Source organism: Clostridium sp., assembly GCF_047777555.1.
GTDB lineage: Bacteria > Bacillota > Clostridia > Clostridiales > Clostridiaceae > Clostridium_H.
Window position 1 is genome coordinate 519041 of sequence record NZ_JBKEEV010000001.1, and the last position, 57671, is coordinate 576711.

At 30.4% G+C, this 57671-nt stretch carries 55 protein-coding genes, 1 pseudogene and 1 other annotated feature (1 of these 57 cut by a window edge); of the genes and pseudogenes, 7 read left to right on the forward strand and 49 right to left on the reverse strand.

Annotated features, from left to right (window positions below):
• Positions 1-20: 20 nt before the first annotated feature.
• The 37 genes and pseudogenes from ltrA to ACFWTK_RS02780 form a co-directional block, all read right to left on the reverse strand.
• Positions 21-1361, reverse strand: a pseudogene (ltrA, locus tag ACFWTK_RS02600) (group II intron reverse transcriptase/maturase).
• 509 nt (positions 1362-1870) lie between these two features.
• On the reverse strand, positions 1871-2530 hold the full coding sequence (gene phoU / locus ACFWTK_RS02605; protein WP_273092721.1) for a phosphate signaling complex protein PhoU: 660 nt from the start codon (positions 2528-2530) through the stop codon (positions 1871-1873).
• Between the two features lie 30 nt (positions 2531-2560).
• On the reverse strand, positions 2561-3316 hold the full coding sequence (gene pstB / locus ACFWTK_RS02610; RefSeq protein WP_273092722.1) for a phosphate ABC transporter ATP-binding protein PstB: 756 nt from the start codon (positions 3314-3316) through the stop codon (positions 2561-2563).
• 12 nt (positions 3317-3328) lie between these two features.
• Positions 3329-4195, reverse strand: coding sequence for a phosphate ABC transporter permease PstA (gene pstA, locus ACFWTK_RS02615; protein ID WP_415874578.1), 867 nt, complete (start codon positions 4193-4195; stop codon positions 3329-3331).
• Complete coding sequence (gene pstC / locus ACFWTK_RS02620; protein WP_273092725.1) at positions 4195-5085, reverse strand: phosphate ABC transporter permease subunit PstC; 891 nt, start codon at positions 5083-5085, stop codon at positions 4195-4197. Before pstC ends, pstA begins: the two co-directional genes overlap by 1 nt.
• An 88-nt stretch (positions 5086-5173) precedes the next feature.
• Positions 5174-6088, reverse strand: coding sequence for a phosphate ABC transporter substrate-binding protein (locus ACFWTK_RS02625; protein WP_273092726.1), 915 nt, complete (start codon positions 6086-6088; stop codon positions 5174-5176).
• Positions 6089-6286: 198 nt separating this feature from the next.
• Complete coding sequence (pnpS, locus tag ACFWTK_RS02630) at positions 6287-7984, reverse strand: two-component system histidine kinase PnpS (RefSeq protein ID WP_273092771.1); 1698 nt, start codon at positions 7982-7984, stop codon at positions 6287-6289.
• A 7-nt stretch (positions 7985-7991) separates the two neighbouring features.
• Positions 7992-8690, reverse strand: a complete 699-nt coding sequence (locus tag ACFWTK_RS02635) for a response regulator (protein ID WP_273092728.1) — start codon at positions 8688-8690, stop codon at positions 7992-7994.
• Between the two features lie 17 nt (positions 8691-8707).
• Positions 8708-9418, reverse strand: a complete 711-nt coding sequence (gene pgeF / locus ACFWTK_RS02640; RefSeq protein WP_415874579.1) for a peptidoglycan editing factor PgeF — start codon at positions 9416-9418, stop codon at positions 8708-8710.
• A gap of 111 nt (positions 9419-9529) precedes the next feature.
• On the reverse strand, positions 9530-9994 hold the full coding sequence (gene nrdR / locus ACFWTK_RS02645) for a transcriptional regulator NrdR (protein WP_415874580.1): 465 nt from the start codon (positions 9992-9994) through the stop codon (positions 9530-9532).
• A 66-nt stretch (positions 9995-10060) separates the two neighbouring features.
• Positions 10061-10315 carry a YlmC/YmxH family sporulation protein gene (locus tag ACFWTK_RS02650; RefSeq protein ID WP_415874581.1) on the reverse strand — a complete coding sequence of 85 codons (255 nt, stop codon included), beginning with the start codon at positions 10313-10315 and terminating at the stop codon, positions 10061-10063.
• A gap of 104 nt (positions 10316-10419) precedes the next feature.
• The gene (gene sigG, locus ACFWTK_RS02655) at positions 10420-11193 is read right to left on the reverse strand and encodes an RNA polymerase sporulation sigma factor SigG (RefSeq protein ID WP_415874582.1); all 774 of its coding nucleotides are present in this window, start codon (positions 11191-11193) and stop codon (positions 10420-10422) included.
• Positions 11194-11264: 71 nt separating this feature from the next.
• Positions 11265-11972, reverse strand: coding sequence for an RNA polymerase sporulation sigma factor SigE (gene sigE, locus ACFWTK_RS02660; RefSeq protein ID WP_415874583.1), 708 nt, complete (start codon positions 11970-11972; stop codon positions 11265-11267).
• Between the two features lie 15 nt (positions 11973-11987).
• Positions 11988-12782 (reverse strand): sigma-E processing peptidase SpoIIGA, encoded by a 795-nt coding sequence (gene spoIIGA, locus ACFWTK_RS02665; RefSeq protein WP_415874584.1) that lies wholly within the window; start codon positions 12780-12782, stop codon positions 11988-11990.
• A gap of 147 nt (positions 12783-12929) precedes the next feature.
• Entirely contained in the window at positions 12930-14087 is a 1158-nt protein-coding gene (ftsZ, locus tag ACFWTK_RS02670) for a cell division protein FtsZ (protein ID WP_415874585.1), read from the reverse strand.
• Positions 14088-14103: 16 nt separating this feature from the next.
• On the reverse strand, positions 14104-15360 hold the full coding sequence (ftsA, locus tag ACFWTK_RS02675; RefSeq protein ID WP_415874586.1) for a cell division protein FtsA: 1257 nt from the start codon (positions 15358-15360) through the stop codon (positions 14104-14106).
• A gap of 210 nt (positions 15361-15570) precedes the next feature.
• Complete coding sequence (locus ACFWTK_RS02680) at positions 15571-16626, reverse strand: type IV pilus twitching motility protein PilT (protein WP_415874587.1); 1056 nt, start codon at positions 16624-16626, stop codon at positions 15571-15573.
• A 198-nt stretch (positions 16627-16824) separates the two neighbouring features.
• Positions 16825-17541 carry an RNA polymerase sporulation sigma factor SigK gene (gene sigK, locus ACFWTK_RS02685; protein WP_415874588.1) on the reverse strand — a complete coding sequence of 239 codons (717 nt, stop codon included), beginning with the start codon at positions 17539-17541 and terminating at the stop codon, positions 16825-16827.
• A gap of 66 nt (positions 17542-17607) precedes the next feature.
• Entirely contained in the window at positions 17608-19281 is a 1674-nt protein-coding gene (locus tag ACFWTK_RS02690; protein WP_415874589.1) for a penicillin-binding transpeptidase domain-containing protein, read from the reverse strand.
• A gap of 60 nt (positions 19282-19341) precedes the next feature.
• Entirely contained in the window at positions 19342-19968 is a 627-nt protein-coding gene (gene udk, locus ACFWTK_RS02695) for a uridine kinase (protein ID WP_415874590.1), read from the reverse strand.
• Between the two features lie 2 nt (positions 19969-19970).
• Positions 19971-21194 (reverse strand): peptidase U32 family protein, encoded by a 1224-nt coding sequence (locus ACFWTK_RS02700; RefSeq protein ID WP_415874591.1) that lies wholly within the window; start codon positions 21192-21194, stop codon positions 19971-19973.
• Positions 21187-21843, reverse strand: a complete 657-nt coding sequence (locus ACFWTK_RS02705) for an O-methyltransferase (protein ID WP_415874592.1) — start codon at positions 21841-21843, stop codon at positions 21187-21189. The genes ACFWTK_RS02700 and ACFWTK_RS02705 overlap by 8 nt, the downstream gene beginning before the upstream one ends.
• A gap of 38 nt (positions 21844-21881) precedes the next feature.
• On the reverse strand, positions 21882-22892 hold the full coding sequence (gene mltG, locus ACFWTK_RS02710; protein WP_415874593.1) for an endolytic transglycosylase MltG: 1011 nt from the start codon (positions 22890-22892) through the stop codon (positions 21882-21884).
• Between the two features lie 25 nt (positions 22893-22917).
• Entirely contained in the window at positions 22918-24738 is a 1821-nt protein-coding gene (gene typA, locus ACFWTK_RS02715) for a translational GTPase TypA (protein ID WP_415874594.1), read from the reverse strand.
• Between the two features lie 171 nt (positions 24739-24909).
• Positions 24910-26577 carry a ribonuclease J gene (locus tag ACFWTK_RS02720; protein ID WP_415874595.1) on the reverse strand — a complete coding sequence of 556 codons (1668 nt, stop codon included), beginning with the start codon at positions 26575-26577 and terminating at the stop codon, positions 24910-24912.
• Positions 26578-26628: 51 nt separating this feature from the next.
• Positions 26629-27084 (reverse strand): Fur family transcriptional regulator, encoded by a 456-nt coding sequence (locus tag ACFWTK_RS02725; protein ID WP_415874596.1) that lies wholly within the window; start codon positions 27082-27084, stop codon positions 26629-26631.
• A gap of 127 nt (positions 27085-27211) precedes the next feature.
• On the reverse strand, positions 27212-27478 hold the full coding sequence (locus ACFWTK_RS02730) for a DUF1292 domain-containing protein (RefSeq protein WP_415874597.1): 267 nt from the start codon (positions 27476-27478) through the stop codon (positions 27212-27214).
• Positions 27479-27528: 50 nt separating this feature from the next.
• Complete coding sequence (gene ruvX / locus ACFWTK_RS02735) at positions 27529-27936, reverse strand: Holliday junction resolvase RuvX (protein WP_415874598.1); 408 nt, start codon at positions 27934-27936, stop codon at positions 27529-27531.
• A 61-nt stretch (positions 27937-27997) separates the two neighbouring features.
• The gene (locus ACFWTK_RS02740; RefSeq protein WP_415874599.1) at positions 27998-28252 is read right to left on the reverse strand and encodes an IreB family regulatory phosphoprotein; all 255 of its coding nucleotides are present in this window, start codon (positions 28250-28252) and stop codon (positions 27998-28000) included.
• Positions 28253-28340: 88 nt separating this feature from the next.
• On the reverse strand, positions 28341-30980 hold the full coding sequence (gene alaS / locus ACFWTK_RS02745) for an alanine--tRNA ligase (RefSeq protein WP_415874600.1): 2640 nt from the start codon (positions 30978-30980) through the stop codon (positions 28341-28343).
• 68 nt (positions 30981-31048) lie between these two features.
• Positions 31049-31238: a binding site (T-box leader), on the reverse strand.
• An 85-nt stretch (positions 31239-31323) separates the two neighbouring features.
• Complete coding sequence (locus ACFWTK_RS02750) at positions 31324-32352, reverse strand: AI-2E family transporter (RefSeq protein WP_415874601.1); 1029 nt, start codon at positions 32350-32352, stop codon at positions 31324-31326.
• On the reverse strand, positions 32345-32842 hold the full coding sequence (locus ACFWTK_RS02755) for a PRC-barrel domain-containing protein (RefSeq protein WP_415874602.1): 498 nt from the start codon (positions 32840-32842) through the stop codon (positions 32345-32347). Before ACFWTK_RS02755 ends, ACFWTK_RS02750 begins: the two co-directional genes overlap by 8 nt.
• Positions 32843-32981: 139 nt before the next feature.
• Positions 32982-33410, reverse strand: a complete 429-nt coding sequence (gene nifU / locus ACFWTK_RS02760; RefSeq protein ID WP_415874603.1) for a Fe-S cluster assembly scaffold protein NifU — start codon at positions 33408-33410, stop codon at positions 32982-32984.
• Between the two features lies 1 nt (position 33411).
• Positions 33412-34602, reverse strand: coding sequence for a cysteine desulfurase NifS (nifS, locus tag ACFWTK_RS02765; RefSeq protein WP_415874604.1), 1191 nt, complete (start codon positions 34600-34602; stop codon positions 33412-33414).
• Positions 34595-35032 (reverse strand): RrF2 family transcriptional regulator, encoded by a 438-nt coding sequence (locus tag ACFWTK_RS02770; protein WP_415874605.1) that lies wholly within the window; start codon positions 35030-35032, stop codon positions 34595-34597. The genes nifS and ACFWTK_RS02770 overlap by 8 nt, the downstream gene beginning before the upstream one ends.
• A gap of 84 nt (positions 35033-35116) precedes the next feature.
• Complete coding sequence (locus ACFWTK_RS02775; RefSeq protein WP_415874606.1) at positions 35117-36379, reverse strand: replication-associated recombination protein A; 1263 nt, start codon at positions 36377-36379, stop codon at positions 35117-35119.
• Between the two features lie 117 nt (positions 36380-36496).
• Entirely contained in the window at positions 36497-37741 is a 1245-nt protein-coding gene (locus ACFWTK_RS02780; protein ID WP_415874607.1) for an EAL domain-containing protein, read from the reverse strand.
• A gap of 199 nt (positions 37742-37940) precedes the next feature.
• Between ACFWTK_RS02780 and ACFWTK_RS02785 the strand changes: the two genes are divergently transcribed.
• On the forward strand, positions 37941-39035 hold the full coding sequence (locus ACFWTK_RS02785) for an NAD(P)H-dependent flavin oxidoreductase (protein WP_415874608.1): 1095 nt from the start codon (positions 37941-37943) through the stop codon (positions 39033-39035).
• A 57-nt stretch (positions 39036-39092) separates the two neighbouring features.
• Here ACFWTK_RS02785 and ACFWTK_RS02790 read toward each other — a convergent pair whose 3' ends face one another.
• Positions 39093-41252 (reverse strand): type IA DNA topoisomerase, encoded by a 2160-nt coding sequence (locus ACFWTK_RS02790; protein ID WP_415874609.1) that lies wholly within the window; start codon positions 41250-41252, stop codon positions 39093-39095.
• A 188-nt stretch (positions 41253-41440) separates the two neighbouring features.
• Here ACFWTK_RS02790 and truA point away from each other — a divergent pair, with 188 nt between their 5' ends.
• Entirely contained in the window at positions 41441-42178 is a 738-nt protein-coding gene (truA, locus tag ACFWTK_RS02795; RefSeq protein WP_415874610.1) for a tRNA pseudouridine(38-40) synthase TruA, read from the forward strand.
• A gap of 56 nt (positions 42179-42234) precedes the next feature.
• Here the strand turns inward: truA and ACFWTK_RS02800 are convergent, their stop codons facing one another.
• Together ACFWTK_RS02800 and trhA are read right to left on the reverse strand one after the other, a co-directional pair.
• Positions 42235-42582 (reverse strand): thioredoxin family protein, encoded by a 348-nt coding sequence (locus tag ACFWTK_RS02800; RefSeq protein WP_415874611.1) that lies wholly within the window; start codon positions 42580-42582, stop codon positions 42235-42237.
• 87 nt (positions 42583-42669) lie between these two features.
• Entirely contained in the window at positions 42670-43320 is a 651-nt protein-coding gene (gene trhA / locus ACFWTK_RS02805) for a PAQR family membrane homeostasis protein TrhA (protein WP_415874612.1), read from the reverse strand.
• Positions 43321-43637: 317 nt separating this feature from the next.
• Here trhA and ACFWTK_RS02810 point away from each other — a divergent pair, with 317 nt between their 5' ends.
• A complete protein-coding gene (locus ACFWTK_RS02810) occupies positions 43638-44240 on the forward strand; it encodes a DUF1836 domain-containing protein (protein WP_415874613.1) in 603 nt (200 codons plus the stop codon).
• Positions 44241-44323: 83 nt separating this feature from the next.
• Here ACFWTK_RS02810 and ACFWTK_RS02815 read toward each other — a convergent pair whose 3' ends face one another.
• The gene (locus ACFWTK_RS02815) at positions 44324-45394 is read right to left on the reverse strand and encodes an undecaprenyldiphospho-muramoylpentapeptide beta-N-acetylglucosaminyltransferase (protein ID WP_415874614.1); all 1071 of its coding nucleotides are present in this window, start codon (positions 45392-45394) and stop codon (positions 44324-44326) included.
• 274 nt (positions 45395-45668) lie between these two features.
• Here ACFWTK_RS02815 and ACFWTK_RS02820 point away from each other — a divergent pair, with 274 nt between their 5' ends.
• A complete protein-coding gene (locus ACFWTK_RS02820) occupies positions 45669-45866 on the forward strand; it encodes an alpha/beta-type small acid-soluble spore protein (protein ID WP_415874615.1) in 198 nt (65 codons plus the stop codon).
• Between the two features lie 60 nt (positions 45867-45926).
• Here ACFWTK_RS02820 and ACFWTK_RS02825 read toward each other — a convergent pair whose 3' ends face one another.
• Positions 45927-47537: a PAS domain-containing sensor histidine kinase gene (locus tag ACFWTK_RS02825; protein WP_415874616.1), complete on the reverse strand. Its 1611-nt coding sequence runs from the start codon at positions 47535-47537 to the stop codon at positions 45927-45929.
• A 132-nt stretch (positions 47538-47669) separates the two neighbouring features.
• Complete coding sequence (gene recJ / locus ACFWTK_RS02830; protein WP_415874684.1) at positions 47670-49442, reverse strand: single-stranded-DNA-specific exonuclease RecJ; 1773 nt, start codon at positions 49440-49442, stop codon at positions 47670-47672.
• A gap of 72 nt (positions 49443-49514) precedes the next feature.
• Here recJ and ACFWTK_RS02835 point away from each other — a divergent pair, with 72 nt between their 5' ends.
• Positions 49515-50333 (forward strand): TIM barrel protein, encoded by an 819-nt coding sequence (locus ACFWTK_RS02835; protein ID WP_415874617.1) that lies wholly within the window; start codon positions 49515-49517, stop codon positions 50331-50333.
• Here ACFWTK_RS02835 and ACFWTK_RS02840 read toward each other — a convergent pair.
• Positions 50325-50462: a hypothetical protein gene (locus ACFWTK_RS02840; protein ID WP_415874618.1), complete on the reverse strand. Its 138-nt coding sequence runs from the start codon at positions 50460-50462 to the stop codon at positions 50325-50327. The genes ACFWTK_RS02835 and ACFWTK_RS02840 overlap by 9 nt on opposite strands.
• A gap of 304 nt (positions 50463-50766) precedes the next feature.
• On the opposite strand from ACFWTK_RS02840, the gene ACFWTK_RS02845 reads away from it, so the two are divergent.
• Positions 50767-51348: a flavin reductase family protein gene (locus ACFWTK_RS02845; RefSeq protein WP_415874619.1), complete on the forward strand. Its 582-nt coding sequence runs from the start codon at positions 50767-50769 to the stop codon at positions 51346-51348.
• A gap of 38 nt (positions 51349-51386) precedes the next feature.
• Here ACFWTK_RS02845 and ACFWTK_RS02850 read toward each other — a convergent pair whose 3' ends face one another.
• The 4 genes from ACFWTK_RS02850 to ACFWTK_RS02865 all read right to left on the reverse strand — a co-directional run bounded on the left by ACFWTK_RS02850 (position 51387) and on the right by ACFWTK_RS02865 (position 55793).
• Complete coding sequence (locus ACFWTK_RS02850) at positions 51387-51599, reverse strand: CopZ family metallochaperone (protein WP_415874620.1); 213 nt, start codon at positions 51597-51599, stop codon at positions 51387-51389.
• 49 nt (positions 51600-51648) lie between these two features.
• Complete coding sequence (locus tag ACFWTK_RS02855) at positions 51649-54096, reverse strand: heavy metal translocating P-type ATPase (protein ID WP_415874621.1); 2448 nt, start codon at positions 54094-54096, stop codon at positions 51649-51651.
• Between the two features lie 16 nt (positions 54097-54112).
• Entirely contained in the window at positions 54113-54376 is a 264-nt protein-coding gene (locus ACFWTK_RS02860; RefSeq protein WP_415874622.1) for a metal-sensing transcriptional repressor, read from the reverse strand.
• A gap of 202 nt (positions 54377-54578) precedes the next feature.
• Positions 54579-55793, reverse strand: a complete 1215-nt coding sequence (locus ACFWTK_RS02865) for a M16 family metallopeptidase (protein WP_415874623.1) — start codon at positions 55791-55793, stop codon at positions 54579-54581.
• A 108-nt stretch (positions 55794-55901) separates the two neighbouring features.
• Here ACFWTK_RS02865 and ACFWTK_RS02870 point away from each other — a divergent pair, with 108 nt between their 5' ends.
• Positions 55902-56333, forward strand: coding sequence for a GtrA family protein (locus ACFWTK_RS02870; protein WP_415874624.1), 432 nt, complete (start codon positions 55902-55904; stop codon positions 56331-56333).
• A gap of 42 nt (positions 56334-56375) precedes the next feature.
• Here the strand turns inward: ACFWTK_RS02870 and ACFWTK_RS02875 are convergent, their stop codons facing one another.
• On the reverse strand, positions 56376-57671 hold the end of the coding sequence (locus tag ACFWTK_RS02875; RefSeq protein WP_415874625.1) for a DNA topoisomerase IV subunit A. The gene runs 1665 nt beyond the window's last position; only the last 1296 of its 2961 coding nucleotides appear in the window; the start codon falls outside the window, past its right edge; its stop codon occupies positions 56376-56378.

The following is a 57671-nucleotide window of genomic DNA, read 5'->3' on the forward strand; positions in this document are numbered from 1 at the left end:
ATACAGCGGTTCAATAGAAATTAATGTATTTGCTTATACCTTTTATAGATACTTGTATATCCTAACTGTTCAAGATAGGCATTTGTAAGTGTAGTTGCAAGTATAGGGCTATTGGCTATTCGCCAGTAGCTTTTTCTTGTGTTTGCATACTCCCACGCTTTATTATTCTTAACACCATGCTTTCTTAGATTATCATGCTTAGTCTTGATTCTTTTCCATTGTTTCCAAAAGCACATTCTAATTCTTCGCCTAGTCCATTCGTCTAGTTCCTTTGTTAGTTTGGATATATCAGCTATTCCAAAGTAGTTGAGCCACCCTGTTATAACTTGACGAAGTCTTTTCATTCTATATTCCATATCCCAGGCATTGCTTCTTGAGGTTATTTCTCTGAGCTTATTCTTAAACCTGTTTATGGATTTCTGATGTACTCTTATTCCTATCCTTCCATACCATTGATAGAAGGTAAACCCTAGAAATTTTCTTTTCCAGGGTCTATCAACTGCACTTTTATCTCTATTAACTTTAAGTTTGAGTTTATTTTCAAGAAAGTTAGTTATACTATGCATAACTCTTTCTCCTGCTTTCTTGCTTTTGACAAAGATATTATTATCATCAGCATAGCGACAAAATTTATGTCCTCTCTTCTCAAGCTCTCTGTCGAGTTCTGTGAGCATGATATTACTAAGTAACGGACTCAGTGGTCCACCTTGAGGACAACCCTCATCAGTTTCAACAACTACTCCGTTTATCATAACTCCACTTTGTAGAAATAACCTTATCAATTTCAATACCCTTTTATCCTTAATTTCTCTAGTAACTAATGCCATAAGTTTATCATGGTTTACGGTATCAAAACATTTAGCTAGATCTATATCCACTACCCATTTATATCCTTGCTACATATATTCTTTAGCTTTTGTTACGGCTTCTTTAGCATCTCTGCCTGGTCTAAAACCGTAGCTACTGTCGCTGAATGTTTTCTCGAATATTGGCGTTAGCACTTGGGCAATTGCTTGTTGTACCATTCTATCAACTACTGTAGGTATTCCAAGTAGCCTTATACCTCCATCAAGTTTGTGAATTTCCACTCGCCTGACGGGTTTGGGACGATAAGTCCCTTCCAATATACTTGCTATAAGGGTTTTACCATGTTGCTTTAGGTAAGATAGAAGTTCATCCACCTTCATACCATCCACTCCGTGGCTACCCTTATTAGATTTAACTCTTTTATAGGCTACATTCATTTTATCCCTATAGAGTATCCTCTCTAGCAAGTTATCAGCGTATAGCTTTCCATCGTCTTTTCTTCTATCAAATGCCGCAGAAATACTATGCGCTCTCATGCTACCTTGGAGTTCCAATCCTACCTCACATGACCAGCCTTCTGTGTATGAAGTTTTCTACAATTTTCGTATTTCCATCGAATTCTTCAAGTTTCTAAGACCTCCTATTGTTCAGTCCTTCTCAAAACCTTCATAACTGTTTTGATACTATGACCTCTGCTGACTTCTCATGGCAAATCTTATTTCAACCGTATGACTTAAATTCATTGTCCTACGTCCATGAGACCTCCCCAGGTAAGAGCGACCGCTTTCACTACATCTATCTGCCACATTTACTTCCTAAACCTTCGGATAGCATTGGGCTTTGTTTTGTTTAGCAAACTCACCCGATTTAAGCAAGCCTTATATGTGGTTCGTATTCCTCAGACCAGAGTTTTGCCGCAGGCTTCCTTCAGATTCCTCCTCACGGAGGACACCCTTGCCGTAAGCTAATGGTTGGTGCTATCAACCCCCATAGTGGACTTTCACCACCAAGCTGTCGCCCATGCTGGGCGCACTAATACAAATAAAACAGCCAAATAGCTGTTTTATTCATTTAAATCCACTTGCTTCCCTGTAATTATATAAATTGTCCATTCACATATGTTTGTTACGTGGTCTGCTATTCTCTCCAAAAACTTACAAATAAACATAAATTGAGTTGCTTGTTCAATCTTAGTATTATTCTTTCCCATAAGCTCTATCATTTCTCCAAATACTTTTTTATATAATTCATCCACATCATCATCCCGTTTAGACACTTCATATGCTTTATCTAAATTTCTTTCTACATAAGCATCTAGCCCATCTTTTATCATAGCGCTCACTATTTCAGACATTTTTGGTATATCTACTAATTCTTTAATATACTCTTGGTTTTTTAATATTTTTGTTATTTTAGCAATATCAACAGCATGATCTGCCATTCTCTCTAAATCTGTTACTATATTAATACATGTAAAAATGAACCTTAAATCCGTTGCTATAGGCTGTTGTCTAGCTATAAGCTTAATACTTTTGTTTTCTATTTCTCTCATTAAGTCATCTACAATGTCATCATTTTTTATAACTTCATCAGCTAATTCTTCATCCTTTTCTGCTAAAGATTTAATGCAAAGATGTATTTGTTTTTCAACAATGCTCCCCATTCTTAATAAATCATTATGCAATTCACTTAGTTCCATTTCAAAAGCTTTTCTTAGAGCCATAATCTCACCTCTTCATCTTTTTATAAAGCATCATCCAAATCTTCCTGTAATATAATCTTCTGTTCTTTTATCCTTAGGTTTGTAGAAAATATCTTCTGTTTTACCATGCTCTACTATTATTCCATTATAGAAGAAAGCAGTATTATCTGATATTCTTCCTGCTTGCTGCATATTATGAGTTACAATAACTACAGTGTATTTTTGTTTTAAAGTATCCATCATTTCTTCAATTTTCAAAGTAGATATAGGGTCTAATGCAGATGTAGGTTCATCCATCAGTATAACTTCCGGTTCTACAGCAAGAGTTCTCGCAATGCACAGTCTTTGCTGTTGTCCTCCAGAAAGTCCTAAACCACTCTTTTTTAATCTATCCTTTACTTCATCCCATATAGCAGCTCCTTTTAGACTTTTTTCAACTATTTCATCTAATCTGCTTTTATTTTTAATTCCATGAATTCTTGGTCCGTAGGCTACATTATCATATATGCTCATAGGGAATGGATTAGGGCTTTGGAAAACCATACCAACCTTTTTTCTAAGTTCAATTACATCGTAATTAGGATCTAATACATTGTTTCCCTCATAAACTATTTCACCTTCCATTTTTACCCCTTCAATCAAATCATTCATTCTATTTAAGCATCTTAAAAATGTTGACTTGCCACATCCTGAAGGTCCTATAAGTGCAGTTACAGCATTTTTTTGTATATTAAGGCTAATGTCTTTTAAAGCTTGCTTAGTGTCATAGAACAGATTTAGCTTGTTTACTTCTATAATATTATTCATATATTTTCCCCCTTACTTAGTTCCCGCATACCTTTCGTATATTTTTTTACCTATTATCCTTGCTAGAATATTAAATAAAAGAATCATTACAATTAAAACTGCAGATGCTCCATTTGCTATTCTTTCAGCATCTGGAACCACTCCTTCTGAATTTAGCTGCCAAATATAAACCGAAAGAGTCTCTGCTGGTCTAAATAAATTAAAAGCTGAACCGTCACTAACTTTCACCAAAGGTGCACTCATACCTGCCGTGTATAATAAGGCAGCAGCTTCACCAAATATTCTTCCAGCAGCCAAAATTATACCTGTTAAAATCTGAGGAATAGCAGAAGGTAAAATTACTTTTTTAATAGTTTGCCATTGAGTAGCCCCTAATCCTAAGCTTGCTTCTTTCACTTTTTTAGACGAAGCTGTAATAGCATTCTCACTCACTCTTGTCATAGACGGAAGATTTAATATTGTAATAGCAAGGGCTCCAGCTATTATAGAATATCCCCATCCCGTCATATTAACAAAAACTAAAAGTCCGAATAAGCCTACTACTATAGAAGGAAGGGATGCCATAGTTTCAATGCACAATCGCATAATATTTAAAAATTTTCCCGGACGTGCATACTCTGCTAGATATATGCCTGCTCCTATTCCAAGAGGAACTGTTATTATCAAGGATATTATAAGCATATAAAAAGAGTTAAATAGATGAAGTCCTATTCCACCACCAGCTTCAATGGATGGTTTTCCAAATAAAAACCTCGGATCTATCCAGTGTCTTCCACGATATAATATATAACCAATTAACCAAACTAAAAGTAATACTACTAGTGCTGAAATTATATATAATATCACCGTAGCGATTGTATCTTTCTTCTTAGCATTCACTATAATTCACCTCTTTTTCCTATAGCTCTTAATATTAGTATAATAATAAAGGAAATTACCAAAAGCACTAGGGCTAAGGACCACAAGGCATTATTCCACGTACTTCCAAAGATAGTATTAGCCATATCCATAGTTATTACGCTGGTTAATGTAGAAGTAGTATCATATAGTCCTCCGGGCAGCTTTATTGAATTACCTATAACCATTTGAACTGCTAATGCTTCTCCAAAAGCTCTAGCTATTCCTAAAACTACACCAGTTAAAATTCCATTTTTAGCTGCTGGAACTACAACTTTAACTATAGTTTGCCATCTTGTAGCTCCTAGCCCATAGGATGCTTCTATAAATTGTCTTGGTATAGTTCTTATTGCATCAGAAGATATACTTGTAATAGTTGGTAATATCATTATGCTTAGAACTAAAGTTCCTGCTATCAAGCTGAAACCTACCCCTCCAAAGCTGCCTTTTAATAAAGGAATTAACATGGTTATGCCAATCCACCCATATATAACAGAAGGAATACCAACAAATAACTCCATAGCTGGTTGAAGCACTTTAGAGCCTAATTTAGGAGAAATTAAATTCATAAATATAGCTAATGCTATACCTATAGGAGCACTTATTATCACAGCTCCTATAGATACCAACGTTGAACCCAAAATAAATATCAATGCCCCAAATTCCGGCGTCTCAGCATCTGGTTTCCATTGAGTACTAAATAAAAACTTGCTTAGCGGATACCCCTCTTTTATAAATATAGCTAGTCCCTTAGACGCTATAAATACAATTATAGCTATTGTTAAAACTACAATTAAATATCCACATACTATAGAAAAGCTTCTTCCTAAATATTCATTTTTGAGTTTATCTAAATTACCTCTCTTACTCATTGTATCTACTCCATATCCTTCTAATTTTTGAAGAAAACTAAGACCAGTTGTGCATAACTATACAACTAGTCTTAGTTACCTTATTGATTTACTTTTGAGCCTTTATTTCATCGGCTGGAAGATATCCCTTGCTCTTTATTACAGACTTAACTTCATCCGAAGTCATATAATCAAGATAAGCTTTAGTTGCTCCAGTAGGCTCACCTTTAGTGTACATATGTTCATAAGACCAGAAAGGATATTTGCCTGCGGCTATATTTTCGTAAGTAGGGTCAACACCTTCTATTTTTAATAATTTTATTCCCTGCTTTGCTTCATCACTTATAAAGTATGATAATGCTAAATAGGATATAGATCCATTTGTAGCTTGAATCGCTTGTTGTACTGCTCCACTTGAATCCAGAGTTGTTCCCAATCCTTCTGCTTCTGTTTTTCCACCCATTATAGTGCCTACAAATGCAGCTCTTGTTCCAGAAGATTTTCCTCTATTTATTACTTTGATTTTAACGTCATCTCCGCCAACTTGCTTCCAATTAGTAATTTTACCTGTAAATATATCTTGGACTTGTTGCTTTGTTAGAGAATCTACCTTTGTCTCTTTGTTTACTACCATTGCAAACCCAATAGCAGCAACTTTATGATCCACTAATTGTTTTACTAAATTTGCATCCTTAATTTTTGATTCTGCGGTTACATCTGAGTTGCCTATTTGAACTGCACCTGATGCTACTTGAGAAAGTCCAGTTCCACTTCCTCCACCTTGAACATTTATTTGAACTTTACTATTCTTTTGCATAAACATATCTGCACCAGCTTTTGCTAATGGTTGAAGTGCTGTTGAGCCTACAACTGTAATTGAACCGCTTACTTCTTCTACCTTTGTGCCATCTCCACTGTTATCAGCTCTATTATTTGCAGTATTGTTTCCACAACCTGCAAGCATACCTCCAACAACTGCGATCGCTAATGCCGCAACTATCATTTTTAATGATTTCTTTTTCATTATAAAAACCCTCCATTCAAGTTTTTAACTTTGAATTCTAATTAGCTTCTACAATTTATATGTTACATGCCGAAAGTTAACCTAGTATTATACTATTGTTAATTAAATTTAACATAATATCTTTATACTATCTTTTCCTATTACATAATTCAGTATGTAATGATTTTAATTAAAATAAAAATAGATAGCCTATACTATCTATTTTAGTGGTATCTTAACAATAAATTTTGTTCCTTTTCCAATTTCACTTTCTACAAATATTTCACCCTTAAAGCTTAAAACTATATGTTTTACAATAGCAAGACCCAAGCCAGTTCCTCCTCTTGATCTTGATCTTGCCTTGTCTACTCTATAGAACCTTTCAAATAATCTAGGAATATGTTCTTTAGGAATCCCTACCCCAGTATCTTCTATAGTAATAACACATACATTTTTTCCATTCTTACATTTAATTAATACAAAATCACCCCTTTCAGAGTATTTTATGGCATTATCTATAAGATTTATTAGCATTTGCTTAAACTTATCTTTATCCCCTATTATTGTTATATTTTCATTGCATTCAGTTTGCAATTTTACACCCTTTTTATCTGCTGTGTTTTTCATAAGATTATATACATTAATTATAGCCTCTGTGACATCAATGTCTTCTTTTACCTTAAATTCTTTATGCTGTTCAAGGTCTGATAGAATTAAAATATCACTTATTAATCTTGTTAATCTGTCTGTTTCATCATTAATTATAGATAAAAATTTTTCCCTTGTATCCTTATCTTCTACATATTTTAGTGTTTCTGCAAAGCCTTTTATAGAAGTTAAAGGAGTTTTTAGTTCATGAGATACATTAGCCACAAATTGACTTCTCATATTCTCTAATCTTTTAATATCTGTAATATCTTGGACTACAGCAACTATTCCTATACGCCTTTTATTACTTATTATATCAGCAGTCTTTATCTTTAAAATTTTTTTCTCTGGCCATGATATTTGTATTTCCTTATTATCTTCACTATTTTTGAATATTTCTCCTAATTCATAATCTTTTATAAAGTTCATTAAATTTTTTCCTATAATGTCTTCTTTTATTCCAAATATCTTTTGAGCATAAGGATTTATCATAATTACTTTATATTCTTTATCTACAGCTATAACTCCGCTGTCCATACTCTTTAGTATAGATTCCAATTTATTCTGTTTTTCTAAAGAGTCTTTTAATGTATATTGAAGCTGATCTGCCATATGGTTAAAGGTTTTTGCCAACTGTCCTATCTCATCTTGAGATACTATATTAACTCTTCTATCATATTCACCTTTTGCAATTCTGAATGTTATAAACTCCAGTTCTTTTAAAGGCTTTACAATAACATAGGATAACTTAGATGAAAACAAAAAAGAAACAAAAAACACTATCCCTAGTATAACTAAATAATATTTTAAATACCTTCTTTCAAGTCCCATAACTACTTCCATAGGCATAGAACTACGTACTATATATCCATTATTAAAAGAAGTTGCATAGTATATCATAGTCCTTTGTAAAGACTTACTATACCTAACACTATAGCCATATCCTTGCTTTCTTGCATCTACTATCTCTTTCCTTATATTATGATTATCCATGTCCTCATATAAACCCTCAGAATCTTTTAATACTAGCCCATTTTTATCTATTAGTGTTACTCTAATACTAGATTTGTTGAAGCTGTTAAAATACTTATCAATATCCAAAATGCTTTTTGATTCTATCATTCTAATAGTTAATTCATTGTTGGACTTTAAGTTTCTTTTTATAATCTCCTCCTGTTGATAATTTATCATAATCATATAAAGAGGAGTTATTAAGATTAAACTCAATATTACATTGCTTAGAATAGATAAAGTAAGTTTATTTCTCATATTCATATTATTCACCTGGATTAAACCTATATCCTATTCCTCTTATAGTTTCAATAAATCTTGGATTTTTATCATCATCCTCAACTTTTTTTCGTAGATGCCTAATATGAACATCTACAGTTCTTGTTTCTCCTATATAATCATATCCCCATATCTTATCAAGTAAAAAATCTCGGGGCATAACTCTTCCTTTATTTTTTATTAATACTTCAAAAAGTTCAAATTCCCTTAAGGTTAAATCTATTCTTTTCCCGCTTTTTATTATTTCATGTTTTTCGAAATCTATTATTATATTGCCAAATTTATATATACTATCTATGATGCCTTGAGTTTTACTTCTTCTAAGTACAGCCTTTGTCCTGGCTATCAATTCTCTAATAGAAAATGGCTTTGTAATATAATCATCTGCTCCTAACTCTAACCCTAAAATTTTATCAATCTCTTCTCCTTTAGCGGTTATCATTATAATAGGAATATTGGATGTAGAGCTATCCTTACGCATTTCCTTACAAACCTCATATCCATCTAATCCTGGAAGCATCACGTCAAGCAACACTAATTGGGGTAGTTCATTTTTTATAAGATTAAGTGCTTTACTTCCATCACTTGCACAGATAACCTCATATCCATTGTTTTCTAAATTAAATTTTATAAGTTCTTGTATATGCTCCTCATCATCCACAATTACAATCTTTTCCTCTGACATATGATTACCTCCTTAATTTACTTCATAAATATAAATGAAAACATCCTTCCGCTATATTCTTTATTTTTTCTATAAGAATATAAAGAATAAGTTTGATTACAATAAGTACATATGTCTAATTTTGTAATATTATGTAGTATTACTCCCTTATTAATTAATTGCTTTATAATACATTTTTGTAAACTTAAATTTCTTCCTTGTGATATATTTTCATTCCTATACATTTCCTCTCTTTTAAAATCTCTAATTAAATCTTCACTGACTTCATAGCAGCACTCCATATTATGAGGTCCTATATACACTCTCAAATCTTGAGCCCTAGTATTATACTTTAAAATCATCTCATCTATAGTTTTCTCAACAATACATTTTTTAGTTCCTTTCCATCCGCTGTGTATAGCAGCAATAAGCTTTCTATTTTTGTCATATACTAATACAGGTACGCAATCTGCAGTAAATATACCTATAGCAACATTTTTTCTATCAGTAATAATTGCATCGCCATCACAAATTTTTCCGTCATATATATGAACTATATCACTATGAATCTGATTTAAATAACTTATGTTGCTTAAATTAAACCACTTCTTCAGGCTTTCTAAATTTTTTATACCTTCATCTGTATTCTTATTGAAGTCTAAATTATTTTTTCCTGTTGAAAAGTATCCATAAAAATTTTCGTCTTTAAATTCCAAGAATTCATATCCATGTATAATCTTATTTATCATAACCACACCTCTTTATTATATTTTAACATCAATTACCCTCTAATTTAAAATATTTGATTATATCTTAACTTTATTAACCTTAATTTAACATATTAAAAATGCCCTAAATTATTAGGGCATTTTTTTATCTGACATAAGGTTTTTAATTTCTTCAATAAAAGTATTGATATCTTTGAATTGCCTATATACTGAGGCAAATCTAACATAGGATACTTCATCAATATTTTTCAATTTTTCCATAATCATTTCTCCTATAAATTCAGATTTAACTTCAGTTAGCATATCATTACTTAATCTCTTTTCAACTTCATCTGCAATACCATCAATTTGCATTCTTGAAACTGGCCTTTTTTGGCAAGCCTTTAATAATCCATTTATTATTTTCGACTTATCAAAATATTCCCTGTTAGAATCTCGTTTTATAACTAATACAGGGATGTCCTCAATTTTTTCATATGTAGTGTATCTTTTACTGCACTTTAGACATTCTCTTCTTCTTCTGATTGCCTTATGATCCTCTGTGGATCTAGAGTCAACTACTTTACTTTCTTCAAATCCACAAAATGGACATTTCAAGTTATCACGTCCTTCTTAGTATAGTGTATGATTATATATTATACTATTTTTCTGCAACTATTACTACTACTTATCATCTAAAACAGCCTCTTCTAGATTCACTAATAATACATCAACTCCTATTTTGACTATTCTATTCCAAGGTATTTCTAGATCTTTGCTTTTAGAAAGCCAAGATCTCTTTTCCCTAGGAATAACTATAGAAATTATCTTATAATCCACACAGTCTATCACCAAATCTTTTATGTATCCTAGTTTTGAACCTGTGTTAACATCTATAACTTCCATGAGTTTTAAGTTGTTTATGGAATATAAAGGCATAAAACCATCTCCCTATTATATACTCTTACTTAAATTATATGTACAAGCATTCCTAAATATTATAATAAATATTTACACTTAAAAATAAGAGCCCTTGCAGGCTCTTATACATATTTTCTCATATGTTTTAATGCAGTTTTTTCCAATCTAGAAACTTGAGCTTGAGAAATTCCTATTTCATCCGCTACTTCCATTTGAGTTCTTCCTTGAAAAAACCTCATATTCAATATTAGCTTTTCTCTATCATTTAATTTTTTCATCGCTTCTTTAATCGATATGTTTTCAATCCAACTATCATCAACACTTTTGCTGTCACTTATTTGATCCATTACATATAGTGCATCTCCACCATCATGATATATAGGCTCAAATAAGGATACTGGGTCTTGTATTGCATCTAGTGCAAACACAACTTCTTCCCTTGGAATATTTAATTCATTAGCTATCTGTGATACTGTAGGCTCCTTATTTTCTCTATTTATTAATTTATCTCTTACCTGAAGAGCCTTATATGCTATATCTCTTAAAGATCTGCTTACTCTAATAGAATTATTATCCCTCAAATATCTCCTTATTTCTCCTATTATCATTGGAACTGCATAAGTAGAAAATTTGACATTTTGACCTAAATCAAAATTGTCAATTGCTTTTATAAGCCCAATACATCCCACCTGAAATAAATCATCTACATTTTCGCCTCTATTATTAAATCTCTGAATTACACTTAAAACAAGCCTTAGGTTTCCTCTTATGAATTTTTCTCTTGAAGCATTGTCACCATCCTTCATCTTTAATAATAGTTCTTTCATTTCTTTTTCTTTTAAGACTGGCAATTTTGCAGTATTTACCCCACATATCTCCACTTTGTTTATCATCATAAATATCAGCTCCCTCAGAGTAGTCGCATTTAAAGTATCTCCTTAGGAGTATTTTTTATACCATGGACAACCTATACCATTTTACTAATTTCTTTTTTTAATCTTTTTATTATTCTCTTTTCTAATCTAGAAATATATGACTGTGATATTCCTAATAAATCTGCAACTTGTTTTTGAGTTTTTTCTCCCTTTCCAGTCAATCCAAATCTTAATTTTATAATCTCTTTTTCTCTATCGCTTAATTTTTTCATAGCTATAAATAGAAGCTGCTTATCCACTTCATCTTCAATTAAATTATATACCATATCATTATCAGTACCTAAAATATCTGATAAAAGCAACTTATTGCCATCCCAATCTGTATTTAAAGGCTCATAAAAAGATATCTCAGATTTAACCTTATTATTTCTCCTTAAATACATTAGTATCTCATTTTCTATACATCTGGATGCATATGTAGCTAATTTAATCTTCTTTTCTGGATCGAAGGTATTAACTGCTTTAATAAGTCCTATAGTACCAACAGATATTAAATCTTCTACAAGAACTCCAGAGTTTTCAAATTTTCTAGCTATATATACCACTAATCTCAAATTTCTTTCAATAAGCACAGTTCTAACACTATCATCACCAGCCATAATCTGGGACACTAAATTTTCTTCCTCTTCCTTAGAAAGCGGAGGCGGCAATGCATCATTTCCACCTATAAAATATACAGTTTTAAAAAACATCTTAAACTTTGCAAGTATTCTATTAAAAAATACCTTTAATTTAACCAAAAGTCTCACCCCTCCTTAAAGAATTCCTCTAGATAATAATGCATTATAATCGCTTACTTCACTGATCATATTATTGCATAGTGCTACAATTACTTCTTTTTGTTCAACTCCATTATCACCATATATATTAATGTATTTTGGCTTGAATCCTTCTAACTTTCCGCTAAACCCATTTATAACTTTATATGGTATATAAAATTTATCCTTTGATTTTATTTCCAAGTTATTTAAAGCCTCTTTTTCTACTATCATAACGGGTAAATTTGTAGCAGGTTCTCTCAGTTCATTTCCTGTATCTAAGAAAGCTTTCACTTTTCTTACCTCACTATTAGTAACGATATCTACATCATATATTAAACTAGTCATTTCTCTTCTATCTTGAACATATACTACTATTCTATGTATGAAAATATAGATTAACATAATTGACGAAAGTAAAATCTTATACGAAACCTTATTGATAATAATATTTATATTCATACTATTATTTATTTCTATAAAAATACACAATCCGGCTAGCAGCATAGAATATAATAAGAATATTAGCACTGCCTTGAATAAAACTAATACTTTCTTCTTCCTAAATAGTATTAAAATCATAGCTATAGCCGTAATACACTTTAGTGGTATATAAAACAAATACTTACACTTGGTATATAGTGCAACTACAGCATATAAAGTTCCCAATACAGATGATATGACTAAATATCTCATTTCTGTTTTAATCTTAATCGTTTGAGATGTAATATAAAGCAAGAAAAAGTTGACTATAAAATTTTCAATAATAAATACATCTAAATATATTACCAACTCTCTTCCCCCTTTAAGAAATATTATATAACTAATATTTTCAAAATTTTGTCATTTCATATACTAAACTTTTTGTTTTATATTCCATTTATTTACAATTACTGCAAAAAAAAAAAATAAAAGGTACTGATTAGTACCTTTTAAAACTTACCTATGATGATATCTTCTTAAAAAAGCTGGAACTTCTAAATCATTTTGATCATATTCCTTTGTGGCTGCAGCTTCTTCAAAAGATTTCCTGCTTCTATCTCTTTCTTTTTCCGCTGTTCTTCCTCTATCTTCATGTCTAACAAAGGGATTATCTTTTTGTAAAGTAGGCTCTGTTGCTGCTTTTTTCGTATCTTCCATAGCTTTCTCTTCAAATCCTGTAGCAATAACTGTAATTCTTATTTCATCTTTTAAATCTTCATCAATTACAGCACCAAAAATAATATTAGCATCTGGATCTGCAGCTTCTTGAACTATTTCAGCAGCTTCATTTATTTCTAATAATCCTAAATCTGCTCCCCCTGTTACATTCAATAAAACACCAGTTGCTCCTATAATCGATGTCTCCAAAAGAGGGCTAGATATCGCTTGTTTTGCTGCTTCTTGAGCTCTGCTATCTCCTGAGCCTCTACCTACTCCCATGTGAGCAAGTCCCTTATCAATCATTATTGTTCTTACGTCTGCAAAGTCTAAATTTACAAGACCTGGAATTGTTATTAGGTCTGATATACCTTGAACACCTTGTTTCAAAACATCATCTGCATATTTAAAAGCTTCTACTAGAGAAGTCTTTTTGTCAACCATACTTAATAGTCTTTCATTAGGAATGGTAACTAAAGTATCCACTGTTTCTTTTAATTCTTTAATTCCCATTTCTGCATGAAGCATTCTTTTTCTGCCTTCAAAAGGGAAAGGCTTAGTTACAACTCCTACTGTTAGTATTCCCATAGACTTTGCAATTTCAGCAACTACAGGAGCTGCACCAGTTCCTGTACCGCCTCCCATACCAGCCGTTATAAATACCATATCTGCTCCTTTAATAGCTTGAGCAATCTCATCTTTGCTCTCTTCCGCTGCCTTTCTTCCTACCTCTGGATTCGCACCTGCCCCTAAACCCTTAGTCAATTTATCTCCTATTTGAATCTTGAGTGAAGCTTGTGAAACAGCAAGTGCTTGTTTATCGGTATTTATACCTATGAACTCTACGTTTTTAAGTCCCTCTTTTATCATTCTGTTAACAGCGTTATTACCACCGCCACCACATCCTATTACCTTTATTTGAGCAAATTGTTGAACTTCAACATCAAAATCTAGCACAATATTTACCTCCCTGCTAAAAAAACTCTGTAAAAAATTCTCTTATTTTTGATACAAAATTATCTCCGCTTTCTTTCTTTTTACTATTGTTATTTTTTGATTTCTTAACTATGTATTTTTCAACTTCTTCAACATTTTTGTCTATCCTTAACGTGCTTATTACATCTTTTATAATGCCAACTACCGTAGTATATACTGGACTTGCAGCTCCAGTATACATAGGAGATCCAATTCTCAAGGACTTGTCCAAAATCATAGAAGCAAATCCGTTAATACCTTTAAACTGTGCTAATCCACCTCCAACAATAACTACTCCTGATATATCATTATAGTAATTACTCTCCTCTAATTTTTTCTTTGCATAATATAATATTTCTTCAGATCTAGCCTCAATTATATCTTTTAATAAATTAGAATCTATATCTATGGAACTATCGTATCCTGCATTGACTTTAATTACTACATCATTATTATTTTCTCTGTTACTAGTTAGATCACCATATTTTATTTTTAGTTTTTCTGCTTCCAAAAACGGTACCTTTAAACATATTGATATATCATTTGTAATATTATCTCCTCCGAGAGGTATCATATCAGTATAGCAAAGATTTCCCCTCTTATAAATAGATACATTGGTTGTTTGCGCTCCAACATCAATAAATGCTATACCCATATTCAATTCTTCTTTTTTGGAAACAGCTTGAGCAATAGCCTGTTGTTGAAGCACTTCACCTAAAATACCTATTCCTGCCTTGTTAATACTCTTCCTCAGATTATTTATTATAGTGCTTTGCGCTGTAACTACTTGAGCATCTACTTCTAATCTCATACCACTCATTCCAATGGGCTCAATTATGTTATCATATCCATCGACTATGTATTGCTGAGGTACCACTCCAATAATTTCCTTATCAGATGGTATTGGAATTAATTTAGCTGCTTCAATAACCCTCATTACGTCATTTTCTTTTATTTCTTTATCATCAGACGATACTGCTACTATTCCCTTATTCCATATTAACTCACTTACTCCTGCTGGTAAAGTTACATAAACATCAGAAATACTTATATCTACCATTCTCTCTAAGTTTGTAATACACTCTTTAATTGACTGAGAGGTACTATCTATATCTACTACAACTGACTTTTTTAGTCCTTTGCATTTTACAGAAGTAATTCCGACTATGCGAATTTCTCCACTACTATCTACCTTCCCAACAGCACCATATACATTTGATGATCCAATATCAAGTCCTACTATATATTCGTGCATTTGGATTTCCCTCCCTTATAGAAGTCCCTTTTATGTATATATTCAACACAAAAAACTATTTCCCTTTTAATTTTAATAATTTTAATAATTTTTTATTTATATCTTAAACTTTTTCTATAAAATTTCATATTATTTAATTAAATTCCAAAATATCTTTTATAATTCAATATCATTTTAACATAAATATTTTTTTTATACTATATTTTTATTTTACAATCCTATCATTCTTTTTACCATATCCTTATCTACGGAGTAAATCAAGGCGTTCTCGTAAGATATTAATTTATTTCTATATAATTCAACTATGCTCATATCCATAGTTTTCATACCATATTTACTTCCAGTTTGAATTGATGATTGAATTTGATGAGTCTTTCCTTCTCTTATTAAATTTTGTATAGCAGAATTAGAAATCATTATTTCAAGTGCAGCTACCCTGCTTTTTTCATCGCATCTAGGTATTAATTGTTGGGAAACAATTCCTTGCAATACAGCTGATAATTGAATTTTTATTTGTTGTTGCTGATGAGGAGGGAATACATCTATTATTCTATCTATAGTTTTTGCTGCTCCTATTGTATGTAAAGTTGATAACACCAAATGACCAGTTTCAGCGGCAGTTATGGCTATGGAAATAGTCTCTAAATCTCTCATCTCTCCTACTAAAATTACATCTGGGTCTTCTCTTAAAGCTGCTCTCAATGCTGTTTTATAAGACATCGTATCTCTTCCTACTTCTCTTTGATTAATTATAGATTTATTGTGCTTATGAAGAAATTCTACTGGATCTTCTAGGGTTATTATATGCGCTGATCTTGAGTTGTTTATTTCATTTATCATTGCTGCAAGAGTAGTACTCTTACCACTTCCTGTAGGACCAGTAACTAACACAAGACCTCTTTGCTTACCAGATAATTCTTTTATAATGGCTGGCATTTTTAATTCGTTCAATGTTGGAACCTTTAAAGCTACGGCTCTTATAGCAACAGCATCACTACCTCTTTGTTTATATGCATTAACTCTGAATCTACCAACCCCAGATAGTGATAGAGAAGTATCCATCTCTCCCTCTTTATCATATTTATCAAAAAACTCACCTAGAATTTCTTTTATATATATCTTAGTGTCATTAGCTGATAGTTTTTCAGTTCCTACCCTTACCAGTTCTCCATTTATTCTGAGTATTGGTGGAGCCCCTACAGTCAAATGTAAATCCGAAGCATTCTCCTTTATTGTTTTCGATAAAAGCTCATTTAAAGATATCAATTACCTTTCCCTCCTATTATAGCAACATTTTTTGTACCAATCTTTACTATCATATCAAAAATTCGAAATTACCTGCACATATCAAATATATTTATTTTTCGTAATTATTTAGTAAAATTTTATACCTAAAAATATGTTATATTATATAATTATACATTGTGATATAAAAAATCTGGCTTTAAAGTGCCAGAATAATAATTATTTATTTTTTAGATTACCATTACTTGAATTAAACTCCTTATACATTTTCTTTAAAGCCCTTTTTTCTATTCTAGATACATAAGATCTAGATATATCTAAAAGTGCCGCTATTTCTCTTTGAGTTCTAGGCTTTCCATCTGTAAGACCATATCGCATTTTAATAATTATTTTTTCTCTATCTGTTAGGCATTTATTAATTTTATCATATAGTTTCCTGACTTGCATCCTATTTTCAACAACTTCAATTACTGAATCTTCTTCACTGCTCAAAACGTCCATAAGTGAAATCTCATTTCCTTCCTTATCAACTCCTATAGGATCTTGAAGGTATACCTCACTTTTTATCTTTTTAGTATTTCTAATCAGCATTAATATCTCATTTTCGATACACCTTGCAGCATATGTGGCAAGCCTAGTTCCTTTAGATGTATCAAAAGAATCAATAGCTTTAATAAGACCAACTGTACCTATAGAAATCAAATCATCAATGTCCTTATGAGGATATGAATATTTTTTCACAATATGAGCTACCAGTCTGAGATTTCTCTCTACTAATATACCCTTGGCTAATGAATCCCCTTCTTTAAGTCTTTTTAAATAATACTTTTCTTCCTTTTCATCTAAAGGCTGAGGAAATGAAGTACCATTGCTTACATATGCAGTTAGCAAGGTCATGTTATCAATCATATTAAGTAAGTAATTAATAAGAAACACAGGGATATCCTCCTAACAGTGCTTATTACTATAATATGACTGAAACATAAAAATTTGCATGTACACCTAAAATTTCTTTAAATAATCATAATTCTCTTCGACCACTTTTTTAAATATAGGTACAGCTGACCCTGAAGCATTTACATCTTTTCCTATATCTTGCACAAATACAACCATAGAATAGTATTTTTCATTTACCTTAAAAAATCCAGCAAACCAGCCATCATAATATTCTTTGGTTTCATCTTTCTTTTCAATTCTTGTTGATGTCCCTGTTTTCCCACCTAACTCTATATTCGCAATATAGGCTCCTTTTCCTGTACCATCCTTACTATTTACAACTTGAATCATTTGGTTTTTCATTATGTTTGCTGTACTTTCATTAAGCACTCTTTTCTTTTCCACATCAGTTTTTTCTACAATATTATTATCTTTATCAACATATCCTTCTAATATATGTGGTTTAACATAAACTCCTTTATTGACAACAATATTAGGTATACTAATTGCTTCTATAGGAGTTATTCTTGTTTTCTGACCTATATATGCTTGAAAACTATCTCCGCTGTCATCAGCAGTATCTTTAACATTTAATTCTAAATTTCCATTTTGTTCAGAATCAAATCCCAAAACTTTTTCATAAAAGCCATGTTCCTTAGAAAATTTATCTACATTTTTTATACCTACATCTTTACCTATTTGTACAAAAATATTATTAGAAGACTTTATAAAAGCTTGTTTTGGACTTTTGTCTTCTCCATCCTCATGCTCTTCAAAGATTCCTCCAAAATTCTTGTGCTTATACATATGATTTAAGGATATAGTATTAGTTTCTATTCCTGCCTCTTCTACAATAACCTTAAATATAGAACCTGCATAAAAACCATTCTGAGTGGTGGCCCCTAAATTTATATTAGGTTTACTATCATCTTTCTGTACCATAGCTCTGATTTTGCCACTATCTGCTTCCATCAAAATTACTCCTACTTGTTCATATTTATTAAAAGGTTTCGAATTAATAATATCTTTTATGTTTAGTTGAAGATTTTTATCTAAAGTAGTTCTAACATTTAAGTTTTTTTGTGGCTTGGTCAAAAATTCATTAGTTATATATCCATTAACATCCTTGCTAAAAATCTGATATGTGTACTCGTTATTTTGGGTCTTATCTGCTATTGCCATTTCAATAGAATCTTTAGATTTTTCTTTTAGTTTATTATTCTCATTTTTCCTAGTATTAGTTATAAGATTCTCTATATTCCACCACCCATCATCTCTATTGACAACTGAATATTTATATACATAAAAACCATTGACTCCTTTAATATTTTTAAGCTTGCTGTATGTATCTTCATCTATTCTCCATCTTATCTTTTCGTTTTTATTCTTCTTTAATTCGTTTTCTATATTATAATTACTATTGTAATTCTTAAGTATAATCTTTAGTGCTTCTAGTTCGTCTTTTTTAGCATAGTTATTATTTATCAAATAGGTATATGGATCTATAACTGCATAATATTCAATATTATATGTTAATAAATCTCTACCTTTGCAATCTAGCAATAAATAATTTAATTCAGAAGCTTTCTCTTTATACTGATACTGATTTTCTGCCATTGCTTCTAAATTTTTGCTGCTAAAATGCTGATAATTTACTATCCTAGAAATTAGCACTAAAAACAAATATAAAAAAGTCATAAAAACTATATAACATCTTTTCTTTATATTCTTGATAGCCATTAAAAAACACTCCTTCTGGCTAAATTATAGCCTAGAGAGGAGTGTTTTATTCTAAAATTGTTATTTATTTTCAAAAAGAACTTGTTTAATTTTTGATACCATAATATCAATTGCTACTTTATTTTGTCCACCCTCTGGTATTATAATATCTGCATACTTCTTAGTTGGCTCTATAAACTGAGTATGCATAGGCTTTACCACATTTAAATATTGTTCTACTACAGACTCTACAGTCCTGCCTCTTTCACTAATATCTCTTAATATTCTTCTTATAATTCTTACATCATCGTCTGTGTCTACATAAATCTTTATATCTAACAACTCTCTTAACTCGGGATCTTGAAGCAGCATAATTCCCTCTACGATTATTATATCCTTCGGTTCAACTTTTATTGTTTCTTTTCCTCTGTTATGCTCTTTAAAATCATAAATCGGTTTATATATCGCTTGGTCATTAAGAAGCATTTTTAAATGCTCTATCATAAGAGCTGTATCAAAGGCATTTGGATGATCATAATTAGTTTTAGTCCTTTCTTCAAATGTTAAATGGCTTTGGTCTTTATAATATGAGTCTTGCTCTATAATAGCAATACAGTCCTCGCTAAAACTTTTATAAATTTCATTAGCTACAGTACTTTTCCCGGAACCTGTTCCTCCAGTGATTCCAATTAGTATTGGTCTTCTCATATTTATTTCTCCTTAGCTTTTATAAGTATATCATTTTTCATTAAATTCTTATCTGTAATAGCGGTAAAAATCATTTGTCCTGTGCGTGCTGCATCTATATCTTTACCATTTTTATCTTTCATATTATTTAGAGTTACCTCAAAGCTATCTCCTATAGGTCTTAAAACTTCAACAGTATCTCCACCAAATACTCTATTTTTTTGCTCTATAGTTGCTGTAGAATTTTCTGTGTCATATTCTTTAACTACACCAACAATGTCATATTCTCTTATATAAGCTGAAGAATCATAGATTTGCTTATCTTTTTCTCCAAAATAAAATCCTGTAGAATATTGTCTATGACTAGGTCTATTTAAGTATTCCATCCATTTTGGATTGAATTTATATTCTTTAGGATTTTCAAAATATGCATCTACTGCCTCTCTATAAGCTTTCACTACAGACGCTACATAAAAAGTACTTTTCATTCTTCCCTCTATTTTGAAAGAGTTAATTCCTGCATCTATAAGTTCAGGTATGTGTTCTATCATACATAAATCCTTAGAGTTAAATATATAAGTTCCTCTCTCGTCTTCTTCTATTGGGAAAAATTCACCTGGTCTTTTCTCCTCTACTATATTATACTTATACCTGCAAGGCTGAGCACATTCTCCCCTATTAGAATCCCTACCTGTCATGTAGTTTGATAATAGACATCTTCCTGAATAAGCCATACACATAGATCCATGAACAAAGGCTTCTAAGTCACAAGTATTTGATAAATTTTTTCTAAGTTCTTTAATTTCTTCAAGTGATAGCTCTCTAGCTAGTACTATTCTTTTAACTCCATTCTTGTGCCAAAATTCTGCAGACTTATAATTTACATTATTAGCTTGTGTACTTAAATGTAATTCTAAATTAGGTACTACTTCTCTAGCAGTCATTATAATTCCTGGATCAGATACTATTATAGCATCTACTCCAACCTCATATAATTCTTTTAAATAATCTTCTAGTCCGGTTAAATCTTCATTATGAGCAAATATATTTACAGTTACATATACTTTTTTATTTCTACTATGTGCATACTCCAATCCTTGTTTTAGCTCATCTATATTAAAGTTATCAGAAAAGGCCCTCAGATTTAGTCTGCTTCCTCCTAAATAAACAGCATCTGCTCCAAAATCAATAGCAGTAATTAACTTTTCTAAATTTCCAGCAGGAGCTAGTATTTCTGGTTTATGCATCTGTTTCCCTCCTTGTGGTAATCGCAATACCATCTCCCATAGGTATTACTGATGTTATCAAATTTTTATCTTTAGATATCATGTCCAAATAACTTCTCATTCTCTTAACTATTGTGATCTTTCTTCTTTCAACTAAATCGTCATTAGCTACCATTCCTCTAAACAAAACATTATCAGCTATTATAATGCCTTTAGGGCTTAATAACCTCATACAATGAGGAAAAAATTCACTGTAGTGTCCTTTTCCAGCATCCATAAAAATCATGTCATACTTATCATTTAGATCAGATAGTACTTCTAAGCAATCCCCTTCCAATATATTTATTTTATCTTGAAAGTTGTATTTAATTATATTGCTTTTAGCTATATCTATCATCTTTTTATCTCTTTCAATAGTAGTAATTTCGCATTTATTATTTGATGCTATGTTCATTAGAATGGCTGAATATCCTATAGCTGTTCCTAATTCTAAAATTTTTTGTGGTTTCTGGAAGCTTACCATGAACCTCAAAAAATTACCTACTTCCTTTTGCACAATAGGTACATGCTCCTTTTCAGCAAAATCTTCTAATTCCTTTAAAATATCAACTTCTTCTTTAATTAATGTTCTTATATAATCAGTCATATAATCATGTGTTATTCCGCTCATTCAACATCCTCCAAATCATATGAGATTTAGAATATAAACTATTTAATAGTACTTTTATATCGCTTTTTAGCCTTTAAAAAATCATCATAATTATCTGTAAAATAATGCTTTTTATTGTCTTCTAAAACATAAAACATGTAGTTGGTATTATCTGGACTCAAAGCTGCTTCTATTGATAATCTTCCTGGATTACAGATAGGCCCAGGTGGCAGTCCTTTAACTTTATAAGTATTGTAAGGTGAATTTATCTTTAAATCATTATAATATAATTTTTCTTTATGTTCTCCCATAGCATACAATACTGTAGCATCTACTTCTAATCTCATATCATTTTTTAATCTATTATTTAATACAGAAGCTATCTTAGCTCTATCTTCATCAATTCTAGCTTCCTTTTCTATAATAGAAGCTAAGGTTATAATCCTAGAAATATCAGGGATTTCTTTGTGATTTTTATCTTTTATATCTTCAAGAATAGTTTCAAACTGAGCTAACATTTTATCAATTATGTCTTTGCCAGAACTTCCTCTTTTTAATTCGTAAGTATCTGGAAACAAAAATCCTTCTAGTCCATACAAAACTTTAGAATTAGCTTTTATATACTTTGGTAACTCATATTCCTTACAGCTTTTTATAAAATTTTCTTCCGTTATAATTCCACTTTCATCCAGTACCTCAGCTATATCTTCTACTGTATATCCTTCTGGTATAGTTACCTTAACTATGTTTTTAGCTTTACTTCCACTATTTAATGTTTTTACAAATTCCTCTATTGATATATCTGAATCCAAATCGTATTCCCCAGGTTTTATATTTGTATCTAGTTTTCTACCCTTTATATATATCTTAGCTATAGAACTGTTTTTTATGAGTTTTTCGCTTTTTAAATTTCTTATAACATTGAATAAGGAATCACCATCATTGACGACAACAGATATAGTACCTGTTGTCGCAATAAAAGGATGTTTAATACTTTTAACAGCATCAAATCCAAGTAAAAATAAAATTAAAGCTACTAAAACTATAAAAATCCCCTTCAGTTTTTTCATTTCGCCACCCTATAAAAATTATTATTTATTTTCTTGAGGCTCTTTTCCTTTCTGCGCTATCTAAAATCTTTTTTCTCATCCTTATATTCTTAGGAGTTACCTCAACAAGTTCATCGGAAGCAATAAATTCAATGCATTGCTCTAAGCTCATCGGAACTACAGGAACAAGTTTTAAAGCATCATCTGAACCTGAAGATCTTGTATTACTTAAATGCTTTTTCTTACATACATTTACATCTATATCTTCTGCTCTTGAGCATTCTCCAACTATCATACCTGCATAAACTGGAGTAGCTGGTGTTATAAATAGCCTTCCTCTTTCCTGAGCATTAAATAATCCATAAGTAATAGCTTCTCCTGTTTCGAAAGCTACTAATGACCCTCTTGTTCTTTCTGGAATATCTCCTTTAAAAGGCTCATATCCATCAAAAACGTGGTTCATTATACCATTTCCTCTTGTATCGGTCATAAATTCACTTCTAAATCCGATAAGTCCTCTTGCAGGTATTTTAAATTCAAGTCTTGAATATCCATTAACTGCAGACGTCATATTTATCATTTCTGCTTTTCTTGGTCCTAACTTCTCCATAACTACACCCATGAACTCTTCTGGCACATCTATAGTTAAAAATTCAATAGGTTCAAGCTTTTTGCCATTTTCCTCATGAAATATTACAGATGGTTTTGAAACTTGAAATTCATAACCTTCTCTTCTCATAGTTTCAATCAGGATTGAAAGATGTAATTCTCCTCTACCACTTACTTTAAAAGAATCTGCCGAATCAGTTTCTTCAACTTTTAAGCTTACATTAGTCTCTAATTCTTTAAAAAGTCTATCTCTTAAATGTCTTGATGTTATATATTCTCCATCTTGACCTGCAAATGGTGAATCATTAACCATAAAGTACATACTTAAAGTAGGTTCATCAATTTGTACAAATGGTAAAGCCTCTGGATTAACTGAATCAGCAATCGTTTCTCCAATATTTATATCTATTATGCCTGAGACTGCAACTATATCTCCAAGTTTAGCCTCTTCTACTTCTTCTCTTTTTAATCCATTATACACATATAAATTAGAAACTCTTACATTTCTCTTATTTCCGTTATTTTGAATTACCGCAACTTGCTGATTCTTTTGTATACTTCCTCTTTCAATCTTGCCTATGGCTATTCTTCCTACATATTCATTATAATCAATGGTTGTAACTAAAAGTTGAAGTGGTTCATTTAAATATCCTGTTGGTGCTTTTACATTCTTAATTATTGTATCAAATAGAGGCTCCATATTGTCACTTGAATCATTAAGCTCTTTTTTTGCATATCCTGATTTTGCTGATACATATACTATAGGAAAATCTAGCTGTTCATCATCAGCACCCAATTCTACAAATAAATCAAAAACTTCATCAATAACTTCATTAGGTCTTGCATTTGGCTTATCTATTTTATTTATTACAACTATAGGTTTTAAATCTAATTCTAATGCCTTTTTTAATACAAACTTAGTCTGTGGCATCGGTCCTTCATATGCATCCACAACTAAAATAACACTATCTACCATCTTTAGAACACGCTCGACCTCTCCTCCAAAATCAGCATGTCCTGGAGTATCTACTATATTTATTTTAACGCCATTATAGTATACAGCTGTATTCTTAGATAATATTGTTATACCTCTTTCCTTTTCTAAATCGTTAGAGTCCATAACCCTCTCGTCTACTTTTTCATTATCTCTAAATACATGACTCTGCTTAAGCATAGCATCTACTAATGTAGTTTTGCCATGGTCAACGTGAGCAATAATGGCTATGTTTCTTATGTCGTTTCTTGTAAATAAACTCATTATATTTCCTCCAAACTTTCTATGTTCCTATTATTTGTAACTTATATTATTTATAGTTTATAAAAAAATTGGATACTTCTTAGTATCCAATTTTACATTTAACATATCTATTCTAATGCTATATAATAAAAAAGTCAACAATTGTATATTTTTATCCTTATTTACTGTATTTTATACTTCCATAATTATTGGAAGTATCATAGGCTTTCTTTTTGTTTTTTCGTATAAAAACATTCTTAAAACTTCTTTTACTTTAGATTTTATAACAGCCCATTCAGTAGTATGCTTTTCTTCACATTCTCTCAAGGCATCTCTTACTATAACTCTGGCCTCTTCCATTAAATCTTCAGATTCTCTTACATAAACAAAACCTCTTGAAATTATGTCTGGCCCTGCTATAACTTTTCCATCCTCTTTAGCAATGGTTACAACTACTGTCAAAATTCCATCTTGAGATAAATGTTTTCTATCTCTTAATACTATATTTCCTACATCCCCAACTCCTAATCCATCTACGAAAACTTGGCCTGAGACAACACTTCCAGTCTTTTTAATATTGTCTTTGCTTACTTCTATAACTTCCCCATTTTCACATATAACTATATTACTTTCAGGCATTCCAAGTTTCATTGCAAGTTCTGAATGTTGTTTTAACATTCTATACTCTCCATGTACTGGTATAAAAAACTTAGGTTTTACTAATGTATGCATCAATTTTAACTCTTCTTGACAAGCATGACCTGAAACATGCACATCTGCTAGAGCTTCATATATAACATTTGCACCTTGCTTAAATAGTTGATTTATAACTTTAGAAACTAGCTTCTCATTCCCTGGTATAGGACTTGCCGAAATGATAACCATATCTCCTTGTACTATATTTACTTTCTTATGGTCTGAAGAAGCCATTCTTGAAAGCGCTGACATAGGTTCTCCTTGGCTTCCTGTTGTTATTATAGTTATCTTGTCATTAGGATATTTTTTAACATCATCTATACTAATGAGATTACCTTCCTCACACTGTAAATATCCAAGTTCTAGAGCTACAGCCACTATATTTTCCATACTTCTTCCAGATACAGCAACCTTTCTTCCAAACTTAGACGATGCTGTAATTATCTGTTGAATTCTATGAACATTTGATGCAAATGTTGCAACAATTATTCTTCCATCAGCCTTCGCAAAAATATTTTCGAAAGTTTCACCTACTGTTCTTTCCGACATTGTGTATCCTGGTCTCTCTACATTAGTGCTATCAGCTAGCATTGCTATAACTCCTTTTTTGCCAAGCTCTGCAAACCTTGCTAAATCCGCTACCTGACCATCTATAGGAGTATAATCAATTTTAAAATCACCTGTATGTAGTATTATTCCTATTGGAGTATGAATTGCTATTGCCGTTGAATCTGCAATACTGTGGCTAGTCCTTATAAATTCTACAGACATATTATCAAGTTTTATAACATCTTTAGGTTGTACACGACATAAGGTTGATGAACTTAATAATCCACTTTCTTTCAATCTCGTTTCTACCATTCCAACTGTAAGTTTAGTTCCATATACAGGTACATTTATTTCTCTAAGAACATATGGTAAAGCACCAATATGATCTTCATGACCGTGAGTTAGGAATATTCCCTTGACTTTATCTTTATTCTTTAGTAGATAACCTGTGTCTGGTATTACAACATCTATTCCCAACATTTCATCATCAGGAAACTTAAGTCCACAATCTACTACTATAATTTCATTTTTATATTCAAATACGGTCATGTTCATCCCGACTTCATTCAATCCACCCAATGGTATAATTTTAATTTTATCTTTTTCTTTTTTCAATGTCTCCCCTCCTTTTGATAAATGATTAATATTTATAAATATACATAATTATTATTTAGCTTTTAAACATTCTTCACAAATTCCTAAAAATTTAACACTATGATTTTCAATTTTGAACTTATATTGGTTTTCAACATTTTTTTCAATTGCATCTAACAAGTCTTCTTCCACTTCAATTACTTTACCACATTTTCTACATATCAAATGATGATGCTGATGCACCTCATCTTCATCAATTAACTCATATCTATTACATCCATCGTCCAAATTTAACTTACTTAATAAACCAATTTCTTCTAAAAGTTGTATGGTTCTATATACTGTTGCTAATCCAATCTCAGGGCATTCCTTTTTCACAAGGTCATATAATTCTTCTGCAGTAAGGTGTTTACCTCTGTTTTCTATAACCATATTTACTACTGCTCTGCGCTGCGGAGTCAATTTATACCCTTTTAGCTTTAATTGTTCCTTTAATTTTTCAACCTGTATTGGAGATGTTTTAGACATTATAATACCTCGTTTCCCTAATAAACACATATCTACTTTTATTTGCTAATCTATTAGCTTACAATCAGTTTAATACTAAATTGTTTTTTTGTCAATTGATAATCATTACTGCTAGTTAATAATATGCTTAATTTAACCTATCATCTTCTAAACTTAGAGTTTCATAAGCTTCCTGTACCATTTCAAATTCATTGTCATCTTCTATGGTAACAAACAAACTTTCTCCATTTTCATTTTTATCTATCCTAAATGCAATTGCATCTGCTTCCTCATCATCTACCGGTGCAACAATTACATATTCTTTGTCTTCTATATCAAATTTCATTATGAGTTCAAATTCAACTTCATCTCCATTTTCATCTTTTAGTACTATTGTATTAAAATCATTTTCCATATTTGTATTCTCCTTTTCACATATAATTTTTATATATAATTCTGTTCATGTTAAATGCTATCTAAATATCCTTGCAAAATATATGTCGCTGCCATTTTATCAACTATTTTCTTTCTTTTCGCTCTAGATAAATTAGCTTCCAACATAGCTCTCTCAGCAGCAGCTGTTGTAAGTCTTTCATCCCACATTTTAATTGGAATCTCTACCTTGTCTTTAAGAATATTACAAAATTCTAACACTTTTTGTCCTTGCTCTCCGACCGTACCATTCATGTTTTTAGGAAGTCCACAAACTATAGTTTCTACACTATATTCTGCACAAATTTTCTTTAACTCCGCTATATCATCATCTTCTTTCTTTCTGTTGATGGTCGTAATTCCTTGCGCAGTAAGGCCTAATGGATCGCTAACTGCTACTCCTATAGTTCTATCTCCTACGTCTAATCCTAGTATCCTCATAAAGATTCTCCTTAAATTTATTATGTGTAATCTTAAAATAAAGATGCCCATAAGGGCATCTTTATTTAATTGACAAATAAGCTTTTAGAACTTCTTCAAGAATTTCATCTCTTTCTAATTTTCTTAACAAAGCTCTCGCACCATTATAGTTTGTTATATAAGTAGGATCTCCTGAAATTAAATATCCAACCAACTGGTTAATAGGATTATATCCTTTTTCCTTTAAAGCATCATTAACTTCAGTTAATATTTTTCTAGTGAGTTCCTTCTTATTTTTTTGTATATCAAACTGCATAGTATCTTCATTAATGCTCATACTTGTCTCACCCCTTCTTTAAAGACATGCCGCACCAATACATTAACTTATTTAAATTTATTATAACCCAAAATCAATAAAAAGTATACTATTTTACTAATTTTTCCATAACTTTATCTACTTCTTTTATTGCTTCATCTACTTTTTCAGGAAGCTTTCCTCCAGCTTGCGCCATATCAGGTCTTCCACCACCGCCGCCGCCAGCTATTACTGATATTTCTTTTACTATTTTTCCACAATGAACTCCCTTAGAAAGTGTATCTTTAGTAGCCATTGCTAAGAATTGTACCTTGTTATTATTTGTACTTCCAAGAACAACTACTCCACTGCCCATTTTATTTTTTATCTTATCTCCAAGATTTCTAAGAGCTTCTCCATCAATATCTTTTAAAACTCCAACAGCATACTTTACTCCATTTATTTCCTTAACATTGCTTAATATTTCATCCTCTGCTCCACTAGCAAGTTTTGATTTTAGCCCTGCTATTTCCTTATCCTTTTCTTTTATTTCGTTAGCTTGCTGATTTAATTTTGTTATTATGTCTTTTTCTGAACATTTTAGTACTTCAGAAATCTCCTTTAGCAATTTCATTTTGCTTTCTATCAATTCTAAAGCTTTAGCTCCTGTTACAGCTTCAATTCTTCTTATTCCAGCCGCTATACCGCTTTCTGATACTATCTTAAATAATCCTATTTTTCCTACATTGCTAGTATGAGTTCCTCCACATAGTTCTATGCTAAAGTCTCCAACACTAACTACTCTTACCTTATCTCCATATTTTTCATCAAATAAAGCCATAGCACCAGAATTTCTAGCCTCATCTAAAGTCATCTCTTCTGTGCTCACATTATGCAATTCTAAGATTTCTTTATTTACTAGATCCTCTATATTCTTTAATTCCTCTTCAGTTACAGCTGCAAAATGTGTAAAGTCAAATCTTAGCCTTTCATCATCTACAAGAGAACCTGATTGATGTACATGATCTCCTAATACCCTACGCAATGCTGCATGTAATAAATGAGTAGCACTATGATTATTAGCAATTTTTTGTCTTCTCTCTTTATCAACCTTTAAAGTTACTTCTGTATTTAAATTCACACTGCCTTTAACTACTTCTACAAAGTGAACTGTTTTTCCTCCTATATTCTTTTTACAATCTTCTACTTTAGCAGTAAAATTATCAGTAAAAATTATACCCTTATCTCCTGCTTGACCTCCCATTTCTGCATAGAAAGGAGTTTCTTCTGTAACTATTATTCCTTTTGTTCCTTCTTCTATAGAATTCACAAATGCATCATCTTTTATAAGAACTTTTATATTTGACTTTAATTCTAAAGTATCATATCCTTTAAATCTTGTTTCTATTTCAGAAGGTATTGTATCAATTATTTTTATGTCTGTTCCCATATAAGTACTTTCTTCTCTGGCAGCTCTAGCCCTTTCTCTTTGGATTTTCATTTCTTCATTAAATCCATCAATATCAATAGCTATTTCCTTTTCTTCTAATATCTCTTGAGTAAGTTCAACTGGAAAACCATAAGTATCATATAACTTAAATACCTTATCTCCAGCTAAAACTTTTTGATTGCTTTTATGAATTTCTTCTATATATTCTTTTAATATTTCCATTCCAGCATCTATAGTTTCACTAAATCTTTCTTCTTCAATAGAAATAACCTTTTTAATATAGTCGATTTTTTCTTTTAATTCTGGGTAAGCTTCTCCTGAATTTTCAACAACTGTATCTACTATTTTATGTAGGAATATATCTTCTATTCCAAGCAACCTTCCGTGTCTTGCAGCCCTTCTTAATAATCTTCTTAAAACATATCCTCTTCCTTCATTAGAAGGTAGTATTCCATCACTTATCATAAAGCTTATACTTCTTACATGGTCTGTTATTATTCTTAAGGATACATCTTTAGATTTATTTTCTCCATACTTAATTCCACATAGTTCTGAGACTTTTTCTAGTATACTTTTTATGGTATCCACTTCAAATATAGTATCTACTCCTTGCATAATAGTAGCCATTCTTTCGAGTCCCATACCTGTGTCAATATTAGGGAAAGCCAATCTATTGTAATTTCCATCTTCATCTTTATCAAATTGAGTAAATACTAAGTTCCAAAATTCAACTGCTCTATCATTATCAGATTTTTCTATAAAATCCTCTACAGACACAATCTCTCCTGCATCTTTATAATAGTGTATTTCAGAACAAGGTCCACAAGGTCCTACTCCATGCTCCCAAAAATTATCTTCTTTTCCTAATCTAAATATGTGTTTAGGATTAACATCTGTTTTAGATGTCCATATTTCATAAGCCTCATCATCTTCTAAATAAATAGTTACATAAAGTCTGTCCTTAGGTATTTGTAAAACTTCAGTTACATATTCCCAAGCCCATGGAATTACTTCATTTTTAAAATAGTCTCCAAATGAAAAGTTTCCTAGCATTTCAAAGAAAGTAGCATGTCTAGATGTTTTTCCTACATTCTCAATATCCCCTGTCCTTACACATTTTTGACAAGTAGTAACTCTTTTATTTGGTGGTGTTTGTAGACCTGTAAAATATGGTTTCAACGGAGCCATACCTGCGTTTATAAGCAAAAGACTTTTATCATTTTTAGGCACTAGTGAAAAGCTTGGAAGTCTTAGATGACTTTTGCTTTCAAAAAATTTTAAATACGATTCTCTGATTTCATTCAATCCCATTTTTTCCATTTTTATTTACCTCCATTTACTTTTGTTATTTATGTAGAATATTAAACAAAAAAACCTTCAATCCCAACATAAGGGACGAAAGTTTCCGCGGTACCACCCTACTTATATAAACACATAGTCATATTTTGCTATGTATTAAATATCTCTTAAAATTTATAGCTCCTAGACAGCTTCAATACCTATATCAAGAAGTTTTCACCAACCACTTCCTCTCTTTATGATATTACAGTCTTTACTCCTTCTAATCATCGCATTATAATATAAAATTTTTAATAAAAGACATTTTGATTATATGAAAAAATGCTATTTATGTCAATACAGTACAAAAACATGAATTGAGTAGTTAAAATAAATAATAATTTAAATCTTCATATATTACTTTTATTATCACTCCTATAGGTACAGCTAATATCATACCTAAAAATCCTCCGATTTCACCTCCTAGAAGAAGTATTATTATTACTCCTAAGGGATGCATACTAACACTATCTCCTGTTATCTTAGGCGAAATGATATTACCCTCTAATAATTGAATAAGATATAGCCAAAGTAGCGTATATAACCCCAACTTAGGCGATTCTATAAGAGCAACAATTACAGCTGGTATCATACCAATAATTGGGCCAAAATAAGGTATTATATTAAATGCTCCGTTTAATATAGAAAGAATTAAAGGAAATCTGACTTTTAATATAAGCAGCACAACGAAAGTTAATATTCCCACCAAAAGGCACAGCATAAATTGCCCTATAATATACCTTCCTAGAATCTTATCTATGTCTTTATTTATTCTTTTAATTATATTTCTAGCTTTTATAGGGCATAAGAGCAATACTTTGCTTTCTATATATTCACTATCACAAAGAAAATAGTACGTTATTATTGGCACTACTACAAATGCTAATGCATTTTCTCCTAAGTTTGCCGTAGATTCTATCATGTTATCAAATACTTTAATCAAATATTTATTTAATTTCGTATATACAGTATTTAAAATTCCATAAACTATCTTATTATTTCTTAATAGCCTTAATTTCATCTGAAAACTTGCCACATATTCTTCAAATTCCTCCAAACTCTCTGCAAAACTTAGACCTTCTTTAAATATAGATGGTATTAAAACTATAAAAATTAGAAGAACACATAATAGGACTCCTATTATTAGCATAAGAGCTGCTCCCTTAGAATTTATACCTTTTTTTATTAATAGAGAATACATAGGCTTCAAGGTATATGCTATTATAAACGAGAACACAATCAAAACTAGTATTTCCTTTATAGCCTCTATTCTTAAAATAAAAATAATACAGATTATAGCTATTAAACTAAATAGTATTATCGTTAATGACTTATTTTTTAGTATATTATTCATTACTATCTACTTCCAGTAATTCATGAGGTACAGTCCTAAAAAACATATTACTACCTTCTTTAAAATATAATATATTTTTATTTCCAAGGATAAGTTCTTTTATAAGGTATATTTGCTTTCCATATATAAGATTTCTAATAAATCCAGTTGAAACTATAATACCATTTATTTTAAAATCCTCATTATTAAAAATAATATCTTCTACCATTCCAATTATGTCACCTTTATTATTTACTACATCCATACCTTTAAAATCTGAAAGCTTTAGCTCTTCTTCCTCACTAATTTTACTAATTACCATATTATTATTAAAGCTTATAATGTTCTCTTTTTTAACAATATAATTCTTTTTTAATAATCTTGTAGATGAAATAGAAAATCCAGTTATATAACCTTTATTGAAATTAATTAATATATCCTTAATGAATCCAACCTTTTTACCGTTTATGTCAACAACTTCCATTAAAATAAAGTCCTTACTTCTATACATTTAGAAAACTCCTTCATATTTTATATCACTTAAAACTAAATCTTTATACATGCCTATCTTTCCCACATAATCCAAAAAATATTCAAAAGTGCTGAATAACTTATATACGTTATCCAGCACTTTAATCTTCATCTTTTATTTAGTTTCCATGAACATGTTCATGAATATGTTCGGAATGGCTTTTAGTTTCCCAAGGCTCAAGCCCTTGTTTAATTCTATAATCATTTATAGCCTTGTGTATTGCTTCCTCAGCTAGTACTGAGCAATGCATTTTTATTGGTGGAAGGCCATCTAAAGCCTCTGCTACAGCCTTATTTGTTAAATTCCAAGCTTCCTCAACAGTTTTTCCCTTTACTAATTCTGTTGCCATACTTGAAGATGCTATAGCAGAACCACACCCAAATGTCTTAAACTTTATATCTTTAACTATATTATCTTCAATCTTTAAATATATCTTCATAATATCTCCACACTGTGGATTTCCAACTTCTCCAATACCATTTGCGTCTTCAATTTCTCCAACATTTCTTGGATTTCTGAAATGATCCATTACTTTTTCGCTATACATATTATCTTTCTCCTTTCTTTTTTAAGAATTCTTCCCAATATGGAGACATTTCTCTTCTTCTTTCTATTACCTTAGGAAGTTCTCTTATAACATATTCTACTTCTTCTTCAGTTGTTTTCTCGCCTAAAGACAATCTTAAAGAACCGTGTGCTACACCGTGATCTAATCCTATAGCAAGTAATACATGAGAAGGTTCTAAGTCTCCTGATGCACACGCACTTCCTGTTGAAGCACATATTCCTTTGTCATCTAGATCTAATAATAAGGTTTCTCCTTCTATACCTATAAAACTCATATTCACATTACTTGGAAGCCTCTTATCTCCAGTTGGTCCATTTAATTTTGTATATGGTATTTTTTCTGTAAGTTCTTTTATTAATTTATCTCTAAGAGCAGATATTCTTTTTCCTTCTTTATCCATATTTGAAATTGCAAGTTCAATAGCTTTACCCATACCAACTATTCCAGGTACATTTTCTGTACTTCCCCTCTTGCTTCTTTCTTGGCCGCCGCCGTGTATTAAGTTCTCAATTCTAACTCCGCGTCTTATATAAAGAGCTCCCACTCCTTTAGGCCCGTGGAATTTATGACCTGCCATAGAAAGCAAATCTATATTCATTTCCTTCACATCTATAGACACATGACCTACTGCTTGAACAGCATCTGTATGGAATAACACTTTCTTTTCTTTACAAACAGCTCCTATTTCTTTTATAGGTTGTATTGTACCAATTTCATTATTAGCAAACATTATAGAAACTAGTATAGTTTTATCTGTAATAGCTGCTCTAACATCTTCAGGATTTACAAATCCATACTCATCTACAGGTAAATAAGTTACCTCAAACCCATTTCTTTCTAAGAACTTGCATGTATTAATAATAGCATGATGTTCTATAGCTGAAGTAATTATGTGATTTCCTTTATCCTTTTTAGCAAAAGCTATTCCTTTGATAGCCCAGTTATCAGCTTCTGAACCACCACTTGTAAAGTATATTTCGCTAGCATCAGCATTTATTGCTTTTGCTACTCTTTCTCTTGCCATACTGATTGCTTTTTTATTATTATCTGCAAGGGTGTAAAGAGAAGATGGGTTGCCAAAGCTTGCAGTAAAATAAGGAAGCATTTCCTCTAGAACTTCAGGCTTTGTATATGTAGTTGCTGAATAATCCATATAAATTTTGTTATTCATGATTTTCACTCCTTTTCGTTATCATGTTATTATAATCATCTGCCATATCCTGCAATGTAATAGAGCTTGTTACATCGTCTATACTTTTTCTTATCTTTTCCCACAAAAGCCTAGTTGGACAAATATCCATATTATCGCATTCAGCTTTATCTAGACAAGATGATATTTCTATAGGTCCTTCTAATACATTTATTATATCTGCAACAGTAATATCTTTTGGAGGTCTACTTAAAATATATCCTCCTTGCGCCCCTCTTATACTTTTTATAAGTTTTGCTCTTCTAAGCGGCGCGAAAAGTTGTTCTAGGTAAAACTCTGATAGATTTTGTCTCTCCGCTATACTTTTTATAGAAACAGGATTCCCGCCATATCGTATTGCTAAATCAACCATAGCTTTGACCCCATATCTTCCTTTTGTAGATAACTTCATTTAATCACTCCTTAATCCCGAGTGTTTTACTTTTATTTCATAAATATAATATCAAACCCGAGTGTATTTGTCAACATTGATTCTTCATTTTTCCTTATAATATGTTTTTTTCCCCATTTCCCTTGGAAAATATTCTTGTTCAACATAATGTCCAGGATAATCATGAGGATACTTATATCCAGTATTTCCCAAGTCTTCTGCACCTTTATAATGAGTATCACGAAGATGATAAGGAACTCTATATTGATGAATTTCAGCATCTGATATTGCTTTATCTACAGCTAAAAGTACAGAATTAGATTTTGGTGCCTTAGCAAGATATATTATAGCCTGAGCTATTGGAATTCTGGCTTCTGGCATTCCAACAGTTTCAAGAGCATTTGATGCAGCATGAGCAATGAGCATAGCTCTAGGGTCTGCCATTCCTATATCCTCTGAAGCATGGATTATTAATCTTCTAACAATAAATCTAGGATCTTCTCCTCCTGCTATCATTCTCCCAAACCAATATAGGGCAGCATCAGCATCAGATCCTCTAATACTTTTTATAAAAGCAGAAATAATATCATAATGATTATCTCCACTGGAGTCATAATTAACCACAGGTTTTTGTATACATTCTTTTATTGTTTCCTTATCTATGTAAATAATGCCGTCTTTATTCTTATTTGTAGATAATACTGCAAGTTCTAGCGTATTAAGACTATTCCTCGCATCTCCACCAGATAGTTCTGCTATAAGATCTAAACCACCTTTATCAATCTTTATGTTTAAGCTTCCATATCCTCTCTCTCTATCTTTTAAAGCATTTTCTAATATTTTAACAATCTGCTCTTTATTGAGAGACTCCAATTGAAATATCTTTGATCTGCTTAAAAGTGCCCTATTTATTTCAAAATAAGGATTTTCAGTAGTTGCACCAACTAAAATTACAGTTCCCTTTTCCACCGCGTCTAAAAGAGCATCCTGCTGAGAGCCTTTTTTAAGTGCATGAATTTCATCAATAAAGAATATTGTTCTTTTACCATACAACTTCAAAAGTTCTTCTGCTTTATTTATATAATCTCTTATTTCCTTAACGCCTGTAGATGTAGCATTCAATTTTACAAATTCGCTTTTAGTCTCTAAAGATATAATATGTGCTAATGTAGTTTTTCCAACTCCCGGCGGCCCATATAAGATTATGGATGTTAAGTTATCAGTTTCTATAAGCCTTCTTAACAACCTTCCTTTTCCAACTATACTATCCTGCCCAAAAAATTCATTTAAATTTCTAGGTCTCATTTTCTCAGCTAAAGGCCTTTTAACAGTATTATTTTTACTTAGTGCAAGATCAAATAAGTCCATCTTTACTCCTACCTTCTCGCATAAAATTTATATAATAAGTGTATAATTAGTATGGAATACAATCCGTATTAATAGATATTAACTATACTTTACACAAACGAATTTTATTATTAGTTCCTATAAATCTATATACTTTGGGTTAAAATCTATACATAGTATATATTCCTTACCATCTATATTTTTAAAAACAGAAGATATTGTTATACACAAGTTCCCAGTAGCTAAAGAAACATACGGTTCTGTAACATACTTATTTAATGCCATATTTCTAAGAAAATAGTAGTATTTCTTAAGAGAATGGTCTGTTCCTTTTTTAGCAGGATAAAATATCAATGCCTTCTGAAAAATCATATTTTTACAGTATGTAAAAGTGTTTGTAACCTGTATTCCGTTCTCATTCAATACGTATATGCATTCAAATACATCGCATCTATCTATAACTTTTTCTAACTCAGAATCGAATCCATTTTCACTGCTGTTGGATAGTTCTCCCAAAACCTCATTTATAATATTTTCATATAATCTGTATTTTCTTTTCTCTAAACTTGTCTTATCTATCATATAGGTTTTATATTCTATGGATAAACTTTTTAATCTTTCTTTTACTTTATATATAAGCTCTTCATCTATAGTAGTAGATATTCCAAAGTATCTTCCTTCTATCATATCTGCTCCTAATTCCATTACAGTTAAGGCTTCCTCTTTTGTTTTTATTCCATCTCCAATAACCAATGCTCCAATATTTTTAGATAAGTTTACTAGAGCCTTGAATATTTCTTGCTTATAATAATCTAAATCTATGTTATTTGTTATGGCGCCGCTTATTTTTATAATATCAGGTTCAACATAAGAAATCTTGTCTAAATTAGCTAGGCCATAACCTATGTCGCTTAAAGAAACTATAAATCCATGGCTCCTGTAAAAATTTATAAATTTTTTTATGCTTTCAACGTCTTCTATCCTATCTTCAACTATCTCTAAAACTACATTTTGTGGATTTACTTCAAATGAATTAATAAGCTCCATTATTATCCCTGAACCAATAAATCTTGTTATTATTGAGGCACTTATATTTAAGAATAATAACATCTCTCTATTTTCATAGTATATCTTCGAAAAACTTTCAACAGCTTTTTCTCTATAAAGCCTATCTAAATTAATCTTCATATCTTCACTTTCTGCAAGTTCTAATAATTTTTGCATAGAAATTTGTTTTCCATCTATAGTACAACCATTGCTTGAAACTTGAAATCCTATAATTGACTGTTTAATAACAGATACCACAGGTTCAAATTTAATCTCTAGCTTCTTATTTTTAATTATATCCTTTATATCAATTTGTTCTTTTATCAATACAAACACATCCTTTTAACATAATATGTTTCATGGAATATATTAATCTAATATATTATATCAAATTTATTCTATAGATATATAATATTTAAACAATTATTTTATATACAAGGCATTTTTATTGACATATAAAACTATATAGAATATACTTTGATTATCAAATATTTTGTTAGTCAAAGTATTTAGATCTTTTAAAGGAGTCGATATTATGAGTTTACCACCCTTAAAGTTAGGTGAATTGATAGCAAGAATTCCAATTATTCAAGGTGGCATGGGTATTGGAGTATCTGGTTCAAGTTTAGCTTCTGCTGTAGCAAATACTGGTGGAATAGGCATTATATCAGCGGTTCAAATAGGTTTTAAAGAAGATGATTTTGAAATAAATCCAAAACAAGCTAATATAAGAGCTTTGAAAAGTGAAATTAAAAGAGCTAGAGAATTAAGTCCTCATGGAATTTTAGGAGTAAATATTATGGTAGCCGCAAGTGATTATGAAGATTTAGTGAAAACGGCAGTAGAAGAAAATATAGACTTAATCATATGTGGGGCTGGTCTTCCTTCAACTCTACCTAAACTTATAAAAGGCTCTAAAACAAAAATCGCACCTATTGTATCCTCTGGAAGGGCAGCCCTAGTTATTTCAAAACTTTGGATTAGAAAATTTAATTATGTACCAGATTTAATAATTGTTGAAGGTCCTAATGCTGGAGGTCATCTCGGCTTTTCAAAAGAAGAATTAACTTTTGATAAACATTTAGATATTTCCTCCATAACAAAAGATGTATTAAAAGTAACTAAGAACTTAGAAAAAGAGTATGGTAAGCATATTCCTGTAGTTGCTGCTGGTGGAATTTTTGATGGAAAAGATATTGCAAACATGATAAAGCTAGGCGCTGAAGGTGTTCAAATGGCAACAAGATTTGTAGCTACAGAAGAGTGTGATGCTCACATTAATTTTAAAAAAGTCTATATTTCTGCATCAAAAGATGATATTGTTTTAATTAAAAGTCCAGTAGGTATGCCTGGAAGGGCAATAAACAATAAATTTGCACAATTTGTAAAAGATTCTTCTATTCCAGTAACTAGATGTTACAATTGCTTAAAGCCTTGCAATCCTAAAGAAACTCCTTACTGTATATCTAAAGCATTAATAAATGCTGTAAAAGGAGATATTGAAAACGGATTGTTTTTTTCAGGTTCAAATGCTTATAAAATAAATAAAATATGTACCGTCAAAGAATTGATTTGTGAACTAGTTGAAGAGGCTAATAAACTTCTTGATAAAAAAGCACCAAGCTGTTAATTTTAACAGCTTGGTGCTTTTTATATACTAATTGTCTTTATTAAAATTATATGGCAGCTATTGTATAAACTCTATCTTCCATTTATAATATCCTGTCTTCTCTTCTTTCTCATATCTAAAATATGCTGAAAAAACATTTCCTTTTTTACTCTTAAGATTTCTAAATCCTACTTTTCCATTCTTAAGCAGAATTTTAACCATTTCCTTAGTGACCTTTTTCCCAAAAGATTCTATATACTTATCATTCTTCCATACAACAAACTTACAACCATTCTTCCAGTTACTACAGCCAAAAGCTTTTGTACTTTCTATTACTGGATTTCCACAATTAGGACAACTTCCTAAACTTTCCACACCTTTTGGAAGCTGTACTTTAAAATTATTGATGGCGGATGTATCATTTTTTATAGCCTCTACTGCACTTATTGTGAAATCTTTAATCAATTTTAAGAAATCTTTTTTTTTAATTTTTCCTTTTTCTATATCTGATAGAGTTTTCTCTAGTCTGCCAGTATACTCTAAGTCCAAAAGGTCCTTCACAGGAAATATTTCAACAATAGTTTTCCCCAGTTCTGTGCAAGTAAGGCTTTTCCCTTTAGCTTGTATATATCCTATATCCTTCAATTTTTTAATGGTTTCTGCTCTCGTTGCTGGAGTACCTATGCTAAATCCACTTAATATAGATGCCATCATATCCTCCGAATCTTCTTCATCCTTGAAACTTTTTCCACAAGTCTCCATCACTCTTAATAAAGTTTTTTCTGTATGATGTTTTGGAGGTTTTCTGGTTACTGAATTTACTTTATTGCCTATTATATCAACCATGTCTTTTTCATTAACCATAGGAAGTATAGTATCCTTGGTATCTATATTTTCTACAGCTCGCCATCCTTCAATTATTTGAACCTTTCCTTTAGATACAAAAACGCCTTTCACTTCTTCATTGAAAACCTTAGTGGTGATCTTTGTTTCTTCAAACTCTGCAACAGGCATAAACTGCATTATAAATCTATTTTTTACTGCTTCATATACTATATGTTCATCTTTACTTAATCCTGTTGGTCTTATATATGTAGGTATTATAGCACTATGGCTTTCTACTTTAGAATTATCAAATACTCTTTTGCTTTTTATAAATTTAATATTATTTTCATAGGGTAGTCCTTTCTTCAAAACCTCTAATACTCTTTTCGCTCTTTCTTCTAAGCTTTCCTCTAAAGCGACACTTCCTGTTCTAGGATAAGTTATAAACTTTTTTTCATATAAAGATTGTGCAACTTTTAGTACTTTATCTGAAGTCCATCCTTTATATTTACTAGTAATATATCCCTGAAGGTTTGACAAGTTAAACAATAGAGGTGGATATTCCTTCTTTTTTTCTGTTTCCTTTGATACTATTTCACCTACTTTTTCCTCTAATATTTTGCTGATTCTATTAAGATAGTCTCTATCTTCAAATTTCTCTGAATAATTTTCATAATATATTCCTTGAAATTCATCATTATTTTTAGTTTTAAAACTTGCTGCTAATTTATAATAAGTTGTAGCCTTAAAATTTTCTATCTCTTTATCTCTATCATATATTATTTTAAGGGTTGGAAGTAATACCCTTCCTATATTAAGTATTTTATCTTCATTTAGCTTATATTTTAGTGTAGTTACAGAAGTTAAGTTAATTCCTATAATCCAATCTGCCAACTGTCTTCCCATTCCAGCATCTTGAAGGGGTTTCATTTCTTCATTAAGTTTTAATTGTTCCATTCCCTTTTTAACTTCTTCTGGAGTCCATTCATTTAACAACAATCTATATATAGGCTTTTTTTCTTGAAAATATAAAAATAATTCATCAGAAATTACTTGCCCCTCTCGATCATAGTCTGTTGCAGAAATGATTCCATCTACATCTTCCCTATCTATTAAGCTCTTGATTGTATTAATCTGTTTTTCTGCCCCTTTATCTGAAACATTCTTATTTCTGATATCTTGTTTTATCTTATATTTAAATTCCTGTGGTATAAATGGAAATTTATCAAGTCTCCAACTTTTCATACTTTCATCATAGTCTTTTGCATCAAATAATTGCAATAAATGTCCAAAAGCCCAGGTTATTAAATAATCACTTCCTTCAAAATATCCATCTTTTCTCGTTTTTATATTTAAAGCATCTGCAATATTTTTAGCAACAGAAGGCTTTTCAGCGATTATAACTTTTTTCAAAACATCAACTCCCAATATCTTTACATTGATTCGATAAGTACTAATTATAGAAGATTAAATTAATTTTATCAAGTTATCCAATCTATTCATTAGAAGTTTTTGTGAAATTTGCTTATAATAAATTTGATTATTCCTATGTTATAAATTAAAATAATCAAATACAAATACATTATTTTAGGGAGAGGACTATGAGAAACATAAAATTAACTATACAATATGATGGAACTAAATATAAGGGATGGCAAAAACTTGGAAATGAAAACAATACTATTCAAGGGAAGATAGAAAAAGTATTAACTAAAATTACTGGAGAAAATATAGAACTTATAGGTTCTGGAAGAACTGACGCAGGAGTTCATGCCTATAATCAAATAGCGAACTTCAAAACAAATAGCAATATATCTAATGAAAAGCTTCTAGAGGATTGCTACAAGTTTCTTCCTTTAGATATAGTTATAAAGAATGCAGAGGATGTTAACGACAGATTTCATGCTAGATATAATGCTCTTGAAAAAATATACACTTATAAAATATATAATGACAGCACTCATGATGTTTTTAAAAGAAAATATTCATATCATGTTAAAGAAGAATTGAATATTGAAAAAATGAGGGAAGCAGCTCTTGTTTTTATAGGTAGACATGACTTTAAGAGCTTTACTGCCCTAAAATCTAAAAAGAAGTCTACTATTAGAGAAATTTATTCCATTGATATAATAAAAAATAATGCTGATATAGATATAGTATTCAGAGGAAATGGATTTTTATATAAAATGGTAAGGATATTGACAGGAACACTAGTTGATGCAGGATTAGACAAAATAACTCCAGAGGATATAAAGAATATAATGGAACAAAAAGATCGCTCCATTGCTCCTCCTACCGCCCCTGCTCACGGATTGTTTTTGAGTGAAGTCATTTATTAAGAAAAATGCGCAGCATTTTTCTTAAGTTTAGAAGTGAAGGCGCCAATGTGCTAAGTTTAGTCACTTGGCCTAGGTGCACCTTCATTTAGCATATAATAATATCTTTTTATGCTGCTTTCAAGTTCACCTATACTTATAAATCTAGCTTTTCTAAGAACTTCTTTGCTTCCAATATAAAAAATTATTGCTGGTACTGTAAACACAGAAAATTCGCCAGAAGCCTCTGTAATCTCATCTATGTCTATTCTTCTGGAAATTATATTAGGATATCTGAATAGCATTTCTTCCAATTTAGGCAATAACGCATGACATACTGAACAATTTCCCGTTGAAATATATAATAAAGCTAATGAATTCTCCTTTATAAAACTTCTAGCTTCTTCTATAGAATTTAATTTATCCATATAATTCACTTCCTTAATTCTATTTTTTTATTATATCTTAAAATAATATTGCAATATAAAAAAATGGCAGTAAAAAAACTGCCATTCCTATAAAACATACCTAAACACCATGAAATAATGACAGAAGCTTCCTGCTAAAACGAACAAATGAAATATTTCATGAAAGCCGAAAATTTTTGATCTAAATTTAGGACGCTTTGTAGCATATATTAATGCACCTATAGTATAAAATATTCCTCCTAAAAAGAGATATACAAGTCCTTGTACTGCCATAGCTTTAGAAAGAGGTGAAACAATAAATACTGCAAGCCAGCCTAATAATACATAAAACATCGTTGATAGCCATCTTGGAGCATTAAACCATATCATTTTAAATGCAACTCCTAGCAATGCAAAACTCCATATGCCTATGAACATTCCCCATCTTAAATATCCTTGTAAAGATATTAAGCATATAGGAGTATAGGTTCCGGCTATTAAAATGTAAATCATAGAATGGTCAAGTTTTCTTAATGTCTTGATAACTTTATCAGAAGACTTTATTAAATGATATATTGTACTAGCTGTATAAAGAAGTATTAAACTCAATCCAAACATGGTTACTGCCACAAAAGCCAGAGGTGTAGCACTTGGAATTGTAGCTTCATATTTTATAAGCAAAATCATTCCAAAAATGGATGCTATGGCTCCAAATAGATGTGTTAATCCACTAACTGGTTCTCTAAATTTATTAATCATTCTTACCACTCCACTTCATAATATGTATATCCAACTTGTTGTAAAAGAAAATGTATAACGTAGTTTTTAATACTAAATCATCTTGTATTGTTATTTTACCACAATATCTTATAAATTATAACTTTTATATCTAGTTATTTTCACTAAATTTTTATCATATTACTAGAACTTTGTGGATTAACGTTAATTTTACTTGTATTATCTATTTATTCTTTCATATGACTAATGCTTTCATATGTAGTCTTAAATACTTTGTGTTGAAACAATAGTATACTTATGTTAAAATTTAATTAATTATATGGTTAGGAGTGCTTAAAATGGAATTAGATAAAAAAGAAATGAGCTCACTATTAGAAAAATTATTTTTATATGAAGATATAAATCTTTCAGATATTCCTGATTTAGATCTATATATGGATCAAGTTATAACCCTTTTCAATGACAAGTTATCTCATTTAAAGAGAAATGATGATGATAAAATACTTACAAAAACAATGATAAATAATTATACCAAAGCAAAAATACTAATACCTCCTAATAAAAAGAAATATACTAAAACCCATATTATTCTGCTTATTCTTATATATTATTTAAAGCAAAATCTTTCTATTAACGATATCTATTTGTTATTTAAAGATGTAATTGAAACTTTAAAATCTGATGAAGATGCATATTTAGAAATTCAAAAAATATACCAATCTTTCTTAAATATAAAAAAAGACCAAACTGATAAAATATATGAAAGTATATCCGAAAAAATGGATGTTATCCATAATAATACTCAAGAATTAAATCCATCGAATATAAAATCCGAACAAATGCTTATTACAGTATTGGCCTTAATAAATGAGGCAAATATTTTAAAACGCTTAGCTGAAAAGATTATTGATGATTTTTTTGCAAACTCTGACTTTAAATAGGTTATATTATAAACACAAAAAAGCTAAAAGTAAGAAAAGTGAAATCTTACTTTTAGCTTTTTCTTATAAAGATTTATAATTTGTTAAATTGTATATTGTCTTATCAAATTTATTATTTCATCTACCCCATTTTTTGCAGAACTTTTATTCATATTCTTAATATATACATCTTTTTCTTTAAACAGTTTATCTATGCTTTCTATGAGAGAATCTCCTGTGAGATTTTCCTCTTCAAGTACCATACTATATCCACTTTTCTCAAAAGATTTAGCATTTAATATCTGATCTCCTCTGCTAGCCTTTGCAGATAACGGTATAAGCAGATTAGGCTTTTTAAGTGCTAACAATTCAAAAATTACATTAGCACCTGCTCTTGATATAAACATGTCAGCTGCAGCCATTAGGTGAGGTAGTTCCTCACTCACATACTCAAACTGTTTGTAACCTTTTTTAGAATAAAGGCTCTCATCTAAGTTACCTTTTCCACATATATGAATTATATTGTATTGCTTTAAAAATACATCAATCTTTTCTCTCACAGCATCATTAATGACTTTAGAACCAAGACTGCCTCCTATTACCATAAGAATAGGTTTTTCATCATCAAAACTACATATTTGTCGTCCCTTTAGTTTACTTCCCTTAAGAATCTCTTCCCTTATAGGGGTACCTGTAACAACTCCTTTATTCCCTTTAATATGTTTTATTGATTCAGGAAAAGTTACACAAACCTTTGTAGAAAAAGGAACCGATATTTTATTTGCAAGTCCTGGTGTAATATCTGATTCGTGGATAATTACTGGTACTCTATTCAAATAGGCTCCAATTACCACTGGAACAGATACAAATCCTCCTTTTGAAAATACTACATTAGGCTTTTCATGTCTTATTATATTAAAAGCTTGAAAAACGCCCTTCAATACCTTAAATGGATCTGAAAGATTTTTTAGATCTACATATCTTCTTAACTTTCCACTTGAAATTATATGGTATTTCAATCCTTCTTCCTGTATAATTTTTCTTTCTATTCCCTTCTCCGTTCCTATATATTGGATTTCATATCCCAATTCTAAAAGCTTAGGTATAAGCGCCAGATTAGGAGTAACGTGACCAGCAGAACCTCCTCCAGTCATAATAATCTTATATTTTTTCAAGAAATCATCTCCTAACTCATTACTAAAAACCATAAAAAATTATATCCCAAAATAAATATATTTTAAATAATATAATTTTTGATTTTAAAACTTTCCTTATTAATTTTCTATTATAGATCATAGGTTGTCAACAAAAAATTACAGCACATCTCCATTTTTCTAGTATAAGTACAAACTTGAACTTGTACCTATAACCTACTAATATATTATTCTTAAAAAAGGTTAAGATACTAGTGTAACACAAATAAGCCATATAAAAAAGGAGGAATTTACGATGGCAAGAAGTAATAGAGCTCTAGTGCCTGAAGCTAGAGAAGGGCTAAATAGATTTAAAATGGAAGCTGCTAATGCAGTAGGAGTTCCTTTAAAGAATGGTTATAATGGAGACTTAACTGCAAGACAGGCAGGTTCAATTGGCGGACAAATGGTTAAAACTATGATAGAACAATATGAAAGAAACAATTTACAATAATTAAATAAAAAAATATAATATATTACACTTAAGGATAGGTAGAAAATCTGCCTATCCTCTTTAGTTAATATCTGAAAATTCCAAATCAACCTTATTAATTATATTAGATTCTTGCCTGTAAGAGCATATCTCATTTTCCCAATTTCCATGCTTAATATTAAATATAACAGTAAATTCGGTTCCTTCACCTAATTTGCTTTTTACGTTTATATCTCCTTTCATAAGTTCAACAAACTTTTTTACAAGAGACAATCCAAGTCCTGTGCCTTGAGAATTATTTGAAAGAGAATTTGATACTTGTACAAATCTATCAAATATATTTTGTAATTTTTCTTTTGGAATCCCTATTCCTTCATCTTTGACCTTAACCTTTATATAATTTTCCTCAATAATAGTAGTAATCATTACACTTTTACCTTCAGGAGTAAACTTGATAGCATTAGACAATAGATTTAGTATAATTTTTTCGTATTTATCCTTATCTAAATTTACTACAGCTTCCTCTTCTGTAGTATCAAAAATTAAATTTACTCCTTTGCTTTTAGCGTAAAAATTTGCTGAATCTACTATGTTTTCAGTTACAGAAACCACATCAAAAAAGGAATTTTCTACATTCAAAAATCCAGCTTCTGCTTTAGAAACATCTAATATATTATTTATAAGCTTTAATAATATTCTACAATTTTGATTAACTTTAGATAGTATTTTCTCTATATTTGAACTAATCTCTTTTCTATAAATGTCATTAGCTAATTGAACAGAACCTTGAATTATAGTAAGAGGTGTTCTTAGTTCATGAGAAATCATATTAAAAAATTCATCTTTGCTTTGAGCCATCCTTTCTAGTTCTTTTGTTTGTAATTCTAACTTTACTTCATTATTTTTTAATTCTGTTACATCTTTCATAGTTACTATTGTATTTATGATTCTCTTATTTTCATCTACCACTAAGTTACAATTTAATTCTACATACTTAAAATCATTTTTCAATTTATCTCTTAACTTTATTATAAAATTATGTATAGGATTTAAATTAAAGAAATGTGTATTATATAATTCTTGCAAACTTTTTTTGGTATCTTGAAAGTTGTTTTCATCTATATATTTAAAAAAATCTTGGACATTTTCTATTTGATTTAGAGTCAGGTTGCTCAGCTCAACAACTGATTTATTATAGAAATCCAAATTTCCATAACTATCAAAAACTATTAATCCTTCTGACATATTATGAACTACATTTTTTAAATGTAGTATATATTCTTTTTCTTTAACTCTTAATCTTTCTAAAATATCACACTTAGTTTTAGCTTCAGACCAAATATTCAGAAACTTATCTCTTTCTGCTTTTATTTTATTTTCTTCATTAATATAATCTGTAACATCATATATATATATTTCCAAAGTATCCTCTTTTGCGCTTATAAAAAAATCTAAGTATTTACCAGGAATTATATTTACCCTTCTTAATTTTTTACTAACTTTATTCTCAAAACATCCTTTTAAAGTATCTTTTATTTTATTAAAAACTGCAGCCTTTTCCATACTTTTTTCAAGCTCTTCATCTTGAAATCTAAATATTTTTAAAAATGCAGAGTTTGTATATTGAATAGAGAAGTCCAGCCCATTGAAAATTATTACACCAAAAGGTAGCTCGTTATATACTTCATACATATTCAACTTACCTCCAAAGATAATATGCTACATATGAATATATTCTACATGATAAATCTTTTTCCTTCTTTTTCCATAAATTTTTAATGCAAATAAAAACTCTTCGTGAAATTTTAAACGAAGAGCTTTACTTTATATTGAAAGTCTAAAATCTTTTATTCTAAGCTGCCTGTTTCTATATCCATTAAATTCATTTATGATAGGATAAAAAATTATATCTAATTTTAATCCTGATGGATTGCTTATTATTTTTTCAAATTTATCACCATATTTTTGTTTTATCATTTCCTTAAATTCATTTGCTCTATTAAAAGCTACAGCATCAATTTTTTCCTTATTGTTAACCAAGCAGCTTAATTTTAGTGTATTTTGATCTTTCCCTAAAAATTTTATTTCAGAAATAAGTATCCCTTTTTCAGCAAATAAAGGTGCAGAATTTCCCTTCCCAAATGGCTCCAAATCCTCCAAGCTATTGATCAATTCCTCATTAACAAATCCTAATGGAATTCTTTTGTCTATTTTAATTTTAGGTGTTATATCTTCCTTAGTAAGCTTACAGTTTTCATTTAGTCTTTTTCTAAGTGTAGGTATATTTTCTTCCTTAATAGATAGTCCAGCAGCCATAGGGTGTCCTCCAAACTTATCCATTAAATCCTTACATTTTACAAGTTCCTCAAATAAATTGTACTCCTCTATTGAACGTCCAGAGCCCTTGGGCATTTCTTTTCCTTTTGTTAATATTATAGTTGGTAAATTAAATTTTTCTTTTATCTTTCCTGCAACAATTCCTGCAATACTCTCGTGAATGTCTTCTTTATATATGACTAATACCTTATCATTTTTCAAATCAGAATTTTGTATAATCTGTATAATATCATCTACATTTTTCATTGTCATATCTTGTCTTGTCTTATTCAATTCGTATAAAGTATTAGCAAGCTCTTTTGCTCTATCTATGTCATTTGTAGTAAACAATTCTACAGATAGAGCAGCTGTATCCAATCTTCCTGTAGCATTAATACATGGACCAATCATAAAACCTATATTATAAGATTTAATTTCCTTATTCTTTATACCCAAAACCTCCATAAGTGCTTTCAACCCTAGGTTTTCAGTACTTTTTATCATTTCTAAAGATTTTTTTGCTATGATTCTATTTTCTCCTATTAAATCCACTACATCGCATATAGTTCCTATCCCAGCTATCTCTATAAACTTATAAGCTTCTTTCTCCTCTAAGCCTAATTTTAAATATAAGGCTTGTATAAACTTAAAGGCTATACCTGCACCACATAAAAATTTAAAAGGATAAGAGCAATCGTATCTTTTAGGATTTATAATAGCATCTGCCTCAGGCATAATATACTCTCTTCCCTCTTCTGTCTCTACAAAAGGTAACTCGTGATGGTCTGTAACTACTACCTGCATTCCTAGCTCCTTTCCAAGTTTAACCTCTTCTACAGCACTAATTCCATTATCACAAGTTAATATAACCTCTGCTCCTTCTTCTTTAAGTATTTTAATTCTACCTTTGGACATTCCGTAGCCTTCAGCTTCCCTATCTGGAATATAATACTCTACATTAGCATTTAGTTTTAAAAGTCCCTTATAAAGAATGGTTGTGCTTGTGACTCCATCCGCGTCATAATCTCCATAAATAATAATTTTCTTACCTTCATCTATAGCATCTAATATTATATCTGTACCTAGATCCATGTCCTTCATAAGAAATGGATTATGTAAATCATCTAAAGATGCACTCATAAACTTTTTTACTTCTTCAGCACCTTGAATTTTTCTACCTGCTAGTATTTTGGCAACTATATTGCTTACACCAGCTTCCTTAGCTAGCTTATTTACATCACATTTTGTTACTCTAAGTCTCCATTCTGCTTTCACCTTCATCACCTTCTCACAAGTTATTATATCATAACTTCCATGGATTTTGTGGTATAATCTTCTTTGGAGGTGCTTATAATGGATGCTTTATTATTTGGAATATCAGGTCTTCCTAATGGTGATGGTACAAAAAAATTCACTTACAAATCTGGAATTGAATATTTAAAAGAACTAGGCTTGGACGCAATGGAACTTCCCTTTGTTCGTTCTGTTAATATTACTGACAAAAATAAGAATCAAGTTCTAGATGCTAAGGTAAAGAATAATTTTTATCTTTCTGCTCATGGCTCTTACTTTATTAACTTAAATGCAGATGAAGAAGAAAAAATAGATAAGTCTATTGAAAGAATAATAAAGGGAGCTGAAGGATTAAAAAAAGTAGAAGGGAAAAGTTTAATTTTCCATCCCGGATTTTACCTTAAAGATAGCAAGGAGGAGACCCTTAACACTATAAAAGAAAATCTTCTAAGATTGCCAGACTTAGGCGTAGACTATAGGCTTGAAACTACAGGAAAAGGGACACAATTTGGTTCCCTAGAAGAAAATGTAGCACTTTGCAAATCTGTACCAACCTGTAAGTTGTGTATAGACTTTTCTCATCTCCATGCTAGGTATAACGGTTCATTAAAAAGCTATGATAATTTTGCTAAAATCTTATACTATGTTGGAAATGAACTAGGAGAAAAAAGCCTAAAAGATATGCATATACATATATCTGGAATCAATTATGGAGCTAAAGGTGAAAAAAAACATCTCCCTTTTGAGGAAAGTGATTTCAACTATAAAGATTGTCTTAAAGCTTTTCGCAAATTCGATGTTAAAGGTTGTATCATATGTGAAAGTCCTATATTAGAAAAAGATGCGTTACTTCTTAAAAAGTACTATGAATCACTTTAACATAGGAGCAGCAGGATTCTTACTTCCTGCTACTTCTATGTTTTGATCGTCTATAGGCATTAAAAAGGCAAGTTCTTTTATAACTTGCCTTTTTAATGTATGTACTGGTGAAAACCTATTATTCTTCAACTTCTATTTTATTATCTTCTAAGTTTTCTTGTACTATTACTTTTATATCTTGAATTTCTCTCAAGATCTTCTCTAGTAATTCTAATTCTTTGTTTTCCATGGCTACTTTCTCCCCCCATCCTCCATTAATGACTAATTTATAAATTAATTATAGTATCAAATAATACTTTTTTATATAGTGGTATGGAGGGAATTGAGTAAAAATTATGTATAATAAATGTACAATATTGCGTACTTTAACCTTTAGCTGGTATAATTATCTCAATTATACTAACTAATTATAGCATATATAAGGAGAGATACAATGACTAAAAAAACTTTTAAAGGCAGTGCTATGCTGAATCCAGTCCCATCCGTACTTATCACTTCTAAAAGCAAAGAAGGAAAGGTTAACGTATTCACCGTAGGATGGATAGGAACTGCTTGTACTAAACCTTCAATGATAAGTGTTGCCATAAGACCTGAAAGATTATCTTATGAATATATAAAAGAAACCTCTGAATTTGTAGTTAATCTTCCTTCTAAAAGTCTGGTTAAAGCAGTAGATTTTTGTGGAGTTAGGTCTGGAAGAAATTTAGATAAAGTAAAAAAACTTAATTTTACGTTAAGAGAGAGTGAAAATATTTCTGTTCCCTACATAGATGAGTGTCCCATTTGTCTTGAATGCAAACTAAAAAGTGTCATTCCTTTAGGCTCCCATGATTTATTTTTGGCTGAAGTTTTATCTGTCCATGTTGAAGAAGATTTGATAGACGAAAAAGATAAAATTCATTTTGATAAGGCCGAACTTATTTGCTATTCTCACGGAGAATATTTTGCTCTTTCTAAAAATGCCTTAGGCAGCTTTGGATATTCAGTGAGAAAGAAAAAGAAAAAAGGAAAATGAGAACAGTGAGTAATATCTCCTGTTCTCATTTTTTAAATTTAAGCTTCTTCAATGCTTAGTACATCATAGCCTGCATCTTCTACAGCTGATATCATCTTTGAATCTTCTAAACTTTCACCCTCAACTACAGCAAATTTTTTATCTAAATTAACTTCAACATTCTTTACTCCTTCAACTTCCATAAGAGCATTTTTTACATGCATAACGCAATGATTGCAAGACATTCCGTCAATATTTAATCTTTTTTTCATAATTAAACTCCTCCTTATATTGTATATCTATTTAAATATTTTTAACTTTTTATACATTAGGCTTAAATCCTTTCAACCTTAAAGCATTTGTAAGAACAGATACTGAACTTAAACTCATAGCCCCAGCTGCTATCATAGGATTTAATCTTGGTCCTCCAAAGAGTACTAGGATTCCTGCAGCTATAGGTATTCCAAGAGTATTATACCCAAATGCCCAGAAAAGATTTTGTTTAATATTTCTTATAGTCGCTTTGCTTAACTGAATTGCAGTTACCACATCTAGAATATCATTTTTCATAAGGACTATATCTGCAGATTCTATAGCTACATCTGTACCAGAACCTATAGCAATTCCTACATCAGCTTGAACAAGAGCTGGAGCATCATTTATCCCATCTCCTACCATAGCAACTATATCTCCATTTTCTTGAATCCTCTTTACATTTTCAGCCTTATCTTCTGGCATAACTTCTGCTAAAACCTCATCTATACCAGCCTTTTTAGCAATAGCCTCTGCTGTTCTTTTATTATCCCCTGTAATCATTACAGTTCTAATTCCCATTTCATGAAGTTTTTTAATAGCCCTTGTGCTATTTTCTTTTAGCACATCAGCTACTGCAATCAAGCCGTGTAATTGTCCTTCAATGCTTACATACATTAGAGTTTTTCCTTCATTTGCTAACTCTATTGAAGGTTTTTCTAGTTCTTTTAAGTACATATTTCTCTCTACCATTAACTTCTTATTTCCTATTAAAACTTTTTTATTATCTACATCTACTTCTATTCCTTTACCGGGTATAGCCTTAAAAGAAGTTGTATTTAAAGCTCTTAGATTTTTTTCCTCTGCATATCTTACTATGGACTCTCCTAATGGATGTTCTGAACCTTTTTCTGCAGAAGCTGCAATTTGAAGTAAGTAATCTTCCTTTAAACCATTTAATGAAATTATATCAGTAACCTGAGGTCTTCCTTCTGTTATGGTACCAGTTTTATCGAAAACCACTGTTTTTATCTTATGAGCTGTTTCTAAAGCTTCTCCACCCTTTATAAGAACTCCATTTTCTGCTCCTTTACCAGAACCAACCATAATAGCTGTTGGTGTTGCTAAGCCTAAGGCACAAGGGCAGGCTATTACGAGAACAGATATAAATATTGTAAGAGAAAAAATTGTTCCTCTACCTGCAATATACCAGCTCAAACCTGATGTTATAGCGAGTACTATTACAACTGGTACAAAATACCCAGATATAACATCTGCAAGTCTTGCTATAGGTGCCTTAGATCCTTGAGCATTTTCAACCATTTTTATTATTTGAGAAAGAACTGTATCCTTTCCTACTTTGTTTGCCTTAAATTTAATAAGACCATTTTTATTTATAGTAGCTCCAAATACCTGATCATTTACATTCTTATCCACAGGAATGCTCTCACCTGTAAGCATAGATTCGTCTACCGTGGAAGTACCTTCTATTATGACTCCATCCACCGGTATTCTTTCACCTGGCTTAACTATTATTATATCCCCTACTTCTACTTCTTCTATAGGTATTTCAACTTCTTTTCCATCTTGAATTATTAAAGCATTTTTAGGAGCAAGCCCCATAAGTTTTTTAATTGTATCTGAAGTTTTACCCTTTGTTTTAGCTTCTAAATATTTTCCCATGAGTATTAATGTTATTATAGTAGCCGCAGATTCATAATATAAGTCCATAGAATATTGTTCATATCCTTTACTTATTTGATAGGTTGCAAATATTCCATATAGCACTGCTGCACTAGTTCCTATAGCTATTAAAGAATCCATATTAGGGCTTCCTTTGAATAATGTTTTAAATCCTACCCTATAAAATCTTCTTCCAGCAATCAATGATGGAATAACTAAAACAATCTGAATCAAAGCAAAGTTTAAAGGATTATGCATAGGATCTATAATCATTGGAAGATGCATACCTGCCATATGGCCCATAGTTATAGTTAAAAGTGGTACAGTAAATACAGCAGACACTATGAAGTTAGTCCAAATTTCTTTTATTTCTTTTTCTTTTCTCTCTCTATCTGAATCTATTGAGGTTTCTTCTTCTAAAGCCTTATACCCTGCCTTTGTTATAGCTTCTTTTATCTTAGAAAGCCTAATCTTAGATGGATCGTATTGAATATAAAGCTTTTCTGAAGCAAAATTTACTTCTGATTTCTCTACTCCATCCAACTTTTTAGTAGCTCTCTCTACTGCTTTTGCACAGGCTGAACAGGTCATCCCCCCAATACCTATATTTACTTCTTTAAGTTCTTTTTCTTCTTCTGCTGAATATCCTGCTTTTTCAATAGCATTTATTATATTTTCTAAAGATGTAGATGTCTCGTCATACTTTACAAGAAGTTTTTCTGTTGCAAGATTTACATTTGCTTCACTTACTCCCTCTGTCTTTTTAGATGCTCTCTCAACAGCCCTAGCACAAGCTGCACAGGTCATTCCCTTTATATTAAGAGTTTTTTCCATTAAAACCACCTCCTTATTACTTCATTAATTTATCCAATACAGATATTATCTCTTCAACTTTTTCTTCTCCTTGATTATGCAAAAAAGCATCTTTAACACAATGATTTAGATGCTGCTTCAAAATCATTGTATTAGCTTTTTTAAGCAAAGCTTGAGAAGCAATTATTTGGTTTGAAATATCTATACAATATCTACCTTCTTCTATCATTTTTAATATTCCATCTATCTGTCCTTTAGCAGTTTTTAAATATTGTTCTGCTTTTTTCTTTTCTAAATTCATTTTGAACCTCCCCTCACCCCGGTGGTGTTATTTTATAATTATATTAATCTATATAGCCCCATAAGTCAATATTATTTTGTCCATAAAAATAAAAACTATGTTTACAAAATTTATATTTATTAATTCTGCAAACACAGCCTGTTTTTTATAACTTGGAAAGTAGTAAAATTACCATGCACTTTCTTTATACAAAATCAATATTCTATTCTGGTCTTAATATTTGTATTGTTGGATCCTTCAACACTTTATTTACTACATTTAATATTTTTTCTTCATTTATATCTCCAATAATTTCCTGGGAAATTATGCTATAAAAATTATACATAATTTCGTCTGTAGTAACTTTTTTGCAAAGTTCAATGGATCGCTCTATGCTCAATTCTTCTTTAAGTTGTATATTCCTTGTTATCTTATTTATAGTCTCTTTAGTAAAAATTCCTTTTGAAAATTTTATTTTTTCAATATTTTGGTTTATAAGTTCTATGGATTTATTTATATTTTTTTCTGAAGTTCCAAGTTTAATAATAAAGAGTTTTATGCCTTTCTCATTTTTTATACTGCTTGATATATCATAAACTAGACCATTTTTAGTTCTTACTTCATCATAAAGAATACTGCTTGTCCCATCTCCAAATTTAGAATTAAATACTTTAAGCAAGTTTATTTCTTCTTCATTTAAAAAATGTATAGGAAAACAATATTGTATTTTTGCTCCATTCAGGTCTTTTCTTATCTTATTAAAAATTCCTTTATTATTTATTTCATATAAACTTTTTTTATGATAGTTATATTCTTTTTCCCATTTACCGAAGTACTTATCTATTATTCTAATTATTTCTTCATACTCCATAGAAGAAGCTACAGTAATTACGCAGTTCAATGGTGCATAATGCTTATCATAAAATCTCTTTATATCCTCTAAGGTTATAGCTTTTATGCTCTCCACTTTACCTATAATAAGTTCTTTTATTCTCCTTTTATTAAAGGCGTTAAAAAAGAGTTCATCTTCACAATCTTGATATGGATCGTCCTTCCATTCTTTTAGCTCTTCTAAGATTATATCCATTTCTTCTTTAAATCCTTCCTTTGGAAAAATAGGATTTAAAATAATATCAGAATATAGTTCAAACCCTTTCTCAAAATCAGACGTGAGAGTAGTTCCATAGTATATAGCGTAAGGATAATTAGTCATAGCATTATGAAATCCAAAAACTTCATCACATTCTATATTTATTTCATTTTCATTTCTTTTTTTAGTTCCCTTAAAAAGCATGTGCTCTACTGCATGAGCAAGACCTATTTCTCCTTCTTCTTCAACTAAAGCTCCAGCATTAAAACCTATACAAAATGAAGATAGGTTTCCCTCTCTCTTGACATAATTTACTTTGATTCCATTACTAAATACATGTTTTTTCATACAGATTACCTCCAAGGCCTATTTTACTATACTTTTTTCCCTTTAGAAATGTTTCTAATTTTTTTTACAATTATGATATAATTTTATGGATAGATTGGAGGAATAGGAATGACTTTAAAAAGCATAAAGACGCATAAAACACTTATTGAACTGGTTAAATATGGACTAATTGGCGGCAGCAATGTACTTATAAATCTAATAATACTCAATGTTCTATCTTATTTAACTGGAATATATTCTGGTCCTACAATGTACATATTTTATGGAATATCTTTTATAGTTTACTCCATTAATGGATACTTTTGGAATAAAAAATTTACTTTTTCCTCTAATAATGGTTCTTATTTTAAATATGCTTCAATTTTAGGAATATCTACTTTTTTAAATTCAACACTTTGTACAATATTTACCACCTTTAATATATTCAACTTCCAAGAAATATTATGGATGAATATTTCAATAATCCTGTCTTCTATAACTGTTGGCATATTAACTTTTATACTAAATAAATGCTTTGTATTTAGAAATAGAACCGAGTAGAGGCATTCTCTTTCCTTACTTGGTTCTATTTCTAAGCTTTTCTTATTTAACTTCAATAATATAATCATTAATATCTAAATTTATAAGCTTTTTACCTCTTCCTGCCCTATTTTGCAGTTTTATATCCTTGAGCAAAATACTTTCTTGTAAGCTATTTTTAGAAATTAAATAAATACTATCTATAGTTTCACCATCCAAAGCTATTTCATCTTTAATTTGTTTGCTTTCAATAAATTCTCCAAATATAACTTCATCATTTTCTTTCAGACTTATTCCTGTAACCCCTGTGGCTACTTTTCCCATATAGCTTATGCTGTCAGCTCCGAATCTGATTCCCATAGCATCTTTTGTTATAAGGAGTATGTCTTTAACTTCATTATCTCGGTTTAACTTAACATTGATTAATCTATCATTATCAGACTTTAGTTTATATCCTTTTATAATGTCATACTCACCTTCAAACTCCTTTAAGGCTGTTCTCTTCACATATCCATATTTGCTAAAGAAATATATACTATCAGGAGTGTTGAAATCTATTATTGAAAAAATGTTTATGATCTTTTCTTCCTTAGGGTTAAATTCATCTACTATTTTACTTAATGTAAAGTCATTATCTTGTATATTTTCCACCATATACGATGGAATAGAATAAACATTCCCCCTATCTCCAAATATAAGTAATCTATTTAAGGAATTTGTAAAACATCCTATAGATGTTTTATAGGCCCTTCTATTAGATATCTTTATATTACCACCTTTATCTATGTTAACTACAAAACTCTTTATCTCAAACTCATCTACATATTCTATATTTACAACCTTATCTTTTTTAGAAATATTAAATATTTGAGTTCCTAAAATATTTCTATCACTATTCTCTATTCTTGGTTCCTCTACGGTAAATTCTAATCCCATTTTGGTTTTTACATTTATATGTTTCTCAATTCTATTCTTGTCTACCAACTGTACGTTTATAAGTTTTTCATTTTCCTTTAGTTTTAAAGCTAATAATTTAGAATAGTTTGTTTCAAACTTATCTAAGGAGCTCTTTTTTATTATTCCTCTATCCGTAAAGAAAATAAAATTCTTATCCTTATCTAATTTAGGAACAGCAAAAACTTGGATTATATTTTCATTTTCTAAATCTAAGGTCCTAATCAATTCATCTAGCCTTTCCCCTTTTTCCTTCCACTTCATATCTGGGAGATTGCTGCACCTTAGTTGATATAAGTTTCCTACGTGTGTAAATATCATAAGTATATCTTTTGTATTTGAAGATATCAAATATTTATTAAAATCTCCTTCTCTATACTCTATATCTTCTTCCTTAGGATTTAC

What these genes read in the sequence shown, in the direction of transcription:
- phoU (WP_273092721.1), bottom strand. Translation starts at nt 2,530, where the DNA reads ATGGCTCTAAGAAAAGCTTTTGAAATGGAACTAAGTGAATTGCATAAT.
- pstB (WP_273092722.1), bottom strand. Translation starts at nt 3,316, where the DNA reads ATGAATAATATTATAGAAGTAAACAAGCTAAATCTGTTCTATGACACT.
- pstC (WP_273092725.1), bottom strand. Translation starts at nt 5,085, where the DNA reads ATGAGTAAGAGAGGTAATTTAGATAAACTCAAAAATGAATATTTAGGA.
- ACFWTK_RS02625 (WP_273092726.1), bottom strand. Translation starts at nt 6,088, where the DNA reads ATGAAAAAGAAATCATTAAAAATGATAGTTGCGGCATTAGCGATCGCA.
- pnpS (WP_273092771.1), bottom strand. Translation starts at nt 7,984, where the DNA reads ATGAGAAATAAACTTACTTTATCTATTCTAAGCAATGTAATATTGAGT.
- ACFWTK_RS02635 (WP_273092728.1), bottom strand. Translation starts at nt 8,690, where the DNA reads ATGTCAGAGGAAAAGATTGTAATTGTGGATGATGAGGAGCATATACAA.
- pgeF (WP_415874579.1), bottom strand. Translation starts at nt 9,418, where the DNA reads ATGATAAATAAGATTATACATGGATATGAATTCTTGGAATTTAAAGAC.
- ACFWTK_RS02650 (WP_415874581.1), bottom strand. Translation starts at nt 10,315, where the DNA reads ATGCCTTTATATTCCATAAACAACTTAAAACTCATGGAAGTTATAGAT.
- sigG (WP_415874582.1), bottom strand. Translation starts at nt 11,193, where the DNA reads ATGATGATAAACAAAGTGGAGATATGTGGGGTAAATACTGCAAAATTG.
- ftsA (WP_415874586.1), bottom strand. Translation starts at nt 15,360, where the DNA reads ATGCACGAATATATAGTAGGACTTGATATTGGATCATCAAATGTATAT.
- ACFWTK_RS02690 (WP_415874589.1), bottom strand. Translation starts at nt 19,281, where the DNA reads ATGGCTATCAAGAATATAAAGAAAAGATGTTATATAGTTTTTATGACT.
- udk (WP_415874590.1), bottom strand. Translation starts at nt 19,968, where the DNA reads ATGAGAAGACCAATACTAATTGGAATCACTGGAGGAACAGGTTCCGGG.
- ACFWTK_RS02700 (WP_415874591.1), bottom strand. Translation starts at nt 21,194, where the DNA reads ATGCATAAACCAGAAATACTAGCTCCTGCTGGAAATTTAGAAAAGTTA.
- ACFWTK_RS02705 (WP_415874592.1), bottom strand. Translation starts at nt 21,843, where the DNA reads ATGAGCGGAATAACACATGATTATATGACTGATTATATAAGAACATTA.
- mltG (WP_415874593.1), bottom strand. Translation starts at nt 22,892, where the DNA reads ATGAAAAAACTGAAGGGGATTTTTATAGTTTTAGTAGCTTTAATTTTA.
- typA (WP_415874594.1), bottom strand. Translation starts at nt 24,738, where the DNA reads ATGAGTTTATTTACAAGAAACGACATAAGAAACATAGCCATTATTGCT.
- ACFWTK_RS02725 (WP_415874596.1), bottom strand. Translation starts at nt 27,084, where the DNA reads ATGTCTAAAACATCTCCAATACAGGTTGAAAAATTAAAGGAACAATTA.
- ACFWTK_RS02730 (WP_415874597.1), bottom strand. Translation starts at nt 27,478, where the DNA reads ATGGAAAATGATTTTAATACAATAGTACTAAAAGATGAAAATGGAGAT.
- ruvX (WP_415874598.1), bottom strand. Translation starts at nt 27,936, where the DNA reads ATGAGGATACTAGGATTAGACGTAGGAGATAGAACTATAGGAGTAGCA.
- ACFWTK_RS02740 (WP_415874599.1), bottom strand. Translation starts at nt 28,252, where the DNA reads ATGAGCATTAATGAAGATACTATGCAGTTTGATATACAAAAAAATAAG.
- alaS (WP_415874600.1), bottom strand. Translation starts at nt 30,980, where the DNA reads ATGGAAAAAATGGGATTGAATGAAATCAGAGAATCGTATTTAAAATTT.
- ACFWTK_RS02750 (WP_415874601.1), bottom strand. Translation starts at nt 32,352, where the DNA reads ATGAATAATATACTAAAAAATAAGTCATTAACGATAATACTATTTAGT.
- ACFWTK_RS02755 (WP_415874602.1), bottom strand. Translation starts at nt 32,842, where the DNA reads ATGTATAGAAGTAAGGACTTTATTTTAATGGAAGTTGTTGACATAAAC.
- nifU (WP_415874603.1), bottom strand. Translation starts at nt 33,410, where the DNA reads ATGTATAGCGAAAAAGTAATGGATCATTTCAGAAATCCAAGAAATGTT.
- nifS (WP_415874604.1), bottom strand. Translation starts at nt 34,602, where the DNA reads ATGAATAACAAAATTTATATGGATTATTCAGCAACTACATATACAAAG.
- ACFWTK_RS02770 (WP_415874605.1), bottom strand. Translation starts at nt 35,032, where the DNA reads ATGAAGTTATCTACAAAAGGAAGATATGGGGTCAAAGCTATGGTTGAT.
- ACFWTK_RS02775 (WP_415874606.1), bottom strand. Translation starts at nt 36,379, where the DNA reads ATGGACTTATTTGATCTTGCACTAAGTAAAAATAATACTGTTAAAAGG.
- ACFWTK_RS02785 (WP_415874608.1), top strand. Translation starts at nt 37,941, where the DNA reads ATGAGTTTACCACCCTTAAAGTTAGGTGAATTGATAGCAAGAATTCCA.
- truA (WP_415874610.1), top strand. Translation starts at nt 41,441, where the DNA reads ATGAGAAACATAAAATTAACTATACAATATGATGGAACTAAATATAAG.
- ACFWTK_RS02800 (WP_415874611.1), bottom strand. Translation starts at nt 42,582, where the DNA reads ATGGATAAATTAAATTCTATAGAAGAAGCTAGAAGTTTTATAAAGGAG.
- trhA (WP_415874612.1), bottom strand. Translation starts at nt 43,320, where the DNA reads ATGATTAATAAATTTAGAGAACCAGTTAGTGGATTAACACATCTATTT.
- ACFWTK_RS02810 (WP_415874613.1), top strand. Translation starts at nt 43,638, where the DNA reads ATGGAATTAGATAAAAAAGAAATGAGCTCACTATTAGAAAAATTATTT.
- ACFWTK_RS02820 (WP_415874615.1), top strand. Translation starts at nt 45,669, where the DNA reads ATGGCAAGAAGTAATAGAGCTCTAGTGCCTGAAGCTAGAGAAGGGCTA.
- ACFWTK_RS02825 (WP_415874616.1), bottom strand. Translation starts at nt 47,537, where the DNA reads ATGTATGAAGTATATAACGAGCTACCTTTTGGTGTAATAATTTTCAAT.
- recJ (WP_415874684.1), bottom strand. Translation starts at nt 49,442, where the DNA reads ATGAAGGTGAAAGCAGAATGGAGACTTAGAGTAACAAAATGTGATGTA.
- ACFWTK_RS02835 (WP_415874617.1), top strand. Translation starts at nt 49,515, where the DNA reads ATGGATGCTTTATTATTTGGAATATCAGGTCTTCCTAATGGTGATGGT.
- ACFWTK_RS02845 (WP_415874619.1), top strand. Translation starts at nt 50,767, where the DNA reads ATGACTAAAAAAACTTTTAAAGGCAGTGCTATGCTGAATCCAGTCCCA.
- ACFWTK_RS02850 (WP_415874620.1), bottom strand. Translation starts at nt 51,599, where the DNA reads ATGAAAAAAAGATTAAATATTGACGGAATGTCTTGCAATCATTGCGTT.
- ACFWTK_RS02855 (WP_415874621.1), bottom strand. Translation starts at nt 54,096, where the DNA reads ATGGAAAAAACTCTTAATATAAAGGGAATGACCTGTGCAGCTTGTGCT.
- ACFWTK_RS02860 (WP_415874622.1), bottom strand. Translation starts at nt 54,376, where the DNA reads ATGAATTTAGAAAAGAAAAAAGCAGAACAATATTTAAAAACTGCTAAA.
- ACFWTK_RS02865 (WP_415874623.1), bottom strand. Translation starts at nt 55,793, where the DNA reads ATGAAAAAACATGTATTTAGTAATGGAATCAAAGTAAATTATGTCAAG.
- ACFWTK_RS02870 (WP_415874624.1), top strand. Translation starts at nt 55,902, where the DNA reads ATGACTTTAAAAAGCATAAAGACGCATAAAACACTTATTGAACTGGTT.